Origin of the sequence: Paenibacillus sp. NPDC058367, assembly GCF_042723305.1 — a bacterium.
Lineage (GTDB): Bacteria > Bacillota > Bacilli > Paenibacillales > Paenibacillaceae > Paenibacillus_AQ.
In genome coordinates this window covers 1-56731 of the sequence record NZ_JBHXIZ010000011.1, presented here as the reverse complement: position 1 = coordinate 56731, position 56731 = coordinate 1, and the positions used below count along the sequence as shown (strand labels likewise).

The following is a 56731-nucleotide window of genomic DNA, read 5'->3' as shown; positions in this document are numbered from 1 at the left end:
CTCTGTCTTCTCAGATCCAGACCAACGGCCAGCACGCGGATCTTCACCTGGCATAACCTGACGTGTACATTGCTCACAGCCAATACTTGGATAGTTACGGTCATGTAGAGGGTTATAGATTACGTCATTTTCACGAATATAGTTCCATACATCTTCTGACGTCCAATCCGCAATAGGATTAAACTTCACTAAACCAAATTTATAATCATACTCGACCTTTTTAGCATTTGCACGGGTAGGCGCTTGATCGCGACGAATTCCAGTAATCCATGCCTCATATTGAGATAATATACGAGTCAATGGTTCAACTTTACGAATACCACAGCATTGATTAGGGTCAACCGTCCATAACGCATCACCGTATTGAAGTGCTTGCTCCTGCGTGGTGAGTTGCGGAGACACTCGTACAAACTCTAATCCGTATTTGTCTGCCATCAAATCTCTGGTTTCGTAGGTTTCCTTAAAATGATAATCTGTATCGAGATAAAAGACATCAGTAGATGGACTAACTTTGTGAAGCATATCAACAAGCACTACATCTTCGGCACCAAAGCTGCAGGCAAAAGTAATGTTAGGAAATGTTTCTACAGCCCAGCGGATAATATCCTCGGGTGAAGCACTCTCTAATTCTTCGGCCTTTATTCTGATCAAATCTTCTTTCTCGAGCAGGTTCATTAAGGTATTCCTCCATCCAAAATATTAATCGTATGAATAAATGAGGTAAAAGAAGTAATAAAACCAACTATTTCTATATGAAATAGTATATAACTTTTACTGAGGAAGTCAATGAGTTTCAACCCTCAGAATTAGTAAATGAATGCAAAAAAAGCCCATTTCTTGTTCGAAAGGGGCTGCTAAAAAAAATAAAACCCTCGACCGTAAAGGCCAAGGGTTGAATTCTTGATAAATATTAACGTTTCGAGAACTGAGGCGCACGACGTGCAGCCTTCAAGCCGTATTTCTTACGTTCCTTCATACGTGGGTCACGAGTCAGGAAGCCGGCTTTCTTAAGCGCACCGCGATATTCAGGGTCAACTTTAAGCAATGCACGGGAGATACCGTGACGAATTGCTCCAGCTTGACCGGAAATGCCGCCACCATGTGCAAGAACGATTACATCGTAGTTGCCTAGTGTTTCAGTCAGGTTCAAAGGTTGTTTTACGATCATTTTCAGTGTTTCCACACCGAAATATTCGTCCATCTCACGTTTGTTAATGACAATGCGTCCTTCACCCGGTACAAGGCGAACACGTGCTACCGAATGTTTACGACGACCTGTCCCATAGTATTGTACTTGTGCCATGAAACTGTCCTCCTCTATTCTTATCCGCGAAGTTCGTAAACTTCAGGTTTTTGTGCTGCATGTGGATGCTCGGCGCCTGCATATACTTTCAATCTCAGCTTCATGTGATCCCCTTGACGAGTCTTAGGAATCATACCATGAACAGCGAATTCAATTACGCGTTCTGGTTTAGTATTCAGCAAAGTTTCAGCATTAGTAACTTTCAAGCCACCTGGGTGCATCGAGTGACGGTAGTATTTCTTGTTTTGCAATTTCTTACCGGTCAAGTGAATCTTCTCAGCGTTGATTACGATAACGAAATCTCCTGTATCAACGTGTGGCGTGAATTGCGGTTTGTGTTTGCCACGGATCAAAGCAGCGGCTTCGCTGGCCAAACGACCGAGTGTCTTGCCTTCGGCATCAATAATGTGCCAATTGCGTTCAACTTCGTTCGGCTTCGCCATATAGGTGGTACGCATGAATGTTTCCTCCTTGTTCTCGTACGAAAATCTTCTGTTTCGTATATCTTGTTTCTCATTGAATTACAATTATGTGAGTTAAGCAAAGCATTTTTTTGGCATTTCCTTGATCGGGGCTGTGGGATAGCCATCAAGAAAACACAACTTTTATATTACAGTATAAACATAACAAGTGCAAGTGATTTTTAAACATTCAGCCTATTATTCAGGAAGAAATTTATAGAAAAAAAGATTCACTTTCAGTCTCGTCATATTCTACACTCCACAAAGCCAACCCCTTGGCCATAGCTGTTGGACCAGCAGCAGAACGATCACATGCCGCCAATATCTCAGCAACATGATCAGCATCTATTTTACCTTCCCCCACATGGATCAAAGTCCCCATAATAATGCGAACCATATGCTGAAGAAATCCACTACCCGTTATATAAGTTTGGATCACTCCCTGATCTAATGAAGAGGGTCGGCACATGCTGCGGTCTACTTCCATATGAGCTTCAAAGATCGTTCGTACATGAGAGGCCTTAGTAGACCTCCGTGAAGCAAACGAAGTGAAGTCATGTGTCCCTAAAATATGCGTTAAGCCTTGCTGCATCGCAGGAATGTCCAACCTCACCGGATGATGAAGCTGCCAGCGCCGTTGAAACGGGTCTGGAAACCTGTTGCCGTTAATCGTGTATCGGTAAGTTTTACGCTTAGCTCCTCTACGAGAGTGAAACGTCAGCGGTACTTCCCTAGCCTCAGTAACCACGATATCTTGTGGCAGCCGGGCATTAAGCGCCAGACACCAACGTTCAAGTGGGATTCGAGAGGAGGTCGTAAAGTTAAAAGGCTGACCGTAGGCGTGTACTCCGGCATCTGTGCGACCAGAAGCAGTAATCTTAAGCTCCTCACCTGTCAGATGGAGTATCGCTTGCTCCAGCCGATCTTGAATCGTATTGCCCTGAGGCTGGGTCTGAAAGCCATCATAATTTGTTCCGTCATAATTGACCTTCATCAATAGATTACGCATTCCGTTCTCCTTTTTAAACCGTTCAGCAGAAACGTCGATCGAAGCACTGTCTGATCTTATTCAAGAGGAAGAAATGGCTTTGCCGTCCCTAGAAGGACGGCATCCATTAACACTTCACTCCATTACTTCAAAAAAAAGAGCCCCTGCGGGAGCTCCTTCAATTGAACCAAGGTGATTCCCACGGTTATTAGTACAGCAGAGTCTTGCGCCTCTGCAGCACAATAACGCTGATATTTCCCCCATCTTTACTCCAAAGAGGGCCGGATGAAAGGGAAGCATCGGAAATCAATACTTGTGATACTACGCGCGGTCTACCAATTCAAGATAAACCATAGGCGCAGCGTCCCCACGACGAGGTCCGAGTTTCAGGATACGAGTGTATCCACCTGGACGCTCTGTGTAACGAGGAGCGATGTCAGAGAACAATTTTTGAATTGCATCTTGTTCACCATCAACAGTCTCGCGGCGAACAAATGCAGCTACTTGACGACGAGCATGAAGATCGCCTTTTTTAGCTTTAGTGATCAACTTTTCAGCGATAGAACGAACTTCTTTCGCTTTAGCTTCCGTTGTTTGGATGCGCTCGTATAAAAATAGATCCGTTACCATGTCGCGAAATAACGCTTTACGCGCACTGGAATCACGGCCCAATTTTTGGTATGCCATGTGTTTTCCCTCCTTTACTGTAACAATCTGTAGTTATTCTTCTGTACGTAGTCCCAAACCAAGTTCCTCAAGCTTCTCCTGAACTTCTTCCAAAGATTTACGACCAAGGTTACGCACCTTCATCATATCTTCTTCAGTCTTCGTGGTAAGCTCTTGTACGGTATTAATACCAGCACGTTTGAGGCAGTTGTAGGAGCGGACAGAAAGATCAAGCTCTTCGATTGTCATCTCTAGCACTTTTTCTTTTTTGTCTTCTTCTTTTTCAACCATAATTTCGGCGTCTTTCGCTTCGTCCGTAAGACCTACGAACAATACGAGGTGCTCGTTCAAAATTTTGGCTCCGAGGCTTACAGCCTCTTCCGGTCTAATACTGCCATCTGTCCAAATTTCAAGCGTCAATTTGTCGTAGTTGGTCACTTGACCAACACGTGTATTGTCTATGCCGTAGTTAACGCGTGAAATAGGAGTGTAGATGGAGTCAACCGGGATAACGCCAATTGGCTGATCGTCGCGTTTGTTCCGGTCCGCTTGGACGTAGCCGCGACCACGGCCTGCAAAAATACGCATGTGAAGTCTCGCACCAGGTCCCAGCGTTGCAATGTGAAGATCCGGGTTGAGGATCTCAACATCGCTGTCCGCACGGATATCACCTGCGGTAACGATGCCTTCCCCTTCGGCATCAATCTCAAACACTTTTTCCTCGTCTGAATGAATCTTCAGGGACAAGGCTTTAAGGTTCAGAATGATCTCCGTCACATCTTCCATTACGCCTGGAACGGTCGAGAACTCATGCAGAACGCCGTCAATTTGGACCGAAGTCACTGCGGCTCCTGGAAGCGAAGAAAGCAATATCCGGCGAAGTGAATTCCCCAGAGTCGTGCCATACCCACGTTCCAACGGTTCAACTACGAATTTCCCATAGGTACCTTCATCATTAGCTTCTACGGTCTCAATCTTCGGCTTTTCGATTTCTATCACGAGTTTACCCCTCCTTCAACGTCGCTCCTATATGAAACTGTCACCCCATCAGGTGCATCATGTAGTATGCCTAAACACCTATTATTAGCAGATGCGTCAGAATTATACCACATTTACAATACTGATTTCACTATACGCGACGACGTTTCGGCGGACGGCATCCATTGTGAGGAACCGGAGTTACGTCTTTAATAAGGTTAACTTCAAGCCCTGCAGCTTGAAGGGAACGGATGGCTGCTTCGCGGCCCGCGCCCGGTCCTTTAACCATAACCTCAACCGACTTCATGCCGTGCTCCATAGCTGCTTTAGCTGCTGATTCAGCTGCCATTTGCGCTGCGAATGGAGTCGACTTACGGGAACCTTTAAATCCTTGGCCGCCGGAGCTTGCCCAGGAAATTGCATTTCCGTGAGGATCTGTGATGGTAACGATGGTGTTATTGAACGTGGAACGAATATGTGCCACGCCGGATTCGATATTTTTACGGTCGCGACGTTTGGTACGTACGACTTTTTTCGGTTTAGCCATTGTCTCTTATCCCCCCTTATTATTTCTTCTTGTTTGCTACCGTACGACGCGGGCCTTTCCGGGTACGGGCATTGGTTTTAGTACGTTGACCGCGAACAGGCAATCCACGACGGTGACGAACACCGCGGTAACAGCCGATCTCAGTAAGACGTTTAATATTCAAGGAAATTTCACGACGCAGGTCACCTTCAACCTTAACCGTTTTGTCGATCGTTTCACGCAGTTTGCTGACTTCATCTTCCGTCAAATCACGGACACGTGTATTAGCGCTAATGCCTGTTTCATTAAGAATTTTCTGAGAAGTCGTTTTACCGATTCCGAAAATATAAGTCAAGGCGATCTCAACGCGTTTGTCACGTGGCAAATCCACTCCAGCTATACGAGCCATTTTACGCTACACCCCCTTCTTAACCTTGTTTTTGTTTGTGTTTCGGATTTTCGCAAATCACCATAACAGTCCCTTTGCGGCGGATTACTTTACATTTCTCGCAAATGGGCTTTACAGAAGGTCTTACCTTCATGTTAATTACCTCCTCAAAGTTTTGCGAAGCAAAACTTTTTTCGTAGTTCCCATCTATTTACGGTAAGTTATACGACCTTTTGATAAATCATAAGGCGATAACTGCACGACCACTTTGTCTCCGGTCAAAATACGGATAAAGTGCATCCGCAATTTACCGGATACATGGGCAAGTATTTGATGACCGTTCTCAAGCTCAACCTTAAACGTTGCATTTGGCAACGGTTCAAGGACAGTACCTTCTACTTCAATGACATCTTCCTTAGCCACAGTTAGTCTCCTTTCTCATAAGCACTTATTCCGGTTGGGCCAGCATACTTCGTCACTGCGAAACGCAGCTTTCCGTTTGTTACCCGCCCAGTTTCTTCCAAACTGTTCACAACCTCACTGCTGATGAAGGGTATGAGCTCAAGATGAAGAATATTCTTCTTCTTTGGCCCATCAAACTTACGTTTGTCTCCATCTGCAATGTATACAAATCTGCTATCAACAACTGCGATAACAACGGCTGCCTCTCCGGCATCTTTGCCTTTGAGAATTCTCACTAATTGACCAACCTGCGGGCTGCTCACAGTATTCAAGAGGAGATCACCTACGCATTCAGTTTTGTGAAAATTTCCATGCCGTCCGGAGTAACTGCTACTGTATGCTCAAAGTGAGCACATAGGGAGCCATCCACCGTAACGACAGTCCAGTTATCTTCCAGCGTTCTGACATGTCTCTTTCCTACGTTTACCATCGGCTCAATCGCGAGTACCATACCCGGTTTCAGACGTGGTCCGCGGTCCGCTATGCCATAATTCGGAATTTGCGGTTCTTCATGCAGTTTTGCCCCAATACCATGACCAACATACTCACGTACGACTGAGAAACCAGCCTCTTCGATGTATTGCTGGATAGCATGGGAGATTGTAAACAAGCGCACATCCGGCTTAACTAACGCCAGTCCCGCGTACAAGGAGCCTTCCGTAACGTCCAGCAAACGCTGAGCCTCTTCGGAAATGCTGCCCACACCGTAGGTCCAGGCGGAATCACCGTGATAACCGCGGTACTCTGCACCGATATCCAGCGTTACAATATCGCCTTCGATCAGTTTGCGTTTACCTGGAAATCCATGCACTAATTGTTCGTTGACTGAAGCGCAAATGCTGGCAGGAAAACCGTTGTAGCCTTTGAAAGACGGCACAGCACCTTGACTGCGAATGTATTGATCGGCGATTCTGTCGAGATCGCCCGTTGTAATGCCAGGCTCAATGGCCTCAGCAATAAGACGGTGACTCTCGGCAACAATTCGACCAGCTTCCCTCATAAAGGCAAGTTCCTGTTCGGATTTACAAATGATCATTACATTAACCCCGCAATAAAGATACGATTTCAGAAGAAACGACATTGATTTCGTTTTCCCCATTTACCTGACGCAAAAGACCTTTATTATCATAAAACGCAAGCAGCGGCGCTGTCTTATTATCATACTCATCCAGACGCTTGCCTACACTTTCTTCGTTGTCATCCGGACGTTGATACAATTCACCGCCATCAATGTCGCAAATGCCATCTTGCTTCGGCGGGTTGAAGATTAAATGGTAGGATGCTCCGCAAACTGTGCAGATACGACGTCCGGTAAGACGCGCCATCAACAGTCCACGGTCAACATTCAAGTTGATGACATGATTCAAAGAAGTATTCAAACGGCTTAGAATTTCATCCAGCGCTTCCGCTTGCGAAAGAGTTCTTGGAAAACCATCCAATAGAAATCCTTTTTCGCAATCGGACTGCTGCAGCCGTTCTTCAACTATACCAATGGTCACATCATCTGGTACAAGCAAACCTTGATCAATAAATGATTTAGCCTTCAATCCTACTGGAGTCTCTTGTTTGATTGCCAAACGGAAAGCATCTCCTGTCGAAATATGCGGAATGCCAAACTCTTTTATGATCTCAGCCGCTTGTGTTCCCTTGCCTGCCCCAGGAGGGCCCATGAATAAAATGTTCACGATTTCTCTCTCCCCCCAAAAGTTCGCCACCAAGCAAGAAACAGCACAATAGGTGCCGGGAAGAATAAAAAATTACGCTTCACCGGAACCTATCGCCTATTTATTGATGAAGCCTTTGTAATGGCGTTTGATCAATTGGCTCTCGATCTGCTTCATAGTATCCAATGCCACACCGATTACGATTAGCAGTGAAGTACCACCAATTCGAACTTCTTTAGGCAATCCAGATAAAGCACCGAAGAACATCGGCAATACAGAGATCAAAGCCAGGAACAATGCGCCGGACATAGTCAGACGAGACATTACTCTAGTCAAATATTTCTCAGTAGCTTTACCAGGACGGATACCTGGAATGTAACCACCATTCTTCTTCATGTTATCAGCCATCTGCTGAGGATTCATCTGCACGAACGTATAGAAGAACGTGAACCCGATGATCATCACAACATACAGAAGCATACCAAGTGGTGCATCAGTTGCCAAATACTTGGCAATCCATTGAGCCCAGGCATGTGTTGACCAGAAACTGGAGAGAACAACTGGGAACTGAAGCAGTGATACGGCGAAGATAACCGGAATTACACCAGCCGCATTAATTTTCAGCGGAATGTGCGTATTCTGTCCACCGTACATTTTGTTGCCGACTACGCGTTTAGCGTATTGAACAGGAATCTTCCGAATACCTTGCTGTACGAAGATAACTGCTGTAATAATCGCTACAATCACAATCAGCACAATAACGACTTTAAGAATATTCAGGAACACTTGATCCGGCTGAATAAAGCTTGAGTTAGCCGTACTCGTGATATATCCCGGGATGGCGGCGACGATTCCCGCAAAAATCAGGATCGAAATCCCGTTCCCGATTCCCTTTTCGGTAATCTGTTCACCAAGCCACATCAGGAAAGAAGTACCAGCCGTCAAGATAATGGCAACCAGTAAGTAGTCAGCAAATGTCGCATTCGGCATCATTTGAGTTCCATAAATCCGGTTAAACCCTATCGACGTAGCAAAACCTTGGATCAGGGCCAAAATCACAGTACCATAACGAGTGATTTGCGCTAGTTGTTTTTTACCGTGCTCCCCTTGTTTAGCCCATTCAGCAAACTTAGGAACAACATCCATCGACAGCAATTGCACGATGATGGATGCTGTAATGTACGGATAAATACTTATCGCAAATATCGAGAAGTTTTTGAGCGCTCCGCCCGAGAAGGTGTTCAAAAGTCCCATCAAAGCGTCACCGCTTTGATTTGCTGTTTCCAGTACATCTTTGTTCACACCAGGAACCGGTACAAACGAACCGATACGGTAGATAATCAGAATGAACAAGGTAAACAGGATCTTTTTGCGCAAATCTTCCACATGCCAGATATTCTTAAGCGTCTTGAACATTAGATCACCTCGGTTTTACCGCCGGCAGCCTCGATTTTCTCTACCGCAGATTGAGAGAACTTATTTGCTTGTACAGTCAATTTAACGGTTAACTCACCATTGCCGAGAATCTTAATGCCGCTTTTGGAATTCTTGACAACACCAGTTTCAAGCAACAACTGCGGAGTCACTTCTGTTCCTTCTGCAAAGCTATTCAGATCTTCAAGGTTCACAATCGCATACTCTTTACGGGTAGGATTGACGAAACCACGTTTAGGCAGACGACGATAGAGCGGATTTTGTCCACCCTCGAAGCCCGGACGAACACCACCGCCAGAACGTGAGTTTTGACCTTTGTGACCGCGACCGGAAGTTTTACCATTTCCGCTACTTGGTCCACGACCAACGCGATTGCGTTCTTTGCGGGAACCAGGAGCTGGAGCAAGTTCATGTAACTTCATCGTTTGCACCTCCTTATGTTTGTTAATTTATACGAGGCGATTAGCCTTCAATTTCAGTTACAGATAGCAAGTGACTCACTTTGTTGATCATTCCGCGAATTGCAGGACTGTCATTGTGAACCACTGTCGTGTTGAGTTTACGTAGGCCGAGCGTCTTAACAGTAACACGTTGTGTTTCTGGACGTCCGATTACACTACGTACGAGGGTAATTTGCAATTTTGCCATTGACGTTCCCCTCCTTAACCGCGCAATTCTTCGACAGATTTGCCGCGAAGTTTCGCGACCTCTTCAATGCGTTTCAGACGGGAAAGTCCCTCCAAAGTTGCATTGACCATGTTCATGGAATTCGAAGAACCCAGTGATTTTGTCAAAATGTCGCCAACGCCTGCCAATTCCAATACCGCACGAACTGGACCGCCAGCGATAACGCCAGTACCCTCTGATGCTGGTTTCAGCAACACGCGTCCTGCGCCGAAGTGGCCAGTAACGAGATGGGGAATCGAAGTTCCTACGATTGGAATGTGAATCAGGTTTTTCTTGGCGTCTTCAATGCCTTTACGGATGGCATCCGGAACTTCGCCGGCTTTACCGATACCAGCACCGACGTAGCCATTGCCATCGCCCACAACAACGAGTGCACTAAAGCTGAAACGGCGTCCGCCTTTTACAACTTTTGCTACACGGTTAATGTGTACAACTCTTTCTGTCAGTTCTAAACTGTTCGGATCTACACGCAAGTCGTTAACCTCCTTTTAAGAATTATTCTAGAATTCAAGACCAGCTTCACGAGCTGCGTCAGCCAATGCTTGAATTCGTCCATGGTACAAGTAACCTCCGCGGTCGAATACGACCACTGCATAGCCTTTTTCTTTAGCACGCTCAGCGACCAATTGGCCAACTTTCGCTGCAGCTTCAACGCTGCCGCCATTACCGATGTTAGCGCTCAGTTCTTTATCAAGTGTAGAAGCGGATACGATAGTAACCCCTTTAACATCATCGATCAGTTGAGCGTAGATGTGTTTTGAAGAACGGAATACGTTCAAACGTGGACGCTCAGTAGTTCCCTGGATCTTCTTACGAACACGCAGGTGTCTTTTGAGACGAGCCTTGTTTTTATCTTCTTTTGTAATCATGACTTCCCTTTCACTCCCTTCAGTTTGCCGTAAACAGCTTCACTTTAAGATGCACGGGGTATCTTACAATTAAGTTCAAACTGGTTATTTCTTCTTACCAGCTTTACCTTCTTTGCGGATGATACGCTCGCCTTCATATTTGATACCTTTACCTTTATACGGTTCTGGCTCACGAACGGAACGAATTTTAGCAGCATATGCGCCAACGCGTTCTTTATCGATACCTTTAACGATGATCTTCGTGTTCGCAGGAACTTCAAACTCAATACCTGCTTCCGGTGTAATTTCAACCGGGTGGGAGTAACCAACGTTCAGAACGACTTTATCTCCGGATTTGCTTGCACGATATCCGACCCCAACCAATTCCAGAGATTTCGAGAAACCTTCAGTCACGCCTGCTACCATGTTGTTGACAACGGAGCGGGTTGTGCCGTGAAGTGAACGATGCAATTTGTTATCCGACGGACGAACAACGGTAATTTCGTTATTTTCAACTGTAACCTTCATGTCTTTATGAAGCTCACGAGTCAAAGAACCTTTTGGACCTTTTACTGTAATAACGGCGTTGTCCAAAGTGACATCTACACCGCTAGGTACTGCGATTGGTTTACGACCAATACGAGACATGTGTTGCACCTCCTTATCTTGTGACGTTTATTACCAAATGTAGCAGACAACTTCTCCGCCAGATTTTGATTGACGAGCTTCTTTGTCGGTCATAACTCCCTTAGATGTGGAGATAATCGCGATTCCTAGACCACCGAGTACACGAGGCACTTCATTGCTCTTCGTGTATACGCGAAGGCCTGGTTTACTGATTCTTTTCAAACCAGAAATAACACGTTCTTGGTTAGGGCCGTATTTCAAGAAGATACGGATAATCCCTTGTTTGCTATCTTCAACGAATTCCGCATCGCGGATGAAACCTTCACGCTTCAAAATGTCAGCGATTTGTTTCTTCATAGTAGAAGCAGGCATTTCTACCGTTTCGTGACGCACAATGTTAGCGTTACGAATACGAGTAAGCATATCTGCAATAGGATCAGACATAGTCATGTGTGTAAACCTCCTTCCCGTTTATAAACTTCTTACCAACTTGCTTTTTTCACGCCAGGGATCTGGCCTTTATAAGCTAATTCACGGAAACAAATTCTGCAAATTTTGAACTTTTGCAGTACCGAATGTGGACGACCACAACGTTCGCAACGTGTATATGCACGTACTTTAAACTTAGGCGTACGTTGTTGTTTAACTTTCATCGAAGTTTTTGCCACTTAGCCTGACACCTCCTAAACATTTTCGGAGAAAATGGATTAACCGACTTTATTTTGCGAAAGGCATTCCCAGCTGACCCAGCAGCTCGCGGGATTCCTCGTCCGTCTTAGCAGTCGTTACAATAACGATGTCCATACCGCGGACTTTATCCACTTTGTCATATTCGATCTCGGGGAAGATCAATTGTTCTTTAAGACCAAGTGTGTAGTTACCACGGCCGTCAAAGGCTTTAGTGGAAACACCACGGAAGTCACGTACGCGTGGAAGCGTTACGTTGAACAATTTGTCCAAGAAGTAATACATACGCTCGCCGCGCAGTGTTACTTTAACCCCAATCGGCATATTTTCGCGTAGTTTGAAACCAGCGATGGATTTTTTAGCTTTAGTGATTACTGGTTTTTGACCAGCGATCAACTGCATGTCATTAACTGCAGCATCAAGTACTTTGGAGTTTTGAACAGCGTCACCCACACCCATGTTGATGACAACCTTCTCGATCTTAGGCACTTGCATAACAGTTGTATAGTTAAACTTCTGCATCAAAGCAGGTGTTATTTCGTTGAGATAACGTTCTTTCATTCTTGCTGCCATGAAGATTTAACCTCCTTTCTTAAGGGCTAGATTAGTCGATAATCTCTCCGGATCTTTTAGCAATCCGAACTTTTTTACCGTTGTCCAATACTTTGTAACCGATACGTGTTACTTTGCCGGACTTCGGATCGATGTGCATTACGTTGGACACATGAATCGAAGCTTCCTGCTCAATAATTCCACCCTGTGGATTCAGCTGGTTCGGCTTTTGGTGTTTTTTCACCATATTGACGCCTTCTACCAGAACGCGGTTTTCACGAGGATAAGCAGCGATGACACGGCCTTTTTTGCCTTTGTCTTTACCACTAATCACAAGCACCACATCATCTTTCTTCACGTGCAGTTTATTGTTATGGGATTCCAGAACTTTTTTCACTCTAGGCATTTATTACACCTCCTATAACTAACCTTCAACTTATTGGTGCTCGTGTTTATTAGATTACTTCCGGTGCCAAGGAAACGATCTTCATGTAGTCTTTATCGCGAAGTTCGCGAGCAACTGGTCCAAAGATACGTGTTCCACGAGGGCTTCTGTCGTCTTTAACAACAACAGCTGCATTTTCGTCGAATGCGATGTAAGATCCATCTTTACGACGAACGGAACGTTTCGTACGAACAACTACCGCTCTAACAACATCACCTTTTTTGACAACGCCGCCTGGTGTTGCTTGTTTAACGGAACAAACGATCAAATCACCGATTGCTGCTGTACGGCGTCCAGTACCACCCAGTACGCGGATACACATCAGTTCCTTCGCACCAGAGTTGTCAGCCACATGCAAGCGTGTAAATGGTTGAATCATTATAATTTCCTCCTTCCGGAAAAACTCTTTTGATTATCTTAGATGATAACCGCTTTTTCAACCACTTCAACTAGTCTCCAACGTTTGTCCTTGGACAACGGACGAGTTTCCATGACTTTTACGGTATCGCCAATTTTCGCAACGTTTTCCTCATCATGTGCTTTGAATTTCTTCGTAGACTTGATGCGTTTGTGGTACAAGTTATGCTTCTTATAGGTTTCAACAGCGACTACGATGGTTTTATCCATTTTATCACTGACCACTTTACCGATTAGCACTTTACGTGCATTACGTTCTTCGCTCATTAGTTAGCCTCCTTCCTGAATACGGATCTGAGATCCGTCTCACTTAACTAATCCCAAGCACTCTTTGATGGATTACGGTTTTAGCACGAGCTATTTCCTTACGCACGTCACGAATCCGAGTCGGGTTGTCCAGTTGGCCAGTTGCCAATTGGAAACGGAGATTAAAAAGTTCCTCTTTGAATCCAGCGATCTTTTGTTCAATCTCAGCAGTGGTTAAGTTGCGAAGTTCATTAGCTTTCATTTGCTTCACCACCCAATTCTTCACGTTTCACAAACTTAGTCTTAACAGGCAGCTTGTGAGCGGCAAGACGCATCGCTTCACGAGCGATTTCTTCCGACACGCCTCCGAGTTCAAACATAATCTTGCCCGGTTTAACTACGGCTACCCATTTCTCAACGTTACCTTTACCACTACCCATACGAACCTCGAGAGGCTTTTGAGTAATAGGCTTATCTGGGAAAATCTTGATCCAAACTTGACCGCCACGTTTGATATAACGTGTCATTGCGATACGAGCAGCTTCGATCTGACGGTTAGTGATCCAAGATGGTTCCATTGCAACCAGGCCGAATTCGCCGAAGTTCAATTCAGTACCACCCTTTGCCATACCCTTCATGTGTCCGCGTTGTTGCTTGCGGTGTTTTACGCGTTTTGGTACCAACATGATTAGTTGCCTCCTTCCTGAGCAGCTTGTTTCTTAGCTGGGGGAAGAACTTCTCCACGGTAGATCCATACTTTTACGCCGATAAGACCGTAAGTTGTATGTGCTTCAGCCGTTCCGTAATCGATATCGGCACGAAGCGTATGAAGTGGAACTGTTCCTTCGCTATAACCTTCTGAACGAGCAATCTCAGCTCCGCCAAGACGTCCGCCTACTTGAGTTTTAATCCCTTTTGCGCCAGAACGCATTGTTCTTTGAATCGCTTGTTTGAGTGCACGACGGAACGATACACGACGTTCCAATTGTTGAGCAATGCTCTCAGCTACAAGAATTGCATCCAATTCAGGGTGCTTGATTTCATTGATGTTGATGTGTACTTTTTTGCCACCAGCGATTGCTGTAACTGCGCTGCGAAGTACTTCTACTTCTGCTCCGCCCTTACCAATAACCATACCTGGTTTAGCAGTGTGAATTGTAACGTTCACGCGGTTAGCCGCTCTTTCGATCTCGATATGGGAAACAGCGGAATCCTTCAACTTACCTTTAAGGTATTCCCGGATTTTGACGTCTTCCATCAGAAGAGTACCGAAATCTTTTCCTGCATACCATTTAGATTCCCAATCGCGAATGATCCCGATCCGGAGTCCGATTGGATTTACCTTTTGACCCACGTGTTATCCCTCCTTATTTCTCAGATACCACCAGTGTAATGTGGCTCGTGCGTTTATTGATCCGACTTGCGCGGCCCATGGCGCGCGGACGGAAACGTTTCATAGTAGGTCCTTGGTTAACGAAAACCTCGCTAACGAACAAACTGTTCACGTCCAAAGAATAGTTATGCTCAGCATTCGCAATTGCCGAATTAAGCAACTTCTCAACGACCGGAGAAGCGGATTTCGGAGTGTGGCGAAGAATAGCAATTGCTTCCCCCACTTGCTTACCACGAATCAAGTCAACAACCAGTTTCGCTTTACGAGCGGAAATCCGCACCGATCTTGCATGTGCTTTTGCTTCCATTGTTTAACCTCCTTTCAAACAGAGACCTTATTATTATCTTCTTGTTTTCTTATCGTCACCCGCGTGGCCTTTGTAAGTACGTGTTGGCGCGAACTCGCCCAACTTGTGACCTACCATATCTTCTGTTACGTATACAGGCACGTGTTTACGGCCGTCATATACACCAAACGTATGTCCGATAAACTGAGGGAAAATGGTTGAGCGACGGGACCAAGTTTTAACTACAACCTTTTTTTCAGCCTCGTTCAGTTCCTCAACTTTTTTAAGCAGGTAGCCATCGATAAACGGCCCCTTCTTTAAACTGCGACCCATGTGTGAATCCTCCCTTCATCCGGTTCTTCAAACCGCGAATCGACGCTTCGCGCTTTATTAACTTGCCAGAAGCGTCTTATTTTGTGCGGCGGCGAACGATATATTTATCAGATGCCTTGTTTTTCTTACGCGTTTTGTAACCAAGGGTTGGTTTACCCCATGGAGACATAGGCGATTTACGTCCGATTGGAGCGCGGCCTTCACCACCACCGTGTGGGTGATCGTTCGGGTTCATTACTACACCGCGTACTTCAGGGCGACGGCCCAGCCAGCGACTACGTCCAGCTTTACCGATTTTGATCAATTCATGATCTTCGTTACCTACGGAACCGATAGTTGCACGGCATACGCTAAGGATCTTACGAACCTCACCGGATGACAAACGAACGGAACAGTACTTTTCTTCTTTACCAAGCAATTGAGCTTCTGTACCAGCAGCACGAACCAATTGTCCGCCTTTACCTGGTTTCAACTCAATGTTGTGGATAACTGTACCCACTGGGATGTTCTCCAGTGCAAGGCTGTTACCAATTTTGATGTCGGCTGTTGGGCCGGACTCTACTTTATCCCCAACTTTTAGGCCTTTAGGAGCGATGATATAACGTTTCTCTCCATCAGCATAGTGGATCAAAGCAATATTAGATGTACGGTTCGGGTCATACTCGATTGTAGCAACGCTACCTGGTATGCCGTCTTTAGTCCGCTTGAAGTCGATAATACGGTATTTACGTTTGTGTCCGCCGCCATGGTGACGAACCGTAATTTTACCTTGGTTGTTGCGTCCCGCATGTTTGAACAGCGGAGAAAGCAACGATTTCTCTGGCTGGTTTGTTGTGATTTCTTCAAACGTAGACACAGACATATGGCGTCTTGCCGGAGAGGTCGGTTTGTACTTTTTGATTGGCACTATAGTTTCCTCCTTACTTTAAGAGTATTATTCTACCGCTTCAAAAAATTCAAGCGGTTTGCTGTCCGGGCTAAGCTTAACGATGGCTTTTTTCCACTCTGGAGTGTAACCAGAATATTTACCATAACGTTTCAGTTTGCCAGGCACGCGCATTGTGTTCACATTAGTTACTTTTACTTTGAAAATAGCCTCGACAGCTTTTTTGATTTCGGTTTTGTTAGCACGGATATCCACTTCAAAAGCGTATTTCATTTCGCTCATGTAGTCGGAAGTACGTTCCGTAATCACCGGACGTTTGATAATATCACGAGGATCTTTCATTACGCGAACACCTCCTCTACCTTCAGAACTGCTTCTTTAGTGATGATCAGTTTGTCGTACGTCAGTACGTCAAGAACATTAATGCCGTCAGCCGCTACGAATTTCACCCCAGGGATGTTACGAGCGGAAAGTGCTACGTTATCATCATAGCTAGTAGCTACGATCAAAGCTTTGCGTTCCACTTTCAGGTTGTTCAAGATTGCTGCGAATTCTTTCGTCTTCGGAGCATTCATTGTCAAGCTATCCAATACGATAATGTCATTCTCGAGTACTTTCGAGGACAAAGCGGATTTGATCGCCAAACGACGAACCTTCTTAGGCAATTTCCAGGAATAGCTACGTGGTGTTGGTCCGAAGACAACGCCGCCGCCTTTCCATTGTGGAGAACGAATGGATCCTTGACGAGCGCGACCTGTACCTTTTTGTTTCCAAGGCTTACGTCCACCGCCACGAACTTCAGAACGTCCTTTTACTTTGTGTGTACCACGACGAAGGGAAGCTCTTTGCATAAGCGCAGCTTCGTGTAGAACGTGCTCATTCGGTTCAATACCGAATACTGTATCGCTCAGTTCTACTTCACCAACTTCGTTGCCACTAATATTAAAAAGTGTTACTTTTGGCATTTCATGTTCCTCCTTTCTTAGGTAATTATTTCTTAACGGTTTGTTTAACTTTCACGAAGCTGTTTTTAGGACCTGGGATAGCGCCTTTAACCAGCAATACGTTACGTTCAACGTCAACCTTGATGATTTCAAGCTTTTGAACCGTGATAGTCGTGTGACCCATATGTCCTGGGAGGCGTTTGCCCTTCGGAACACGGTTAGCTTGGATAGAACCCATGGAACCCGGTCTTCTGTGGTAACGCGATCCGTGTGCCATTGGTCCGCGGCTTTGTCCCCAACGTTTGATGTTACCTTGGAAACCTTTACCTTTAGATGTGCCAGTTACGTCAACAAATTCGCCCTCAGCAAAAATATCAGCCTTCAGTTCTTGTCCAACCTCGAGAGACCCGAGGTCAACACCGCGAATTTCACGAACGTAGCGCTTAGGTGTTGCATTTGCCTTTTTGGCGTGACCTTGTTCAGGCTTATTGGAGCGACTTTCTTTTTTATCAGAAAATCCCAATTGCACTGCTTCATATCCGTCGATATTCAGGTCTTTCTTTTGCAGTACTACACAAGGGCCTGCTTCGATAACAGTAACAGGAATTACGTTACCTTCTGGAGTAAACACTTGAGTCATACCGAGTTTTTTTCCTAAGATACCTTTCAATGTTGACACCTCTTTTCTTTTCCTAAGTTGCTAAAAATAGAATTACAATTTGATTTCGATATCTACACCGGACGGTAGATCCAAGCGCATCAAGGCATCCACAGTTTGTGGTGTTGGGTTCACAATATCGATCAAACGTTTGTGAGTCCGTTGTTCAAACTGTTCACGGGAATCCTTGTACTTGTGTACCGCACGGAGAATAGTAATGATTTGCTTCTCAGTTGGCAACGGAATCGGTCCAGATACACCAGCACCCGAACGTTTTGCAGTTTCAACGATTTTCTCTGCGGATTGATCAAGAATTCTGTGGTCGTATGCTTTCAAGCGAATACGAATTTTTTGCTTTGCCATTTTAGTCCCTCCTTCTATCGCCCAATTTATTATCGGACATACTCCGTGAAAATTTTCTGACGTCGACCTCATGGCAAAGGGGCCGGGTGTGTCAGTAACCTCTCACATCATCGCAACGTCTCAGAACAACATTTATTATTATATATAATAGGCAGCAGTATTGCAAGCTAAAATAACAAAACAACGTATATTTTTTTCATGCGTTGCTTTATTACTATTATATAGGTTAAAGATTCGCAGTGGCAGACTTAAAAATCTCAGCTGACTCCGCAGTCTGTGCTGTTGCTGACCCAATTCCCTCTATTGTCTGAATCAATGTTCTTATTTCTTCTTCTACTATAACAATCTCTTGTGTGCTACTTCTCATCGCCTCTACAATTTCGGAAAACAAAAGACTAGTCTCAACGGATTGATGTTTCCCACTTTTGGTTAGCTCTTGTACCTTACGTATCTCCTCAACGACTTGTTGTGTGAGACTTCCCGATTTATAAGTCAGCTCTACGATCTGAATTACAGTATTCTTCGTATCCTCTGCCAACCGACTAACTTCTTGAGCAACTACACTAAACCCTCTACCATGCACTCCGGCTCTAGCGGCTTCTATCGTTGCATTAAGTGAAAGAATTTTAGTTTGATCTGCAATATCTTTAACTGAGTTTACGATTTTTTGAATTTGTTTAGAGGAATTGCTTAATTCGTGGACTGAATGTTCCATTTCACTAGTACTTTGATAAATAAGATTAATCTGTCCTGTTAAGCTATCCAAATGCTCATGTCCATCTGTAGCCAACCCCTGCGACTCTACAGCGGATGTAGCTGTACGTTGGAATGTTCTACTCACTTCATTGCTACTTGCTACTAGCTGCTTCACAGCGGCATTTGTGTCGATACTAAAATCTATTAACTCGCTGCTGAATTCAGCAATTTTCTGCTTTAATTCATTTTTAACCAAAAGGTATTGCTGTTCCTTCTCTTTGACGTTCTCCTTCTCGTATTCCTCCAGGACAAGTTGTTGTTCAAGGTTAAGCAGCTTAGTTACGGTCTTAACTACATGTAAACGTGTATTGTCATCATGTGTCTCATTATAGATAACTTGTATAAAAACGTTCTGAAGATTTTGAAAAGCGGATAAGTACCATTTAGGCTCAAGTCCTACTCTTTTATGAATATTAGCAATCTTCATTCGCTTTGCTATGTATTCTTCATCAACTTTGCCATCAAAAATTTCAATGATATGCTCGCGGAGTGTTGTTTTCAACCTCTCGATACTACTATGCTCCAATATAATGGCTTCGAGTTTATCCACACCTAATACCGAATTATAAAATTGATCAATTATATAGTCTATATTCTTTTCAACGCTAGGCTTTACCCTACGTAATAAGTTCAAATCTGATTCAGATAGATCAATCATTCTCATTTGCTCATTGAGTTCGTCATAACCCTCAAGAGTATGAAAAAAATCTTCAGTACGCTTAGTCTGGTGTTTATGTTCTATCAAATTAGGGGTGTGAGAATCCTCGTTATTATTACGTGATGTTATAGCATGCATGAATGAAAAAGGACATTTTCCCATGTTATCACTCTCCCCTCAATTACTATTTTTTTACAATATTACCTTCCTTTCATTTTACTCTATGATTATTAAAATTGTAAACAATTTATCGTTGAATTTTGTAGAATTTTGTAGAATTATTCGAAATTTCATACTTATTTTATCGTATATTGTCGAATTTAAGATGGTTTATCCTATAAAATAACAAAAAGCCCCGGATTCTCCGCAAGAAGAATCCGGGGCACTATGATTCAGAGTCTACCCGCAGATAGAAACGAATTTATTTTTGGATGGAAGCTACGCTACCTGCTCCAACTGTACGTCCACCTTCGCGAATGGAGAATTTAGTACCTTCTTCAATAGCGATAGGGGAGATCAAAGCAACAGTTACAGTGATGTTGTCACCAGGCATAACCATTTCAGTACCTTCTGGCAAGTTGATGATGCCAGTTACGTCAGTTGTACGGAAGTAGAACTGTGGACGGTAACCAGTGAAGAATGGTTTGTGACGTCCGCCTTCTTCTTTAGTCAAAACGTAGATTTGAGCAGTGAACTCAGTGTGTGGTTTAACAGAGTTCGGTTTAGCCAATACTTGGCCACGCTCGATCATTGTACGGTCTACACCACGAAGCAAAGCTCCGATGTTGTCACCCGCTTGAGCGGAATCCAGCAATTTACGGAACATTTCTACGCCCGTAACTACGGATTTCTTAGTTTCTTCGTGAATACCAACGATTTCGATTTCTTCTCCGACTTTAACTGTTCCGCGTTCTACGCGACCAGTTGCCACAGTACCGCGGCCAGTGATGGAGAATACATCTTCGACAGGCATCAAGAATGGTTTGTCAGTTTGACGCTCTGGAAGTGGAATGTACTCGTCGATTGTTTCGAACATTTCAACAATCTTCTTAGCATATTCGCCTTCTGGGTTTTGAAGAGCTTCACGAGCAGAACCACGAATGATTGGAGTGTCATCGCCTGGGAAGTCATACTCGCTCAGCAAGTCACGAACTTCCATTTCAACCAATTCCAACAACTCTTCGTCTTCAACCATGTCGCATTTGTTCAAGAAAACAACGATGTATGGAACACCTACTTGACGGGACAACAGGATGTGCTCGCGAGTTTGTGGCATAGGGCCATCAGCTGCGGATACAACCAGGATAGCTCCGTCCATTTGCGCTGCGCCAGTGATCATGTTTTTAACATAGTCGGCGTGACCAGGGCAGTCTACGTGAGCGTAGTGACGGTTAGGAGTTTCATATTCAACGTGGGAAGTGGAGATTGTGATACCACGTTCGCGCTCTTCAGGAGCTTTGTCGATTTGATCGAATGCGATAGCTGCGCCACCGTAAGTTTTGGACAATACAGTAGTGATTGCAGCAGTCAGAGTCGTTTTACCATGGTCGACGTGACCAATAGTACCGATGTTAACGTGCGGTTTGTTACGTTCAAACTTTGCCTTTGCCATTTGAACAGTTCCTCCTTAATGTGGGGTTCCTTATATTTGAGCCGCCCGCATATATGTTTATCTTAGATGACTGAGTAATTATACTCGGACGGCAAGTTAAAACTAGTAATTATTCTCCGCCTTTGTTCTTAGCAGCGATCTCTTCCGCAATGGATTTAGGAACTTCTTCATAGTGAGAAAGCTCCATTGAGAATACGCCACGTCCTTGAGTACCAGAACGAAGAGTTGTAGAGTATCCGAACATTTCGGAAAGAGGCACCTTAGCACGGATAATTTGCGCTCCACCACGGGAATCCATACCTTCGATACGGCCACGGCGGGAGTTCAGCATACCCATAACATCACCCATATATTCCTCAGGAACAGTTACTTCTACTTTCATGATTGGCTCAAGCAGGACAGGTTTACACTTGTCTTTAGCTGCTTTAAGCGCCATCGAGCCGGCAATTTTAAATGCCATTTCGTTGGAATCGACATCATGGTAAGAACCATCAACGATGGTAGCTTTAACGTCTACAAGCGGGAAGCCTGCAAGTACGCCGTTTTTCATTTGTTCTTCGATACCCGCAAGTGCAGGAGCGATGTACTCTCTAGGAACCGAGCCACCGACAACTTTACTTTCGAATTTGCTACCAGTACCTGGCTCGAGGGGTTCAAATTCAACCCATACGTGACCGTATTGACCACGACCACCAGATTGGCGTACAAATTTACCTTCGACGCGAGCAGGTGCCTTGAACGTTTCGCGGTAAGCAACCTGTGGTTTACCCACATTGGTTTCTACTTTGAACTCACGACGCATACGGTCGATGATGATGTCCAAGTGAAGTTCACCCATACCAGCCAGGATAGTTTGGCCTGTTTCTTCATCAGTATGAGCACGAAGAGTTGGATCCTCTTCAGTCAACTTACCGAGAGCAACGCCCAATTTATCTTGGTCAGCTTTTGTTTTTGGTTCAACAGCGATTTCGATAACTGGATCAGGGAAGTTCATTGATTCCAGAATTACTGGATGCTTCTCATCACACAGTGTATCACCTGTACTGGTGTCTTTCAAACCAACTGCTGCAGCGATGTCGCCAGAATACACGATGGAAATCTCTTGACGGCTGTTAGCATGCATTTGAAGGATACGACCAATACGTTCACGCTTGTTCTTAGTAGCATTAACTACGTAAGATCCGGACTCTAGAATACCAGAGTATACACGGAAGAACGTAAGTTTACCTACATAAGGGTCAGTCATGATTTTAAATGCCAAAGCTGCAAACGGTTCTTCATCCGAAGAATGACGAACTGCTTCAGTTCCATCATCAAGATGTCCAGTGATAGCTGGAACGTCAAGAGGAGATGGCAAGTAATCAACAACAGCATCCAGCATAAGCTGAATCCCTTTGTTACGGTAGGAGGATCCAACAATTACAGGGAACAATTTAACTTCAACTACGCCTTTGCGCAGTGCAGCTTTAATTTCCGGAACTGTAATTTCTTCGCCTTCCAGGTACTTCATAGTCAGATCTTCATCAAGTTCAGCAACTTTCTCGATCAACTCGAGACGCAGCTCCTCAACTTTGGCCAAATATTCTTCCGGAATATCCGTTACTTCGATGTTTTGGCCTAGATCATCTCTGAACATGTGTGCTTTTTGCTCAACAAGGTCGATAATACCAGTGAAATCACTTTCTGCACCAATTGGCAATTGAATAGCAACTGCATTGGCTTGAAGGCGATCACGCATAGTTTCGATTACGTTAAGGAAATCCGCACCGATAATGTCCATTTTGTTCACATATGCAATACGTGGAACGTTATAACGGTCAGCCTGTCTCCATACGGTTTCAGACTGAGGCTCAACGCCCTCTTTTGCACTAAATACACCTACTGCCCCATCCAATACACGCAGGGAACGTTCAACTTCAACAGTGAAGTCAACGTGTCCTGGGGTATCAATGATATTGATGCGGTGACCTTTCCACGCAGCAGTCGTAGCAGCGGACGTAATCGTGATTCCGCGCTCTTGTTCTTGCTCCATCCAGTCCATTGTAGCAGCACCCTCGTGAACTTCACCGATTTTGTGCGTACGGCCTGTATAGAAAAGAATCCGCTCTGTGGTAGTTGTTTTACCAGCATCAATATGCGCCATGATCCCGATATTACGTGTATTTTTTAAGGAGAACTCTCTAGCCATGAAATGGATCTCCCTTCAAAATATAAGTTATTTGAATGACCTTAATCCTACCAACGGTAGTGAGCGAACGCTTTGTTTGCTTCAGCCATTTTGTGTGTATCTTCGCGTTTCTTAACAGAAGCGCCTGTGTTGTTGGAAGCGTCGATGATCTCAGCCGCCAAACGCTCTTCCATCGTCTTCTCACCGCGGTTGCGAGAGTAGTTTACGAGCCAACGTAATCCCAGAGCAGTACGTCTCTCTGGTTTAACCTCGATAGGTACTTGATAGTTAGCACCACCGACACGACGAGCTTTGACTTCCAAAACCGGCATGATATTCTTGATGGCAGCTTCGAAAACTTCCATCGGATCTTTACCCGTACGTTCTTCAATCAACTTGAATGAATTGTACAGAATGCTTTGAGCGACACCTCTTTTACCACCCAGCATAATGCGGTTAATCAAACGAGTAACCAACTTGCTATTATACAACGGATCTGGCAATACGTCTCTCTTAGTAACTGGACCTTTGCGTGGCATGGATATCCCCCTTTCTTAAATGTTTATTATTCTAGAATTTTTTCTTATTTCTTAGCTTTAGGACGTTTAGCACCGTATTTAGAACGAGCTTGCATCCGGTTAGCTACACCTGCTGTATCCAATGCACCACGAACGATATGGTAACGAACCCCTGCAAGGTCCTTTACTTTACCTCCGCGAAGTAATACAACACTGTGCTCTTGTAAGTTATGTCCGATACCCGGGATATAAGCTGTTACCTCGAGACGGTTCGTCAAACGAACACGGGCATATTTACGAAGCGCTGAGTTTGGTTTACGTGGAGTCATAGTACCAACACGAGTGCACACACCGCGTTTTTGCGGAGCGCTCAAATTTGTAGCCTCACGCTTGAGGGCGTTATACCCTTTTTGAAGAGCGGGAGATTTAGATTTTTCGATTTTGGCTTGACGGCCTTTACGAACCAATTGGTTAATTGTTGGCATGTTGTTGCCACCCCCTTCCTGAAATGATAGCCGATTTAAGAACTCTAAGCCCACAGACCCAGGCGGTTCATAAAAAGACAAATGAAAAGTTCTTGCCGCTGGAGTTCACCCCAGTACAAAAACATTTCCGTAGCTATTGTTTTAAGACGGCTGCCATCGCAGCGCCAACTTCTATTCCGCAGGCCTTGCCCAAATTCAGCATCGTATCCACGTATGTGATCTTAATGCCTTGTTTGTTACAAAGCATAACTATCCTGGAAGTAAGCCTTTGATCTCCGTCCTCTGCCACATAGACTTCTGCAGCTTGGCCCAACTCTACCGCCTTGACGGTTTGTTTGGTACCGATCTTGACCTGAGCATCCTGTAGTCCTCTATCATCAGTCATAATCATTACCTCCAATGAACAAGGATAACATGGCTACTCACGCACCTTAGACATTTTAGCATTATCAATAGATGGTGTCAAGAAATTCAGCAATAATTTTTATGAATATTATACACAGCAGATATTCGTGTCACACCTATGAATAGGTATGACACGAATTCACTACCATGTTTGCTAATTTATTCAGCAGGAACCGGCTCTAAAGACTCAAGCGCGCTTTCTGCATTTGGATCACTTAGCTTAACATTACGGTAACGATTCATACCAGTACCTGCAGGAATCAACTTACCGATAATAACATTTTCTTTGAGTCCAAGCAACTTATCTACTTTGCCTTTGATAGCAGCGTCTGTTAAGACACGAGTAGTTTCTTGGAAAGATGCAGCGGATAAGAAGGAATCTGTCTCAAGAGATGCCTTGGTAATACCGAGTAAGACCGGTTTAGCAACTGCAGGCTCTTTACCTGACAAGATGGCTTCCTTGTTAGCAGCTTCATATTCATGTATATCCGCAAACGCGCCTGGTAACAGACTTGTGTCACCTGCATCAATGATACGGATCTTCCGAAGCATTTGTTTGATCATAACTTCAATGTGCTTATCATTGATCTCAACGCCCTGGTTACGATATACACGCTGAACTTCTTGCAGAATGTAGTTTTGTACCCCACGGATCCCTTTGATTCGCAGCATTTCTTTAGGGTCAATCGAACCGTCTGTCAGCTCATCGCCGGCTTCAATTTCTTGGCCTTCGCTGACACGTAGACGTGAACCATAAGTAATGGAATAAGTCTTGGATTCTGCTTCACCTTGAACCTCGATTTCACGACGATCCTTAGTTTCACGGATTTCCTTGATTACACCATCGATCTCACTGATTGTAGCCTGACCTTTAGGGTTACGGGCTTCAAACAACTCTTGAATACGCGGCAAACCTTGCGTGATGTCATCACCGGCAACACCGCCGGTATGGAACGTACGCATTGTAAGCTGGGTTCCTGGTTCACCGATAGATTGTGCAGCGATAATACCAACCGCTTCACCGATCTCAACGTGTTTACCAGTTGCCAAGTTACGACCGTAACATTTCTTACAAACACCATGACGAGCACGGCAGCTTAGTACAGATCGGATTTGTAGCTTAGTTACACCAGCGTCTACGATTGCTTCCGCTTTATCGGAGTCAATCAAATCGTTGCGGTGAACAATGATTTCGCCTGTTTCCGGATGACGAACAGTCTCGAAGCAGTAACGACCTTCAATACGGTCATACAGGTCCTCAATAACCTCTTTACCATCCTGAATACGACTAACTGTAAATCCTTTATCCGTTCCACAATCTTCCTCACGGACGATAACGTCCTGAGCTACGTCAACGAGACGACGAGTCAAGTAACCGGAGTCAGCAGTACGAAGTGCGGTATCGGCAAGACCTTTACGCGCTCCGTGAGTGGAGATAAAGTACTCCAAGACCGTAAGACCTTCACGGAAGTTCGCTTTAATTGGCAATTCGAAAATCCGACCCGAAGGTGTTGCCATCAGACCACGCATACCACCCAGCTGAGTGATCTGCGATTTGTTACCCCGCGCTTTGGAGTCAACCATGAGCATGATTGAGTTGAAACGGTCCATCGATTTAAGCAGGATGTTCGTAAGATCATCCTTCGTCTTCGACCAGATCTCAATAACGCGGTCGTACCGTTCGTCATTAGTGATCAGACCACGGCGATATTGGTTAGCAACCACATCTACCTTAGCTTCGGACTCTTTCAGGATCGTAACTTTCTCCTCAGGCACGATAACATCCGACACAGCAACGGTAACACCGGAACGTGTGGAGTAAGTAAAGCCGAGTTGTTTAATTTTATCCAAAATCATAGAGGTTTTGGTTGTATGATAAGTTTCAAAACAACGTGCGATAATCAGACCCAGATATTCTTTACCTACAGCGCTGGCTTCAGGAGCGGATTCAATCAGCTCGCGAATATCTGCGCCTTTTTCATAGATAAAGTATTTCTCTGGCGTGCCATGCAGCAAGTTAGTCTTAGTCGCTTCATTGATATAAGGGAAACTACTTGGGTAAATTTCATTAAAGATAATCTTACCGATCGTAGTAATCAACATTGCGCCTTGTTGTTTTTCCGTAAAGCAAGTCTTACCTAGTGCTTTAACTGGAATAGCTACACGAGCATGAAGACCTGCAGTTCCGCGCTGGTAAGCTGATACAGCTTCATTTACGGTACGCAGAATCATACCTGATCCTTTTTCTTCCTTATTGTCCATGGTCAGGTAGAAAGTACCAAGGACCATATCCTGGGAAGGTGTTACAACCGGTTTTCCGTCTTTAGGGTTCAAGATATTACCGGATGCAAGCATGAGAATACGTGCTTCCGCTTGAGCTTCTGCTGACAGAGGAACGTGCACCGCCATTTGGTCACCGTCAAAGTCGGCGTTATAAGCCGTACATACGAGTGGGTGAAGACGAATAGCATGACCTTCCACCAAAATCGGTTCAAAAGCTTGGATACCGAGACGGTGAAGTGTTGGTGCGCGGTTTAGAAGTACTGGGTGCTCTCTGATTACTTCTTCAAGTACATCCCATACTTCAGGACTTACACGCTCAACTTTACGTTTTGCGCTCTTTATGTTGTGGGCTAGGCCCTTATTAACCAATTCCTTCATGACAAAAGGCTTGAACAATTCTAGCGCCATTTTCTTAGGAAGTCCGCACTGATACATCTTGAGGTACGGTCCTACAACGATAACGGAACGACCAGAGTAGTCAACCCGTTTACCGAGCAAGTTCTGACGGAAACGTCCTTGTTTACCTTTCAGCATGTGGCTGAGAGATTTCAATGGACGGTTACCAGGACCCGTTACCGGACGTCCTCTACGGCCGTTATCAATGAGAGCATCGACAGCTTCCTGTAGCATCCGTTTCTCGTTCTGCACGATAATGTCAGGTGCACCAAGATCCAACAGTCTTTTCAGACGGTTGTTCCGGTTAATAACACGACGATAAAGATCGTTCAAATCAGACGTAGCAAAACGGCCACCATCCAATTGAACCATCGGACGAAGCTCCGGAGGAATAACCGGAAGAACATCCATGATCATCCAATCAGGTTTGTTGCCTGAGTTACGGAATGCTTCAATGACTTCCAGACGTTTGATCGCCCGGTTACGACGTTGGCCTTGGGCCGTACGCAGTTCTTCTTTGAGGAATTCCAGCTCTTTTTCGATGTCGATGTCTTGAAGAAGCTTCTTAACAGCTTCAGCACCCATGCCCGCTTGGAATCCGTAACCGTATTTTTCGCGGTAGCTACGATATTCTTTCTCGGATAGAAGTTGTTTCTTTTCCAGTGGTGTTTCACCTGGGTCAGTTACAACATACGAAGCGAAGTAGATAATCTCTTCAAGTGATCTTGGAGACATATCTAGTGCCAAACCCATACGGCTTGGGATACCTTTGAAGTACCAGATATGAGATACCGGAGCAGCCAATTCAATGTGACCCATACGTTCACGACGAACTTTAGCACGAGTAACTTCAACGCCACAACGGTCGCAGACTACGCCCTTATAACGGACACGTTTGTATTTACCGCAATGACATTCCCAGTCTTTTTGAGGTCCAAAGATACGCTCACAGAAAAGACCCTCTTTTTCCGGTTTCAATGTACGATAGTTAATGGTTTCCGGTTTCTTAACTTCTCCGCGGGACCATGAACGAATCTTCTCCGGAGAAGCGAGTCCGATTTTCATAAATTCAAAATTGTTAACGTCCAACAAGGAGCAACCCTCCTTAACCTAATCCTGATTTAGTACCGCTTTGCCCTCCTCTGACTGTTACATCAAAAGAGGGCGCGGTCCTTTATAAAATGGAACTCAAAAGCTCCAACGTGATTATTCTACTCCGACTTCTGCGCCTTCTAAATTGAGGCTCAGCTTGTCGCCTGACGTCTCGTCCTCATCGTCCAATTCTCTCATTTCAATTTCCTGCTCGTCACCGCTAAGAATCTTAACATCCATACCCAGGGACTGCAGTTCTTTGATCAATACCTTGAACGACTCAGGAACACCTGGTTCCGGTACATTTTCACCTTTGACAATGGATTCGTACGTCTTCACGCGACCAACCACGTCATCGGATTTTACAGTCAAAATTTCTTGCAATGTATATGCAGCACCGTAAGCTTCAAGCGCCCACACTTCCATCTCCCCGAAACGCTGTCCACCAAACTGAGCTTTACCACCCAGTGGCTGTTGCGTAACTAGTGAGTAAGGTCCTGTTGAACGGGCGTGAATCTTATCATCAACCATGTGCGCCAGTTTGATCATATGCATGACGCCGACAGTAACTTCACGTTCGAAGCGTTCACCTGTACGACCATCGTACAATACAGTCTTACCATTACGCTGCATGCCAGCTTCTTCCATCGTATCAAATACGTCGTACTCACGTGCTCCGTCGAATACCGGCGTTGCAATGTGAATTCCCAGACGCAATGCGGCCATACCAATATGGACCTCAAGCACCTGTCCGATGTTCATACGAGAAGGAACGCCTAGAGGGTTAAGAACAACCTGTACCGGCGTACCGTCCGGAAGGAACGGCATATCTTCTTCTGGCAGGATACGAGCAACGACACCCTTGTTACCGTGACGTCCGGCCATTTTGTCACCTTCAGAAATCTTACGTTTCTGAGCGATGTACACACGAACCAATTGATTTACGCCAGGAGGCAGCTCATCGCCGTTCTCACGTGTAAATACTTTAACGTCAACGATAATACCATCACTACCGTGAGGAACACGTAAAGAGGTATCCCGTACTTCACGAGCCTTCTCACCAAAGATAGCGTGTAGGAGACGCTCTTCTGCAGTCAATTCAGTTACACCCTTAGGAGTAACCTTACCAACTAGAATGTCACCAGCACTGATTTCCGCACCGATGCGGATAATTCCACGCTCATCAAGATTGCGCAGAGCTTCTTCGCCCACGTTTGGAATATCACGTGTGATTTCTTCAGGTCCCAGTTTAGTGTCACGAGCTTCGGATTCGTATTCCTCGATATGAATCGAAGTGTATACATCTTCCTTAACTAGCTTTTCACTTAACAGGATCGCATCCTCGTAGTTGTAACCTTCCCAAGTCATGAACGCAACGACTACGTTACGACCAAGAGCAAGTTCGCCCATTTCTGTAGAAGGACCGTCCGCCAGGATGTCACCCTTCTTAACAATATCCCCTCTTTTAGCTAGAGGACGTTGGTTAATACAGGTACCTTGGTTAGAACGCATAAATTTGTGTAATTTATATTTAACGATATCGCCTTTAACTTCTTTGCCTTCGACAGTTTCAACCCGGCGCAGCCAAATTTCATTAGCTGAAGAGCGTTCGATAATACCGTCATATTTAGAAACAACACATACGCCAGAATCCTTAGCGGATTTATGTTCCATCCCTGTTCCGACGAGGGGAGCTTTAGGAATTAGAAGTGGAACGGCTTGACGCTGCATGTTAGATCCCATCAGAGCGCGGTTGGAGTCATCGTTCTCAAGGAACGGAATGAGCGCCGTAGCGACGGATACGACCTGTTTAGGCGAAACGTCCATGTAATCTACACGATTACTTGGCATTGTTGTAATGTTGTCAGAGTCTTTATTGTAACGAACGATTACCATGTCTTCCTTAAAGGAGCCATCTTCATCGATCAATACGTTAGCCTGAGCAACTACATAATTATCTTCCTCATCAGCAGTCAGATAATCGATTTGTTCAGTTACCTTACCTGTCTTTGGATCTACCCAACGATACGGAGCTTCGATAAAGCCGTATTCGTTGATACGAGCAAAGGTGGACAAGGAGTTGATCAATCCAATGTTCGGACCTTCCGGTGTTTCAATTGGACACATCCGGCCGTAGTGACTGTGATGGACGTCACGAACTTCAAAGCCCGCGCGTTCACGTGTCAAACCACCAGGTCCGAGTGCAGACAGACGACGTTTATGCGTAAGTTCCGCAAGTGGGTTCGTCTGGTCCATAAACTGAGACAGCTGGGAGCTACCGAAGAACTCTTTAATGGACGCGATAACCGGACGAATATTGATCAGAGCTTGAGGCGTAATTGCATTAGCATCCTGAATCGACATTCTTTCACGCACAACGCGCTCCATACGGGACAAACCGATACGGAACTGATTCTGCAGAAGTTCACCCACAGAACGCAGACGACGGTTACCCAGATGGTCGATATCATCGGTATTACCAATTCCGTGAAGCAAATTAATAAAGTAGCTGATCGAGGATATAATATCAGCTTGAGTAATGTGCTTAACAGACTTGTCGATGTTGCCGTTAGCGATCAGCTTAATAACCCGACCTTCTTCAATTGGCGAGAATACGTCAATCGTTTGAAGAGGAATATCTTCGCTGTCCATAACTCCACCAGTAACACGGTAGTTCTTAAAGGCAACATTCTTTTCGAAGTAAGGAATCAATTCATCAAGCAGTCTGCGATCGACCATTTGACCGGACTCAGCCAGGATTTCTCCTGTAGCTTCGTCAACCAAAGGCTGAGCAAGACGTTGATTGAAAAGACGATTCTTAATGTGTAGCTTTTTATTGATTTTGTAACGGCCTACATTAGCTAGGTCGTAGCGTTTTGGATCAAAGAAACGCGCGACCAGCAAACTTTTGGCATTGTCTAGTGTCGGCGGTTCGCCCGGACGCAAACGCTCATAAATTTCAATAAGCGCCTTCTCCGTGGAGTCCGTGTTGTCTTTATCCAGCGTATTGCGAATATATTCATCATTGCCAAGCAATTCCAGAATTTCGGCATCACTACCGAAACCGAGAGCACGCAAAAGTACGGTAACAGGAATTTTACGAGTCCGATCGATACGAACATACATAATATCCTTAGCGTCGGTCTCAAGTTCCAACCAGGCTCCGCGGTTCGGGATTACTGTGGCGGTGTAGGTTTTTTTGCCGTTCTTATCCACTTTTGTGCTGAAATAGACGCTTGGAGAGCGAACCAACTGGCTGACAATAACCCGTTCCGCACCGTTAATAATAAAAGTGCCGGTCTCCGTCATCAGCGGGAAATCTCCCATGAACACTTCCTGCTCTTTGACCTCACCGGTCTCCTTATTAATGAGCCGCACCTTTACACGCAGAGGAGCCGCATACGTCACGTCCCGCTCTTTAGCGTCGTCAACCGTATATTTTGGTTCACCCAGGCTGTAATCAATGAACTCTAGTACCAAATTACCTGTGAAATCCTGGATCGGCGAGATGTCCTGAAACATTTCCCGCAATCCTTCCTCCAAAAACCAATCATAAGATTTTTGTTGGATCTCGATCAGGTTCGGGACCTCGAGTACCTCGTTAATTCTCGCATAGCTCCGCCGAGTGCGTCGACCATACTGAACAAGATGTCCTGCCAACTTTACTCACCCCTCATGTCTACTCACTTAAAAATTGATTGCGAACCCTTGTTTGGAACCGTATAATGGAACCATACTACAAGGATTCAGTCATAAATAAAAGAAAAGCCCTTATCGAAATCTTCGAAAAAAGAGCGCACTTATCCATGACCAAAATACTCCTTATCCAGTAGATTTGCCCAAAACGTACATATTATACGTCACCAAGCAACAGTTTATGCGCTATTATCTATTACCGCGTAACACTCGCTACGCCAGAGCATAGAGAACCAATTCGCAAAAAACTTGCCGTACGGCTTGCGCTAGCCGGCGACAATATATCGCTTGACATTTTCAGCAAACTAAAGACATGGAGCCTATCTTAATACTGACATTTTATAATAATACCATTATCACTATCACATGTCAATAACCTATTGATTTTTATTTTTGAGCTTTAATAATACGATAACCTTTATCTTTGCCCACTTCTTCTACATTTGAGAACAAGCTTTCAAGTTTAGCTACCGCTGATGGAGCGCCCTGCTTCTTCTGAATAACAATCCACAGAAATCCACCCTCATTTAAATGCTCATAAGCTTCTTCAAAAATCTGATGCACTACAGCTTTTCCTGCACGTATCGGAGGATTGGTAAGAATCACATCGAACTTTTGTTGTTCATTCAATGCGCCGAGCACATCGCTTTCCATTACCGTAACATTCCGGATTCCATTGTGCTGGGCATTTTCACGCGCAAGTTCTACCGCACGACTATTAATATCAATCATCGTAACTTGCCCTTTGGGGGCTAGGTATGCTGCACTTATGCCTATCGGTCCATATCCGCAACCCACATCAAGCACTGCTGAACCGTCCGGAATATCCATAGCTTCAATGAGAACTCGACTACCGTAATCGATGTCTCCTTTAGAGAACACACCTGCATCACTTGTGAAACGAAAGCTTTTGCCTCTTAGAACGGTGTCGATGGTACGTCTGTCATGACGCACTTCCGGTTGCTGCGAATAATAATGTTGCGACATCTCTATCCTCCCTTTCCTTTATGTTAATAGTTTGTATTCACACAACCCTACTAACTCTATCAAGCATAAACGCCTCTGATGTCCTTATAAGGACGGTAAGCGTTCAAGCGAGAAATATAAAGATAAAGTATAATGTGAAACTTATACTTTCTTATATTTTTATAAAATAAACCCCTTGAACAAGTTCAAGGGGTTTTCAGTATAGAAGGAATTACTTCACTTCTACAGCTGCGCCTGCTTCTTCCAATTTTGCTTTAGTAGCTTCGGCTTCGTCTTTGCTTACTTTTTCTTTGATAGCTTTTGGTGCGTTGTCTACAAGGTCTTTAGCTTCTTTCAAGCCAAGGCCTGTGATTTCGCGAACGATTTTGATAACGTTGATTTTGGAAGCGCCAGCGCCTGTCAAAATTACGTCAAATTCGGATTGCTCTTCAGCTACTGCTGCTACCGCACCGCCAGCTGCTACTGGAGCTGCTGCTGTTACGCCGAATTCTTCTTCAATTGCTTTAACCAGGTCGTTCAGTTCCAATACGCTCATGCCTTTAATTGCTTCCAAGATTGCTTCTTTACTCATGATTGAACCTCCATTTATAATTTAAATTTGTTTGTGGTATTGATTTATGCTGCAAGAGCCAAAGGCTTACGCGCTTTGTTCTTCTTTTTCAGCAACAGCTTTAACTGCAAGCGCGAAGTTGCGCATTGGAGCTTGAAGTACGCTAAGCAGCATGGACAGCAAACCATCGCGGGATGGAAGCTCAGCCAGTGCTTTCAATTGGTCCGCGTCGATGACACGTCCTTCTACTACGCCGCCTTTCAATTTCAAAGCGTCGTTTTTCTTGGCGAAATCGTTCAAAATTTTAGCTGGAGCTACTGCATCAGTTGTGCTGAATGCGATAGCTGTTGGACCAGTCAAAACTTCATCCAACTCAGTCAACTCAGCCGCAGCAGTTGCGCGACGTAGCAATGTGTTCTTCAGGACTTGAAACTCAACGCCAGCTTCACGAAGTTGCTTACGCAGTTCAGTCACTTGGGAAACGTTCAATCCACGATAGTCCGCTACAACAGTCGAAAGACTGTTTTGCAGTTTCGCAGTAACAACGTCAACCGCATCCTGTTTTGCTTGAATTACTTTTGCATTTGCCAATGTATACACCTCCTGAAAATTTATGTGTCGGCGTCCTTTCCAAGGAAAGCATCACCGCTCCTACGCAGGCATTAGAAAAGCCTCCGCAGAATCACGAAGGCTTGATAAAACGAAAGTTATACGAGCGAGCTCGTTACTTCTTGTTTCTATCACAACACCTCGGTAGGGAATTAAGCACTAAGGCACCTACTGTCTACGGTAAGCATATTCAAGGTTAAGATTGATACCTTAAGTTTCACAACTGTTATAGATTATCAAAATTGACCCAAAGAGTCAACCCTTATTTATCTGAAGACGGTTGTGTTCACACGAGCGCTAGGACCCATTGTGGAAGAAATCGAGATGCCTTTAAGGTATACACCTTTAGCAGCAGCTGGTTTCGCACGGTTCAAAGCGTCGATAAGAGCTTTAAGGTTATCGTTCAATTGTGCAGCATCAAAGGACACTTTGCCGATTGGCGCGTGAATTTGACCTGCTTTGTCAAGACGATATTCGATTTTACCGGCTTTGATTTCTTGCACAGCCTTGGAAACATCGAATGTAACTGTGCCAGCTTTAGGGTTAGGCATAAGACCTTTACCACCAAGCAGACGACCCAGTTTACCGACTTCACTCATCATATCAGGTGTAGCTACGCAGACATCAAATTCAAACCAGCCTTGTTGAATTTTGTTGATCATGTCTTGATCACCAACAAAATCCGCGCCAGCAGCTTCTGCCTCTTTCGCTTTTTCACCTTTTGCAAATACAAGCACGCGTTGTGTTTTACCAGTGCCGTGAGGCAGGACAACAACACCACGAACTGCTTGGTCTTGTTTACGCGGGTCTACACCCAGACGAACTGCTGCTTCAACGGTTTCGTCGAATTTTGCAGTCGCTGCCTTTTTCACAAGCTCTACAGCTTCTGAAGGCTCGTAAGTTGCTTCGCTGTTGATCAGCTTAGCAGCTTCTTGGTATTTCTTACCATGTTTAGCCATGAAAATGTTCCTCCTTTGTGGTGTTAGCGGAAATTCCTCCCACATACTTGCGGGTCACGAATGACCGATTCTTCGAAAACTACTAGTCTTCGATTGTGATACCCATACTGCGAGCAGTACCTTCAACCATACGCATTGCAGCTTCTACAGATGCAGCGTTAAGGTCTGGCATTTTTGTTTCAGCAATTTCACGAACCGCAGCGCGGCCGATTTTTGCTACTTTTTTCTTGTTTGGTTCGCCGGATCCTTTTTCTACTTTAGCAGCGATGCGAAGCAGAACAGCAGCCGGAGGAGTTTTAGTGATGAACGTAAAGGAACGGTCTTCAAATACTGTAATTTCAACCGGAATGATCAAGCCAGCCTGGTCGGCAGTACGAGCATTAAATTCCTTACAGAATGCCATGATGTTGACACCTGCTTGACCTAACGCCGGACCTACTGGAGGCGCTGGATTCGCTTTCCCTGCAGGAATCTGCAGTTTCACCATTTTAATAACTTTTTTAGCCATGAGTGACACCTCCTTGCAAAAATAGTGGTCTTCGAACGCCATTGGCGCTCTCCCACAAGAAACCCTTAGCTTATGTTATATTTTCTCCACTTGAGTGAAATCCAACTCTAGCGGGGTTTCCCGTCCAAACATGTTCACATGCACTTTGATCTTGCTCTTGTCAGCCAAAATTTCTTCCACGGATCCCACAAAATTCGCAAACGGACCAACCATAATACGTACGGATTCCTTGATTTCGAAATCAATCTTCGCTTTAGGTTCAACCATGCCCATATGCTTCAGAATTTGTTCTACCTCTTCCGGAAGCAAAGCTGTTGGTTTAGACCCTGAGCCTGTCGAACCAACAAATCCAGTAACGCCCGGAGTATTGCGGACAACATACCAGGAATCATCAGTCTGAACCATTTCCACCAAAACATAACCCGGGTAAACTTTACGCATAACGGTTTTTTTCTTACCGTCTTTGTTTACGATTTCTTCTTCCATAGGAACAAGAACGCGGAATATTTTGTCTTCCATGCCCATGGACTCAACGCGCTTTTCCAAATTGGCTTTGACCTTATTCTCATACCCAGAATAGGTATGAACGACATACCATCTTTTTTCCATATCAAGCCACCTGGGACCTCTCTAAATAATCGCTTCAATCACAGCGGAAATACCGATGTCCAGAACCCAGAAGTAAATAGCGACAACTACAATTGTACCGAGAACGATCAATGTATAGTTGGTCAATTCTTTACGACTTGGCCAGCGAACTTTTTTGAGTTCACTCCAGCTCTCAGTGAAAAAGGAAAACATAGACTTGAAACTACGTTTCATGCCGACTACACCTCCACAGACTATCTGGTTTCGCGATGAGGAGTTTGCGAGTTACAATACTTGCAAAATTTCTTCATCTCCATGCGGTCGGGGTGATTTCGCTTGTTTTTGGTAGTCGCATAGTTTCTTTGTTTGCAACTTGTACAAGCCAAAGTGATAATTACCCGCATGATGTGCACCTCCCGAGACGTCCTTCTAACAATACAATTAGAAGACGTAAATATTGATCCTAAAAAAAGCCGCGAATTTAGGCCTACCTAAAACACTTTAGCATAATGTCAAGGTCTGTGTCAACGAAAGAATTCCGTTCTGCACTGGGTAATTTCGGGTGTTATAGTCATATGGCCGTACCCTGTCCTTGGGTCTATCTCTTCCTCACACTTCGCTGTCTTCCTTATCATTATGGGGCATTCCGACTGTGTATAAACCTACCCTCAACGGCAACAACTAAAATCGACTCAAATAGAAATTTATGGTGTTAGCTCCTAATTCTATCTAAGCAATTTCATGAGACTAAAAAAAAGAACTCGATGTACGAGCCCTCTTGTGTTCATTATATCATTAATTGTCACGCACTTCTAGATATCTTTCTAATTTCCGCTTTACTCGTTGTAAAGCGTTGTCAATAGATTTCACATGCCGCTTCAGATCTTCAGCAATTTCCTGATAAGATCGTCCGTCTAAATACAACATCAGAACCTTACGCTCTAGGTCACTTAAAATCTCCGCCATCTTATCTTCAAGTCCAATGAATTCTTCTTGATTGATAATTAGCTCTTCTGGATCTAGTACCTGAGTTCCACAAATGACATCCATAAGCGTCCGGTCGGAATCTTCATCATAAATGGGCTTATCCAAAGAAACATAAGAATTGAGCGGAATATGCTTCTGACGCGTGGCCGTCTTAATAGCAGTTATAATCTGACGTGTTATGCAGAGCTCAGCAAAAGCCTTGAATGAAGAGAGCTTGTCACCTTTAAAGTCACGAATAGCCTTATATAGACCAATCATTCCTTCTTGAACAATATCTTCACGATCTGCCCCGATCAAGAAATAAGAGCGGGCTTTAGCACGTACAAAATTACGGTATTTATTAATTAAGTGTTCCAATGCGCCACTGTCGCCACCACGGAAAGCCTCGACAATATCTTCATCACTTATGAAATCATACTCGGATAGCATTATTTCCTTGAGGTCGACACTCACCAAGAATCCCCCCGGCTGCAACGCAAGACACATCGTTACTTCGCGAAATATAGGATCAGTATATATTATGTTACCTTACACCGTCAACCGGATTTGTCCAAAAACAATCTGGAATAGCATAAAATGGAATAAAAATATTACCTAAATCTTTCCTCTTGTCACTGCCTACGCCAATTTTCCAGTTTATTCCGCACATCAGGAGGCAGTTTGTCTTCCAAAGAATGACGTGTAGAGCTGATACTTCCCGGTTCGATAGCTTTTTTCACTTGTTTCTGGTTCTCTTCAATTTCTAGGTGCAATTCTCTTGCAGAAATCCGCAGTGCACCTTGGGCGAAAATGATATGTTGCTCCACAAAGTCACTCGTTGCAACATAGATCTGCCGACGTCGGTTGCTAAATTCCCCAACCAATCGCTCGATGCATTCATCTGCGGTTTCTTTTTCCTTGGTGAAAAACACCTGGACTTTGCCCTGGACAAATGACCGACCCAATCCTGGAACGCGGTATGCATCAAACACAGCAATAACTCGTCGTCCTGAGTAAGCCTGGTAATCAGCCAGCAAATCCATCAAGCGGTCGCGTGCTTCCTGCATACCAATCTGGGACAGTGCCGCTAGTTCCGGCCAGCCACCGATCATATTGTACCCGTCCACAAGCAGCACATCGCGCCAGTCGGCCATAGTTATCCCTGCTGTTGCCGAAGGCGTACCACTTCATACATAATGACTCCTGCGGCGACAGAGGCATTTAATGAATTGATCTTTCCGGCCATCGGCAGCTTAAGTAATACATCACATTTTTCACGAATCAGGCGTCCCATCCCTTTATTCTCATTACCGATTACAACAGCTACCGGTCCTGTGAAAATATTGGATCCAAACAGATTCTGATCTGTATCCACATCCGTACCTACTACCCAGACTCCCTGCTCTTTCAGACGATCAATGGTCTGACCTAGGTTAGTGACCCGCGCAACCGGAACATATTCCACGGCACCCGCCGATGTTTTGGAGACGGTAGCAGTAATCTGAGCCGAACGACGTTTAGGTACGATTACTCCATGCACTCCAGTACAATCTGCTGTCCGCAGAATGGACCCAAGGTTATGAGGATCTTCAATCTCATCCAGCAAAATCAAGAATGCAGGCTCTCCTTTGGCTTTAGCTGCAGCCAGCAGATCATCTACCTCGACATAGGCAAAAGGTGCGGCTTGAGCAACTACCCCCTGATGTTGAACTCCAGGAGCAAGTTGATCCAGCTTACGCTTGTCCACATGCTGAATGACAATCCCCGCTTTACGTGCTTCAGCGACGATTGGTGCGGTCAGATGCTTCTGAGCCGTTTCTGCAATCCATATTTTATTTAATGTACGACCCGCACGAAGCGCCTCAAGCACTGAATGCTTCCCAGCCAATATTTCCTCTTCTGTCTTCAAATCTTCTTCCATGTTCACTTCTCCTATTCTCTATTTCGCAAAAGCCTTATCACGGCTGTTTCAACATAAACTGTATGCCACTGTTCACAATTTCTTGTATTCTTCCCTGTTGACCTGTGTAGTATAAGTAACCTATCAGACACTCAAAAGCAGTAGCATGACGGTATTCAAGCACATCTGCATTCTTAGGAATACTTCCCGATTTAGCATTTCTCCCCTGACGGGCGACATCTTTTTCCTCTTCTGTGAGACTTGGCTCCAGAAATCCAAGAATTGCACTCTGCGCCTTAGCGGATACAAGTCCTGTAGCAGAGCGATGCAAATGGTTTGGGCGCAAATTCGGAAGAGATACTAAATACTGGCGAACTGACACTTCGTAAATGGCATCTCCTACATAGGCAAGCACAATTGGCGAGAGGAGTCGCGCAGGTTTGGAAGGCTCGTAAGGAAACCACCCGTTCTGAAACTTGCGTTCCTCACTCATTTCCGCCGCCACCGCATTCCCTGCGGAGTATCCTCAAGCAATATGCCCAAGCGACCTAATTCATCACGAATCTCATCGGACCGGCTCCAATTTTTATTCTTACGCGCTTCAACCCGCTCCGCGATCAATCGTTCAACTTCTTCACTCGCGATCTCTTCTTCCTCATGCTCAGGTGTTAAACGCAGCACAGCATTCATTTCCCCAAAAGCTTGCAGCAACGCAGCAAAATCAGCAGGGGCTGCTTCACTATTCGCAAGGGTATGGTTTGCAAGACTCACCCAATCAAACATAGCGGTAATCGCATCAGGGGTATTAAAGTCATCCTGCATTCTAGCATGAAAATTGGCCACAATAGCAGATAACTTATCATTAATCTCTAAGCTGACCTCACCCTGGGCACCTTCAGCAGCAAGTTCAAGACGATGCTTAACGTTACTTTCTGCTAGTGAGATACGTTCTACGCTCTTTTCAGCTGAAGTCATTGAATCCACCGAGAAGTTCAACGGATTACGATAATGGGTCGATAGCATGAAATAACGAATAGTTCCAGCTTTAAATTGCCCACGGATATCTTTCACAAGCCATCCGTTACCCAATGATTTCGACATTTTTTCATCACCGATGTTGATAAATCCATTATGCATCCAATAATTAGAGAGTGGCTTACCCGTCAGAGCTTCTGTCTGAGCGCATTCGCATTCATGATGCGGGAACTGCAAATCTTGTCCACCCCCGTGGATGTCCATCGTATCCCCCAAGAACTCTCTTGCCATGGCCGAGCATTCAATATGCCAGCCCGGGCGTCCATTTCCCCACGGGCTCTGCCAGTACACTTCACCTGGTTTTGCTGCTTTCCACAGCACAAAGTCCTCAGGTTTCTCTTTCCGTGAGTCTACCTCCACGCGAATACCAAACTGTAATTCATCTAGATTCTGACGGGACAGCTTACCATAGTCTTCAAATTTGGAAGTACGGTAGTATACATCGCCACCACTCTCGTAGGCATACCCTTTTTCCTCGAGCTCTTTAATGAATCCAATGATCAGCTCCATGCTTTCTGTTACCCGCGGATTCAATGTTGCCGGTTTTACTCCAAGCCCTTCAAGATCCTCACGATAAGCATTAATAAAAATCTCAGCAACCTCTGCTACTGAAGTGTTCATTTCTTCTGCTTTGCGTATCAGTTTATCATCTACATCTGTGAAGTTCGTAACATACCGTACCTCATTGCCGAGTTGCTCCAAATAATTCCGGACCATATCAAAGACAATAATAGGTCTAGCATTTCCGATATGCATATATCCATAAACGGTTGGACCACATACATACATTTTCACTTTGCCCGACTCTTGGGGCACAAACTGCTCCTTGCTGCGTGTCATTGTGTTGTAAATTTGTAAAGCCATCCTATTCCAACCCTTTCTGTTGTCCCGATTCCTTAAGTACCGGATATGCTTAAATTTCGTAATCACCAATGTACTGCTGAGTTTCGACTAGCCGCTGCGCGGTCTTTTGCTTATCTTCTTCGCCAAGCTTCTCTCTGATCTCTTCGATCTCTTTTTGCAGAAAGCGAAGTGAATCTACAAGCGGGTCTGGCATCTTGGTATGATCCAAGCGATCGGATACACGTTCACCGTTACGTTTTACTACACGGCCCGGGTTTCCTACTACTGTACTGTTATTTGGAACTTCACGCAGCACAACCGCATTCGAACCTATATTTGAATTGTCGCCGATACGAAACGATCCTAATACCTTCGCACCAGAACCAATAACTACATTGTTGCCAACTGTGGGATGGCGCTTACCTTTTTCTTTCCCTGTCCCCCCAAGTGTAACACCTTGATAGATAATAACATCATCACCGATTTCACAGGTTTCCCCAATAACAATCCCCATACCATGGTCGATAAACAGCCTATTTCCGATGACAGCTCCGGGATGGATCTCAACACCGGTCATAAATCTACTAAACTGTGAGACCATACGGGCCATTGTATACCAGCGGCGTTTGAAAAAAGAATGGGCAATCCGGTGACCCCAAATGGCGTGCAACCCTGCATATGTGAAGACAACCTCGAACCAGCTGCGGGCAGCGGGATCGTTATCAAATACCGCCCGAATGTCCGACTTAATATGCTTAAACATCACGGTTCCTCTCTTCTTGACTCCCCCATCTCCTGTTTACAGGTACACAAGGAAGGTATTGTCTCCAATCCATCATTCTTATCATACATATGCTGTGGGTGTTTGCTTGGTTTGTTATATTAGAAAAGATACCCTGAAACAAAAAAAGCCCCTGCAGCATAAAGCTGCAGAGACGTTTAACCGCGGTTCCACTCTGCTTGAACGAATCAAACAGACTGCTGTTGTTACCATCGGCAGAGTTCCTTCGTTCCACTTGGCATCATTAACGGCGATGTACCCGGCGCGATCTAACGAGCCTTTAGGATCGTTCAACCGTGCAGCTCACAGGCGCATGTTCTGCCCCGGACAAATGAATAACTCCCAGCCCGAAAGGGTATCCCTTTCTCGGTTATTCTCTCTGGTAATTGCCTTTATGGACGTACTTCTCCTGATCACAGCTATTATCATATGGTTCTATCTTAGCGTAAAAGCTAAGGGACTGACAAGAGGCTTAATGATAAGTAATACTACCTTAAGCTCCTTTAATTTGTGATTTCAAACGTTCGATGACACGGTTTTGGCCGAGCAAAGCAATCGTTATATTAAGATCACGTCCGTGCGTTTGTCCGGTCAAAGCCACACGTATCGGCATAAAGAGCGCTTTGCCTTTGTGCCCTGTTTCTTTCTGCACTTCCTTGATCAGTACAGCCATATTACTAGCACTGAAATCCTGACAAGCTTCAACCTTAGCTAGGAAAGCAGACAAGACTTCAGGCACTTGGCTTTCCGCCAGAACCTGCGCCGCTTCTGTTTCTAACTCGAGATGGCTGCGGAAGAATAGTTCAGATAGCTCTACGATATCGGAGGCAGAGTTCATCTGCTCTTGATACAGTGCTACAAGGCTTTCTGCCCATGCCTGCTGCTCATCATTCAGCTCAGCCGGTATTTTCCCCGCTTTTTGCAGATGTGGAATCGCTAATGCCGAGATCCGTTTAGGATCAGCATGCTTAATATAGTGATTATTTAGATGCGCCAGCTTGTGCTTGTCGAATACAGCCGGACTTTTGGACAAACGGTCCGCATCAAAAATAGAAATAAGTTCTTCTTTGCTGAAGATCTCCTCTTCTCCCTCTGGCGACCAGCCCAGTAGAGAAATGAAGTTAACCAAAGCCTCAGGCAAGTAACCCAATTCATCATATTGCTCAATAAATGTAATTACAGATTGATCCCGCTTGCTAAGCTTCTTATGGTTGTCACCGACAATCAGTGTCATATGACCAAATATTGGGGGGTTCCAACCAAGAGCCTCATAGATCATAAGCTGACGTGGTGTGTTGGAAATATGATCTTCCCCACGTAGTACATGGGTGATAGCCATCAGATAATCATCAACAGCTACCGCAAAGTTATAGGTCGGAATTCCGTCCTTCTTCACGATAACAAAATCACCCATTTCTTTCGTATCAAAAGAAATAGTACCTTTTACAATATCATCAAACGTGTACGTACGATCTTCTGGTACACGGAAGCGAATGCTAGCTACTCGTCCCTCAGCTTCAAAGGCAAGGCGTTGTTCTTCCGTCAAATCACGGTGTTTGCCGGAATAACGAGGGGTTTCTCCACGTGCAGTCTGTTCTTCACGTTCTGCTTCCAGTTCTTCCTCTGTGCAGTAGCAGCGGTAAGCCAAACCTTTGTCCAGCAAATCCTGCCAATATACACGATATAGGTCAAGACGTTCAGTCTGGCGGTAAGGTCCGTACTCTCCGCCAACATCAACACTCTCATCCCAATCCATGCCTAGCCATTTCAAATACTTAAGCTGGCTCTCTTCGCCGCCTGCGACATTGCGCTTCACGTCTGTATCTTCAATTCTGATAATGAATTTACCGCCTTTATTACGGGCGAACAGATAGTTAAACAGCGCCGTTCTGGCGTTACCTATATGTAAATGTCCCGTAGGGCTCGGTGCGTAACGCACCCGGACTTGATCCGTCATTATATTCCCTCCGCTTCATATGGTTAAAACTTAGATTTGCTACTTAGACCATCTCAAGATGATATCACATCTTGGAGTAGACAGACAATAGATTGTGCGGCAATTCCTTCACCACGACCAGCAAAACCAAGCTGTTCAGTAGTCGTAGCTTTAACGTTCACCTTGGACGGGTCCGCGTGAAGCGCACGAGCAATAATCTCCGTCATTTGTGGAATGTATGGCGCCATCTTTGGTTTTTGGGCAATAATCGTTGAATCGATATTTCCAAGCTTATAACCTCGCTCGCTAGCAAGTGCCCACACTTGTTCTAATAATTTCAAGCTATCCGCGTCCTTAAACGCTGGATCTGTGTCCGGAAAATGTCTGCCAATATCACCAAGTCCTAGTGCGCCTAGAATCGCGTCACTTACTGCGTGCAGCAGCACATCGGCATCGGAATGTCCTACTAATCCTTTTTCATAAGGAATCGTAACGCCTCCAATAATACAAGGCCTTCCCTCAACCAGTTGATGTACATCAAACCCTTGTCCTACAGCGATCATGATTGTCCCTCTCCCCTGTTTCTTTCTGTGAATTCCGCAAAATCCAAATCATCTGGCGTCGTAATCTTAATATTTCTGTAGCTTCCCTCTACCACAGAAACCGGAATACCAGCACGCTCTGCCAAGCTGGAATCATCAGTACCTAGAAATCCATCCCGCTCCGCGGCCGCATAGGCATCCAGCAATTCAGAAAGACGAAAAGTCTGCGGGGTTTGAATCGCCCACAGACTTCGCCGATCCGGCGTAGACAGTACTTTGCCTTCGTTATCTACCTGTTTGATCGTATCTTTGACGGGTACAGCAAGAACTGAAGCACCGATCTGCTTCGCTCGCTCATAACATGCCTCAATTTCATTCGGCTGCACAAACGGACGAACACCATCATGTACCATTACCCACTGTGTCGTAAGTTTCAACAATCCTTTATGTACGGAATGCTGACGCTCAGATCCACCAGGTACTATAGCCTTAACCTTGTCCAGCTTATAGAGCTGTATCCATTCCCGGCAGCGCTCAATATCTTCCTTACCGGTTACGAGCACGATTTCAGAAATCAATTCGTGCTGCTGAAATACTTCCAGCGTATGAACGATGATTGGTTTCCCCTGCAGTAACAGATATTGCTTGCTCTCTACAGTCCCCATTCGCGTTCCTCTGCCTGCCGCCACAATGACGACGCCCACACTGTTTGACATTACTCAGGCTCCTGTCTTTCACGTATATTCCCATCATAACGTGTTTGGCGGGCATTTCCAACCCATAGGACATTTGCCATGCACTTTATCTACGCTTATTGTGCTTTTTCCAAGAGCTTTGGCTTCGCAAATATCATCCGTCCAGCTGAGGTTTGAAGCACACTCGTGACGAGAACCTCCATCGTAGTTCCGATATATTCCCGTCCGCCTTCCACAACGATCATTGTTCCATCGTCTAAATAGGCTACGCCTTGTCCATGCTCTTTGCCATCCTTAATGACCTGAACTACGATTTCCTCACCAGGCAACACTACGGGCTTCACGGCATTCGCAAGATCATTAATATTCAGGACTGAGACTCCTTGTAATTCGCAAACCTTATTCAAGTTAAAGTCATTGGTAACTACTTTACCTCGCAGTACCTTCGCTAACTTCACCAGCTTACTATCCACCTCAGAGATTTCTTCAAAATCTCCCTCGTAGATTAATACCTTCACATCGAGCTCTTTTTGGATTTTATTGAGAATATCAAGTCCCCGCCGTCCGCGATTACGTTTCAGTAGATCGGAAGAATCTGCGATATGCTGGAGCTCCTCAAGTACGAATTCCGGTATGACAATCGTTCCCTCAATAAATCCAGTTTTGCAAATGTCGGCGATCCGCCCATCAATAATAACGCTCGTATCGAGGATTTTATGCTCCTCCAGGCCACGACCTTCCGGTTCAGCCGCTTGCCCCCAGCGTCCAGTTGTCCAAAGTGCAGCTAGTTCCTCTTTTTTCTCCAGACCGATCCGCAGCCCCATATATCCAAAAGCTAACGTAACGGGTACCTGCAGCAACTGCCCAGCTTTTCCAAGCCAAATCATAGCAGGATATAACAGAAGAGATAGCAAAAGCCCTCCTGTAAGCCCAGCTGCACCTGCAGCCAATTCATTCATTGGTATACGCGAACAGTACAGAACCGCCTCCCGCAGTTTTGAACCTCCCCATTCCGCGCATAAAGACCCCGCAAACAAAAAAATAATGGCACCCAGCACCGTAAATAAAATGCTTCCCTCTACAGGTAAACTTTCACTCAGCTTTTCCATTCCCTTGGGGAATCCTCTTTCAAGCGCATGGTATAGCGAAAAACCAGACCAAGCACCACATATTAAAGCAAAAGACAATATCACTTTTTTCCACATAACCTAACGCACCTCCTTTTTATTCATCCTTGAATGATCTATACCTCACCAGTATGTTCCAATTTTCAAGACGATAAACTTGGGGTAGCGCTGGAATTGCAAAAAGGCTTTGCCATCCCCTAAGGACGACAAAGCCTCTAGCTATAATTATATTAGTTCAACCTTACTACAAGACTGCTTTAACCGTTCTTCGAGTGATACACTTTATCTTCAGAACGTCTTCTACGACGGTGACGGCGTCTGGCTGTCAATCGATCGATGTTTTGTTTAAAACCATATAACGCGTAAATGCCAAGTAAGACGAAGATTAGCTTAGCAATTTGTTCAGGGAACACAACAGCAACAGCCACGGCAACAACAATGACTACTGGCGCTCCGACAACCACTTTTTTAGGTAATCCAACCTTCTTAAAATTAGGATATTTAACAGTGCTGACCATCAAATATGATAAGAGCAATGTAGCCACGATCATAAATGGAGCAGAAACATCTTTATTAAAAAGAGCTAATGTGGCAAGTACACCACCAGCAGCAGGAATTGGCAATCCGATGAAATAACCAGGAACTCCTGGATGAACATTAAAGCGAGCTAGGCGCAATGCACCAAACACCGGGAAAATTGCAGTTACTGTCCAGGCTAATGCAGAATTTAAATCATGCAGGCTTGAGACGTACATAATAACAGCCGGTGCTACTCCAAAAGAAACGACATCAGACAAAGAGTCCAGTTCCTTACCAAATTCACTCTCACATTTAAGTGCACGAGCAACTCGGCCATCCAATCCGTCTAACAGCATAGCAATAATAACCATGATAGCGGCCATGCTAACTTTACCGTCAAACGCCATCATGATACCAAACATTCCGAGCATCAAGTTACCTATGGTAAAAAGACTCGGAATTGATTTTTGTATCATTTCTTCACCTCAATTTTCTCACATTGGCCTTAAACAGCTCCAATATTACGTGATTGTATGTTATTTACATTTGCCTGTCAATAAGAACTTGCTTCTGTAAACGTTTGAGCCCATCCTGAATATTACGAGCCCGCACCTCCCCAATTCCGTCCACTTCATCCAGTTCAGCTATGCTTGCAGACATCAAATTAGGCAGCATTTCAAACCGCTCCACCAGATTATGAATGATCACATTTGGAAGCCGCGGAATCTTGTTGAGCAGACGATAACCACGCGGAGTAACCACCTCTTCGGAAGAAATTGCCGTAGAAGAGTAGCCCAGCAATCGAGCAATATGGTTGTCATCCATTAGGTCATCATCACTAATACGTTTGAGACCGGCAATAATTTCACGAATTTTATCTTCTTGCTCTTCCTTAGCATAGTCTCTGTATAGGAGCCATGCTTCTTCCTCTGTATTTCCAACCAGTTCTTCCATCTGCATGCTGATTAAGCGTCCTTCATTGCCTAGTTCATTTATATATCGTTTGATCTCCATTTTTATGCGTAGAACCATCTCTACCCGCTGAATCACTCCGACCACTTCAGCTACGGTGACGATTCCCTCATACTCCGAAGCAGACAAATTCGTCAGTCCTTGTGTAAGAACCGCTTTGTACTTTTCGAGGGTCTGAATCGCTTGATTAGCTTTAGCCAAAATAGCTCCGATTTCTTTTAACGCATACCGAATGGAACCTTGATACAGGGTAATAATATTGCGGCGCTGTGAAATAGAAACAACCAGTTTACCTGTTTGCTTCGCTACGCGCTCGGCGGTCCGGTGACGAATGCCTGTCTCGATTGAAGAGATGGACGAATCCGGAATTAGCTGTGTATTTGCATACAAAATTCGTTTCAAATCCTCACTAAGAATAATGGCACCGTCCATTTTGGCGAGCTCATATAAATAATTGGGCGAAAAATCGCAGTTAATGGAGAATCCTCCATCCACTACCTCCATCACCTCAGGACTATACCCAACGACGATTAGTGCTCCCGTCTTAGCGCGCAGCACATTCTCAAGACCTTCCCGAAAGGGTGTCCCCGGTGCCGCCAGTCTGAGCAGATCATTCATATTCTCTAATTGGTTATATTCTTTCATAATCCCTGTGCCCCCTAATCTAACGCGACCGATAGTGCATCTGCTACGGTACTGACGCCAATAATCTGGATATCTTGCGGGTGCTTCCAGCCTTTCAAACTTTTCTCTGGCATGATCACCCGCCGGAAGCCTAGCTTCGCGGCCTCCTTCACACGCATTTCCGCGCGTGAAACACCTCTTACTTCACCTGTAAGTCCTACTTCACCGAAGAAAACATCGTAAGGTTTTGTTGAAATATCACGAAAGCTGGAAGCGATACTAACAGCTACTGCTAAATCAATCGCCGGTTCATCCAGCTTCACTCCTCCAGCAACATTAAGGTATGCATCCTGATTTTGCAGAAACATGCCCATCCGCTTCTCAAGTACAGCGATAATGAGTGCCATCCGCTGGTGATCCATACCTGTGCACACCCGGCGTGGGGAGGGGAAATGAGTGGCAGCGATAAGAGCCTGAAGCTCAACAAGCACCGGTCTAGTCCCTTCCATACTAGCCACGACTGTAGATCCGGCTACGCCGAGTGGACGCTCCGATAAGAAGAGCTCCGATGGATTTTCTACTTCTGTTAGACCCACTTCACCCATTTCGAAAATGCCGATTTCATTCGTTGAACCGAAGCGGTTCTTTACAGCCCGCAGGAGTCTATACGTATGATGCCGCTCTCCCTCAAAATACAGCACACAATCCACCATATGTTCAAGCATCCGTGGGCCTGCAATAGCGCCTTCCTTGGTGACATGCCCAACGAGAACTGTAGCAATTCCCCGAATCTTAGCGATACGCATAAATCTTGTCGTACATTCCCGAACCTGGGTCACACTACCTGGCGCACTAGTTACTTCTGGCATAAATACAGTCTGAATTGAATCGATAACAAGAAATTGCGGCTGAATTTGTTCAATCGCTTCTTCTATGCTTTCCATATTCGTCTCACATAGTACATATAGCTCAGCTGACAACGCACCGAGGCGATCCGCACGTAGTTTAGTTTGCCTTACCGATTCTTCGCCCGAAATGTACAGCACTCGCAATCCCTGAGTTGTCAGAGCATGCGACGTCTGTAATAAGAGCGTAGATTTACCGATTCCTGGGTCTCCCCCTACTAGTACCAGCGATCCTGGCACGATCCCCCCACCGAGAACACGGTTAAGCTCACCTATACCTGTCAGTATGCGCGGTTCCTTGTCACTTTCTATACTTATGATCGATTGTGCCTTTTCTTTACTATGAAAAATAGGGGCATTCATTCCCTGTGTTTTGACTACGCTTTCCGTTTCCTCCACCATGGAGTTCCAAGCTTGGCACCCGGGACATTTTCCGAACCATTTTGGCGATTCGTATCCACAATCGGTGCAAAAAAATTTAGTTTTTGGTTTAGCCATTTGTTCTCCTTACGGTCCGAACTTTTAAATTGCGGATATTTTCTTCTAATGAAAGTTTACCATTTCTGCCCCTTTAACGAAAGGTCATTCGGAATTTGTACTAAATGTATATTTTTAAGTGATAAATTTATATTAAAAAAGCTTCCGTCCCTCTATAAACTGAGGAGCGGAAGCTTTTTTTATTCCGTTTTTTTATTCGGATTCTACTTCTTTTTCAAGCAATGGCGCTACAGGAGCATCCACTTTATTCACTACAAGTTCTCCGCCAACTTCATCAATGTTGAGCGAATCACCCTTTTGGATATTTCCTCTCAACAATTCCTCGGAAAGACGGTCTTCAATATGCTTCTGAATCGCACGACGTAATGGACGTGCACCAAAGGCTGGGTCGTAACCTTCCTTAGCCAGGAACGCCTTAGCCGCATCCGTGAGTACGAAATCAACATCATATTCACGCAGCCGCTTGCGCAGCTCATCAGACATCAACGTAACGATTTCAGCAATATGCTTCTCATCGAGGGAATGGAAGACGATGATTTCGTCAATCCGGTTCAAGAACTCAGGACGGAAGCTCTTCTTAAGCTCTTCCATAACCTTGCCCTTCATATTACCGTATTCTGCTCCAGCATCTTGCACAGCTGTGAATCCAAGTGTCGAATTCTTCTTGATCGCTTGTGCGCCTACGTTAGAAGTCAGAATAATTAATGTATTACGGAAATCGACTACCCGTCCTTTAGAGTCAGTCAAACGACCGTCTTCAAGAACTTGCAGCAGAATATTGAATACTTCTGGGTGCGCTTTTTCAATTTCATCAAGCAGCACTACAGAATAAGGTTTACGGCGAACCTTCTCAGTTAATTGGCCACCCTCTTCATAGCCAACATATCCAGGAGGGGCTCCTACTAAGCGGGACGTGGAGTGCTTCTCCATGTATTCCGACATATCAATACGGATGACCGCATTCTCATCGCCGAACATGGCTTCAGCCAATGCACGAGCCAACTCAGTTTTACCTACACCTGTAGGACCGAGGAAGATAAAGGAACCCATTGGACGTTTCGGATCTTTAAGACCCGCACGCGCACGGCGTAGTGCCCGGCTAACTGCCTTAACAGCTTCGTCCTGACCGATCACTCGTTCATGCAGTAAAGCCTCCATGTTAAGTAGACGGTCGGTCTCCTCTTCCTTCAGCTTGCTTACAGGTATACCCGTCCAGCTAGCTACAACCTGTGCGATGTCTTCAGGTGTAACCTCTGAATCCGTGCGCCCCTGTTTTTCTTTCCATTGATTTTTTGTCGTATCAAGCTCTTCACGGATTTTTTGCTCTGTATCACGCAAGGCCGCCGCTTTTTCAAACTCTTGACTCTGCACTGCGGAATCCTTCTCCTTGCGAATATCATCCAAGCGCATTTCAAGTTCCTTCAGATTTGGCGGGATGGTGTAAGAGTGAAGCCTTACTTTAGACCCTGCTTCATCGATAAGGTCAATCGCTTTATCTGGCAGGAAACGGTCCGGGATGTAACGATCGGACAACTTCACTGCTTCCACAATAGCTTCATCCGTAATCTTCACACGGTGATGCGCTTCATAACGATCGCGAAGTCCGAAAAGAATTTGGACCGCTTCCTCTGGAGAAGGCTGATCCACCGTAATCGGTTGGAAACGACGCTCCAATGCTGCATCTTTTTCAATATATTTACGATATTCGTCAAGCGTAGTCGCACCAATGCACTGAAGTTCCCCACGGGCTAAAGCCGGCTTAAGAATGTTAGATGCGTCAATCGCACCTTCTGCGCCACCAGCACCGATTAGCGTATGAAGCTCATCGATAAAGAGCACGATATTACCTGCTTGGCGAATCTCATCCATAATTTTCTTGAGGCGGTCTTCAAACTCACCGCGATATTTTGTTCCAGCCACTACTGAGCCCATGTCGAGCGTCATGACGCGTTTGTCGCGAAGTGTTTCTGGGATTTCATTATTGATAATCTTTTGTGCAAGTCCTTCAGCGATAGCTGTTTTACCAACACCAGGTTCACCGATCAGTACCGGGTTATTCTTAGTCCGGCGACTCAGTACCTGAATAACACGTTCAATTTCCTTACTACGGCCGATAACTGGGTCTAGATTACCTTCCTTAGCATAAGCGGTCAAATCGCGCGCAAGACCATCTAGGGTCGGTGTGCTGACGTTAGCCGGAGTCCCGCTATGACTAGACGCAGCCTCGCTGCTTCCCAGGAGCTGAAGAACTTGTTGACGAGCTTTGTTCAAGCTGATGCCGAGGTTATTAAGCACACGAGCCGCGACACCTTCCCCTTCACGGATAAGTCCAAGCAAAATATGCTCAGTGCCAACATACGTATGACCCAATTTGCGGGCTTCGTCCATCGACAGCTCAATCACTTTTTTAGCGCGAGGAGTATAAGCAATGTTCGTAGGCTGTTCTTGACCTCTGCCAATCAGTGTCTCCACTTCGTCTTGGATTTTTTCAAGACCTAGCCCTAAAGCTATTAATGCCTTAGCAGCAATGCCGTCTCCTTCACGAATAAGTCCGAGCAAAATATGTTCTGTACCAATATTGTTGTGTCCTAAACGAACAGCTTCTTCCTGCGCCAGCGCTAGCACTTTTTGTGCGCGTTCCGTAAATCTTCCAAACATCATATCTCCTGCACCTCCATGAATAATAAATATCTATATTAATGTTGTGTTCCCAGTGTCTCTCGGAGCAGTTTTGCCCGATACATATCTCGTTCAGTAGCGTTCAGCTCATCGCCGAACATCTTTTGCAGAAATCCTGGCTGTGTCTTAACGTTAAGTTCATTAAGCACTGAAATCGAAAGACCTTCCAGAATACCAAGGTCAACCCCAAGTCTCACATCAGACAAGCGTTGAGCAGATTCTTTAAGCTCCATAAGAGCTGCATAACATAAAATTCCGTAAGAACGCTTCACTCGGTCTGTTATTCTCAGGGCGGAATCAACAAGCAACCGTTCACGTGCATTTCGCTCATGCTCAATAATCTGGGTAACTACACTGTGAAGGTTCTCTATAATTTCACTTTCCGTTTGACCGAGAGTGATCTGGTTAGAAATTTGAAAGATGTTCCCTACTGCTTCGCTACCCTCACCGTAAATTCCTCTTACAGTCAATCCCACTTGGTTCACTGCAGACAATATGCGATTGATCTGATGAGTCATTACAAGCGCTGGTAGATGCAGCATTACCGAGGCACGAAGCCCAGTACCAACATTGGTGGGACAACTAGTCAAATATCCTCTTTTATCATCAAAAGCGTAATTGACTGCTGCCTCGAATATATCATCGATCGCCGTCGCACGATCCCATGCTTCTCTAACCTGAAGACCAGGAAACAGACACTGGATTCGCAGATGGTCCTCTTCGTTAATCATGATGCTGACCGACTCATCTTCATTTAATAAGACAGCCGCACTGCGCGAATCATTAGCCAAGTTAGGACTGATTAGATGCTTCTCAACCAGTACCTTTTTGTCCAGTTCATTCACTTCATCAAGCTTTAGGAGTTGAAAAGATCCGAAATCTGCAGCTGCTTCCTCATGAAACACAGGAGCCAGTAGCTCTAATACTTCTTCCGATTGCTCTAAGGAAGCCAGCATTGGGAACGGAAGATGCTCTAGATTACGGGCAATACGCATACGACTGCTAATTACAATCTCGGAGTGACTACCTCCAGAACGCATCCAATCACTAAGCGCTTGTTCAGTAAATCGGAGACTTGACATGTCATATCCCCCCTATATATCAAAGACTTTACTCTTGTGCTATTTCTTTTTCAAGTTTACGAATCTGATCTCGCAGCTCCGCTGCTTTCTCGAATTCTTCTTGTGTAATACTTTGCTGTAATTCCTGCTTGAGTTCATCAATTTGGCGTCTAAACACAATCTGAGCTCCTGCACGTTTCGGAATCTTACCTACATGTGAAGTACTGCCATGCACTCGCTTAAAAAGCGGGTCCAGTGCACTGTTAAAATATTCATAACAGGAGCTACAGCCAAAACGGCCTAATTTGCTAAACTGGGAGTACGTCATCCCACAATTCTCACATTGCAGACTCTGCGTAGTCTTCGTTGCAGCCGACTTCTCCTTGCCGGCACCTTCAAGATCAAGCAGACCTGAGAGCAGACTGTGGATAGAGAATCCTCCAGCCGTTCCGGGAATGAGTTCACCCTTCTCCCGTGCACAGCTCTCGCAGATATGAAACTCCGTCTTCTCTCCATTCACGATCTTAGTGAAGTGGAGTGTTGCCGGCTTGACGCCACATTCCTGGCATTGCATAAGCGAAAGCCCCTCCCTTATGGTTGACAATTATTTGCCTAACAAAGAGATTAACATCGCCTTCATAATCTTGGCACGAATCTCATCCCGGTATGGAATCTTAACCGTTAGGCATTCCCGAGAAACAGCAGCGCGCATAAGGCACGCTTCACGCTTACTTAGAAAACCAGCTTCCTCCAGCTGATAAATCAGCCCTTCAGCAGCGTTCTGATCAATCCCGCCACCTATAGTATGGTTTAAATGGGCATGCAGTGCTACGTTAGGTGGTAATTCAAAACGTTGAATACGAATATATCCCCCGCCACCACGCTTACTTTCCACCACATAACCTTTTTCCAGAGTAAAGCGTGTACTGATGACATAGTTGATCTGTGACGGTACGCATGAGAACTGGTCCGCCAGGTCATTTCGCTGGATTTCCACCGTACCTTCGGGACTTTCATGCAAAATATTCTTCAGATATTGTTCGATAATATCAGAGATATTGCGCATCACTCATCCTCCAGTGCTTAAATCTTTATAATACCGATTGCAACTTGCATTCATAATGACAATGGTCTTTAATTGAACTTAAACATTTGTGGATAATCCCACGTGTTCAGAAGATCGGATAGATGTCATTATGCTTCGTTGACTTTGACTTTCTTTGACTTTTTAATATTATAACATATTCTGTGCTAATTCCAAGTGGATTCTCTTATTTTTCACTTTTTTCAGCGAATGTATTCGGAAATAAAGAACTCTCCCAACTTCTTTCGAAGGGGAGAGCCTAATTTTTGTCAAGTATAAACGCCTTCGGTATCCTTATTAGGGCGATAAGCGTTTATGCGAGAAATATAAGGATAATGTATAGCATGAAACTTATATTTTCTTATATTTTTAAAAATGATCAAATAAAGCTGTCTGTGCTTGTGGAATAATTTCTTCAAACCATTCCAGTGCTGCTGCGTGGCCAGAGACACTTCCATAACGTGCCATCTCTGTTGGTCGTTTGTATCCAAGCATCAAGGCCGTCAAAGTGCCTATATCACATCTCAAGTCTGCTTCCGCCCGTTCCCCTTCCACTCGAATCAAAGTAGCCGAGCCCTCATTAGAGATATTCCATGCCCATAACCCATCATTCCAAGGTGCATACTTATCTTCGATATATATAAGCTGCTTCTTTTGACTACTGTTTCCTCTGAAGGCGTAAGTTTCAATGAATGACTTGGCATTAACAATCCGCCCCATAAAATAAGGATAATTCTCTTGTCCTATACGTGGATCTGGCAGCAAGAAAGGTAATATGTCATCCGAAGGCACCAGCTTTAAGGATGCACCGGTCACCATCGAATCATGGTTCGCAAGAAATGTCCACAGCCCCTGCCGAGCTTGTTCATTCAAAAAAACAAATTCATCAATAACCAGTTCTCTGTTCTCTACCTTATACAGCACATATCCCTCTGGTTCACCACTCTTGGAGTAAAATACTGCACTCTTTCCTTCATCATCTAGAACAGAGTTCTCCCACCAGTCCAAATCGCGCTTAAGTGTCCCGTTATATCTGACAGCGAATCGATTGTATAGGCTATCTAATACTTCGATATCTTTTATATCCCGTTTAACCTTGCCCTCAACTTCGACCTTTTTGGGAAACTTCGCTACTGGAATAGAGTATTTCTTATATTCACAATAAACCTCCCAGCCAAATTTACGATAAAACGGAATCAAGAACGGGTGTAGAAAAGAGAGCATTTGACCTGCCTCATTCATCGTATGCAGCGCATGAGACAATAGATTTGCCACATGTCCTTGTCTGCGGTTCTCTGGCCATGTAGCCACTCCTGCTATACCACCCATAGGTACCACTCTGCCCTGTATGTAGACTTGGAAAGGAATAATCGTCAATTTAGCTTCCAATGTTCCGTCCTCAAAAGCACCCCATACCTGTTCAGCCTTGAATCTTTCCTTAGCACTTGCCCTTTTTTCACTAGGAAGCTTGTACTGAAAAGCATATTCTGACAAGTTCATGCTTGCATCGAATTCTTCTGAACGTAACTGTCTTATTACCACAAACTCACCTCATCCTTTATAAAATTACTTTTAGGATAAGTATAACAAGAGCTTCAATTGTGCGCTAATCTATTACATTATTTATAACTTTATTTTAGTTATCCACAGCTCTATGCAGTTTTAAAAATAGTCTTGAAATCTTGTCACATCCAAGTTAAAATAGTTATCCACTTATCAATAGCTCTATCCACATAATCCCGGTTATATCCACAGCAACCCGTGTATTACTTAGGTTTTCTGTTGACAGATCCATATAAATATGTATTTAATCCACACTATTTAGAGATTATTTCTCTTTCAATCATCTATCCACATGTGCGTAACTTTTCTGCAAATCCAAATGTTTATCCACAAGTTTTCCACAGCCTATAATAAACGCAAAAAAGCCACTGTCGATTACTCAACAGTGGTCTAATTGTGCTTGGCAACGTCCTACTCTCCCAGGACCCTTCGGTCCAAGTACCATCGGCGCTGGAGGGCTTAACGGTCGTGTTCGGGATGGGTACGCGTG

The 56731-nt window shown here is 44.8% G+C and carries 70 protein-coding genes, 1 rRNA gene and 1 other annotated feature (1 of these 72 cut by a window edge); of the genes, 1 reads left to right on the top strand and 70 read right to left on the bottom strand.

Annotated elements, in window-relative coordinates; genetic code table 11:
* From ACFWMP_RS30625 to cysE, 57 genes are all read right to left on the bottom strand, one after another.
* Window positions 1-675: the 5' portion of a phosphoadenylyl-sulfate reductase gene (locus ACFWMP_RS30625; RefSeq protein ID WP_042192155.1), read on the bottom strand. 18 nt of this gene lie to the left of the window's left edge; the window shows 675 of its 693 coding nt (coding positions 1-675); its start codon is at window positions 673-675; its stop codon lies beyond the left edge, outside the window.
* A 235-nt stretch (window positions 676-910) separates the two neighbouring features.
* A complete protein-coding gene (gene rpsI / locus ACFWMP_RS30620; RefSeq protein WP_025706574.1) occupies window positions 911-1303 on the bottom strand; it encodes a 30S ribosomal protein S9 in 393 nt (130 codons plus the stop codon).
* Window positions 1304-1323: 20 nt separating this feature from the next.
* Window positions 1324-1761 (bottom strand): 50S ribosomal protein L13, encoded by a 438-nt coding sequence (gene rplM, locus ACFWMP_RS30615; protein ID WP_036680589.1) that lies wholly within the window; start codon window positions 1759-1761, stop codon window positions 1324-1326.
* 217 nt (window positions 1762-1978) lie between these two features.
* Window positions 1979-2773 (bottom strand): tRNA pseudouridine(38-40) synthase TruA, encoded by a 795-nt coding sequence (gene truA / locus ACFWMP_RS30610; protein WP_042192157.1) that lies wholly within the window; start codon window positions 2771-2773, stop codon window positions 1979-1981.
* Between the two features lie 300 nt (window positions 2774-3073).
* On the bottom strand, window positions 3074-3439 hold the full coding sequence (rplQ, locus tag ACFWMP_RS30605; protein WP_019908254.1) for a 50S ribosomal protein L17: 366 nt from the start codon (window positions 3437-3439) through the stop codon (window positions 3074-3076).
* A 33-nt stretch (window positions 3440-3472) separates the two neighbouring features.
* The gene (locus ACFWMP_RS30600; RefSeq protein WP_036680585.1) at window positions 3473-4417 is read right to left on the bottom strand and encodes a DNA-directed RNA polymerase subunit alpha; all 945 of its coding nucleotides are present in this window, start codon (window positions 4415-4417) and stop codon (window positions 3473-3475) included.
* Between the two features lie 130 nt (window positions 4418-4547).
* Window positions 4548-4943: a 30S ribosomal protein S11 gene (rpsK, locus tag ACFWMP_RS30595; RefSeq protein WP_019908251.1), complete on the bottom strand. Its 396-nt coding sequence runs from the start codon at window positions 4941-4943 to the stop codon at window positions 4548-4550.
* Window positions 4944-4962: 19 nt separating this feature from the next.
* Entirely contained in the window at window positions 4963-5331 is a 369-nt protein-coding gene (gene rpsM, locus ACFWMP_RS30590; protein WP_036680583.1) for a 30S ribosomal protein S13, read from the bottom strand.
* 19 nt (window positions 5332-5350) lie between these two features.
* Window positions 5351-5464: a 50S ribosomal protein L36 gene (rpmJ, locus tag ACFWMP_RS30585; RefSeq protein WP_003322638.1), complete on the bottom strand. Its 114-nt coding sequence runs from the start codon at window positions 5462-5464 to the stop codon at window positions 5351-5353.
* A 53-nt stretch (window positions 5465-5517) separates the two neighbouring features.
* Entirely contained in the window at window positions 5518-5733 is a 216-nt protein-coding gene (infA, locus tag ACFWMP_RS30580) for a translation initiation factor IF-1 (protein ID WP_036652996.1), read from the bottom strand.
* A 2-nt stretch (window positions 5734-5735) separates the two neighbouring features.
* On the bottom strand, window positions 5736-6044 hold the full coding sequence (locus tag ACFWMP_RS30575) for a KOW domain-containing RNA-binding protein (RefSeq protein WP_076300964.1): 309 nt from the start codon (window positions 6042-6044) through the stop codon (window positions 5736-5738).
* A gap of 11 nt (window positions 6045-6055) precedes the next feature.
* The gene (gene map, locus ACFWMP_RS30570; RefSeq protein WP_042192159.1) at window positions 6056-6808 is read right to left on the bottom strand and encodes a type I methionyl aminopeptidase; all 753 of its coding nucleotides are present in this window, start codon (window positions 6806-6808) and stop codon (window positions 6056-6058) included.
* 4 nt (window positions 6809-6812) lie between these two features.
* A complete protein-coding gene (locus ACFWMP_RS30565; RefSeq protein WP_042192162.1) occupies window positions 6813-7457 on the bottom strand; it encodes an adenylate kinase in 645 nt (214 codons plus the stop codon).
* Window positions 7458-7553: 96 nt separating this feature from the next.
* Window positions 7554-8852: a preprotein translocase subunit SecY gene (gene secY / locus ACFWMP_RS30560; protein WP_042131218.1), complete on the bottom strand. Its 1299-nt coding sequence runs from the start codon at window positions 8850-8852 to the stop codon at window positions 7554-7556.
* A complete protein-coding gene (gene rplO, locus ACFWMP_RS30555) occupies window positions 8852-9292 on the bottom strand; it encodes a 50S ribosomal protein L15 (protein ID WP_036680569.1) in 441 nt (146 codons plus the stop codon). Before rplO ends, secY begins: the two co-directional genes overlap by 1 nt.
* A 40-nt stretch (window positions 9293-9332) precedes the next feature.
* A complete protein-coding gene (rpmD, locus tag ACFWMP_RS30550) occupies window positions 9333-9518 on the bottom strand; it encodes a 50S ribosomal protein L30 (RefSeq protein ID WP_036680567.1) in 186 nt (61 codons plus the stop codon).
* 14 nt (window positions 9519-9532) lie between these two features.
* Window positions 9533-10030 carry a 30S ribosomal protein S5 gene (gene rpsE, locus ACFWMP_RS30545; protein ID WP_036652980.1) on the bottom strand — a complete coding sequence of 166 codons (498 nt, stop codon included), beginning with the start codon at window positions 10028-10030 and terminating at the stop codon, window positions 9533-9535.
* Between the two features lie 27 nt (window positions 10031-10057).
* Window positions 10058-10426: a 50S ribosomal protein L18 gene (gene rplR / locus ACFWMP_RS30540; RefSeq protein ID WP_042131220.1), complete on the bottom strand. Its 369-nt coding sequence runs from the start codon at window positions 10424-10426 to the stop codon at window positions 10058-10060.
* 84 nt (window positions 10427-10510) lie between these two features.
* Window positions 10511-11053, bottom strand: a complete 543-nt coding sequence (gene rplF, locus ACFWMP_RS30535) for a 50S ribosomal protein L6 (RefSeq protein WP_042192166.1) — start codon at window positions 11051-11053, stop codon at window positions 10511-10513.
* Window positions 11054-11083: 30 nt separating this feature from the next.
* Window positions 11084-11482 carry a 30S ribosomal protein S8 gene (rpsH, locus tag ACFWMP_RS30530; RefSeq protein WP_036680560.1) on the bottom strand — a complete coding sequence of 133 codons (399 nt, stop codon included), beginning with the start codon at window positions 11480-11482 and terminating at the stop codon, window positions 11084-11086.
* Window positions 11483-11514: 32 nt separating this feature from the next.
* Window positions 11515-11700, bottom strand: coding sequence for a type Z 30S ribosomal protein S14 (locus tag ACFWMP_RS30525; protein ID WP_013312154.1), 186 nt, complete (start codon window positions 11698-11700; stop codon window positions 11515-11517).
* Window positions 11701-11749: 49 nt separating this feature from the next.
* Window positions 11750-12292, bottom strand: a complete 543-nt coding sequence (gene rplE, locus ACFWMP_RS30520) for a 50S ribosomal protein L5 (RefSeq protein ID WP_042131222.1) — start codon at window positions 12290-12292, stop codon at window positions 11750-11752.
* 31 nt (window positions 12293-12323) lie between these two features.
* The gene (rplX, locus tag ACFWMP_RS30515; RefSeq protein ID WP_076286851.1) at window positions 12324-12677 is read right to left on the bottom strand and encodes a 50S ribosomal protein L24; all 354 of its coding nucleotides are present in this window, start codon (window positions 12675-12677) and stop codon (window positions 12324-12326) included.
* A gap of 49 nt (window positions 12678-12726) precedes the next feature.
* A complete protein-coding gene (gene rplN / locus ACFWMP_RS30510) occupies window positions 12727-13095 on the bottom strand; it encodes a 50S ribosomal protein L14 (protein WP_036680556.1) in 369 nt (122 codons plus the stop codon).
* 38 nt (window positions 13096-13133) lie between these two features.
* Window positions 13134-13400, bottom strand: coding sequence for a 30S ribosomal protein S17 (gene rpsQ, locus ACFWMP_RS30505; protein ID WP_042131223.1), 267 nt, complete (start codon window positions 13398-13400; stop codon window positions 13134-13136).
* A gap of 43 nt (window positions 13401-13443) precedes the next feature.
* The gene (gene rpmC, locus ACFWMP_RS30500; RefSeq protein WP_019908232.1) at window positions 13444-13641 is read right to left on the bottom strand and encodes a 50S ribosomal protein L29; all 198 of its coding nucleotides are present in this window, start codon (window positions 13639-13641) and stop codon (window positions 13444-13446) included.
* Window positions 13631-14065: a 50S ribosomal protein L16 gene (gene rplP, locus ACFWMP_RS30495; protein WP_042131224.1), complete on the bottom strand. Its 435-nt coding sequence runs from the start codon at window positions 14063-14065 to the stop codon at window positions 13631-13633. Before rplP ends, rpmC begins: the two co-directional genes overlap by 11 nt.
* Before the next feature lie 2 nt (window positions 14066-14067).
* Complete coding sequence (gene rpsC, locus ACFWMP_RS30490) at window positions 14068-14733, bottom strand: 30S ribosomal protein S3 (RefSeq protein ID WP_042192169.1); 666 nt, start codon at window positions 14731-14733, stop codon at window positions 14068-14070.
* A 13-nt stretch (window positions 14734-14746) separates the two neighbouring features.
* Window positions 14747-15079, bottom strand: a complete 333-nt coding sequence (gene rplV / locus ACFWMP_RS30485) for a 50S ribosomal protein L22 (protein ID WP_036680546.1) — start codon at window positions 15077-15079, stop codon at window positions 14747-14749.
* A 33-nt stretch (window positions 15080-15112) separates the two neighbouring features.
* Window positions 15113-15391, bottom strand: a complete 279-nt coding sequence (gene rpsS / locus ACFWMP_RS30480) for a 30S ribosomal protein S19 (protein ID WP_036652940.1) — start codon at window positions 15389-15391, stop codon at window positions 15113-15115.
* Window positions 15392-15467: 76 nt separating this feature from the next.
* Window positions 15468-16298, bottom strand: coding sequence for a 50S ribosomal protein L2 (gene rplB, locus ACFWMP_RS30475; RefSeq protein WP_042192171.1), 831 nt, complete (start codon window positions 16296-16298; stop codon window positions 15468-15470).
* A gap of 27 nt (window positions 16299-16325) precedes the next feature.
* Window positions 16326-16619 (bottom strand): 50S ribosomal protein L23, encoded by a 294-nt coding sequence (gene rplW, locus ACFWMP_RS30470; protein WP_036680537.1) that lies wholly within the window; start codon window positions 16617-16619, stop codon window positions 16326-16328.
* A complete protein-coding gene (rplD, locus tag ACFWMP_RS30465; protein ID WP_042192174.1) occupies window positions 16619-17242 on the bottom strand; it encodes a 50S ribosomal protein L4 in 624 nt (207 codons plus the stop codon). Before rplD ends, rplW begins: the two co-directional genes overlap by 1 nt.
* A gap of 25 nt (window positions 17243-17267) precedes the next feature.
* On the bottom strand, window positions 17268-17891 hold the full coding sequence (gene rplC, locus ACFWMP_RS30460) for a 50S ribosomal protein L3 (protein ID WP_076286852.1): 624 nt from the start codon (window positions 17889-17891) through the stop codon (window positions 17268-17270).
* Between the two features lie 42 nt (window positions 17892-17933).
* Entirely contained in the window at window positions 17934-18242 is a 309-nt protein-coding gene (gene rpsJ, locus ACFWMP_RS30455) for a 30S ribosomal protein S10 (protein WP_017692074.1), read from the bottom strand.
* Between the two features lie 226 nt (window positions 18243-18468).
* Complete coding sequence (locus ACFWMP_RS30450; protein WP_379426067.1) at window positions 18469-19794, bottom strand: protoglobin domain-containing protein; 1326 nt, start codon at window positions 19792-19794, stop codon at window positions 18469-18471.
* A gap of 283 nt (window positions 19795-20077) precedes the next feature.
* On the bottom strand, window positions 20078-21268 hold the full coding sequence (tuf, locus tag ACFWMP_RS30445) for an elongation factor Tu (RefSeq protein ID WP_042192178.1): 1191 nt from the start codon (window positions 21266-21268) through the stop codon (window positions 20078-20080).
* A gap of 109 nt (window positions 21269-21377) precedes the next feature.
* Entirely contained in the window at window positions 21378-23456 is a 2079-nt protein-coding gene (gene fusA / locus ACFWMP_RS30440; RefSeq protein ID WP_042192180.1) for an elongation factor G, read from the bottom strand.
* Window positions 23457-23503: 47 nt separating this feature from the next.
* Entirely contained in the window at window positions 23504-23974 is a 471-nt protein-coding gene (gene rpsG / locus ACFWMP_RS30435) for a 30S ribosomal protein S7 (protein WP_036680520.1), read from the bottom strand.
* Window positions 23975-24018: 44 nt separating this feature from the next.
* The gene (rpsL, locus tag ACFWMP_RS30430; RefSeq protein ID WP_036680518.1) at window positions 24019-24438 is read right to left on the bottom strand and encodes a 30S ribosomal protein S12; all 420 of its coding nucleotides are present in this window, start codon (window positions 24436-24438) and stop codon (window positions 24019-24021) included.
* Window positions 24439-24571: 133 nt separating this feature from the next.
* Window positions 24572-24823 (bottom strand): ribosomal L7Ae/L30e/S12e/Gadd45 family protein, encoded by a 252-nt coding sequence (locus ACFWMP_RS30425; RefSeq protein WP_379426063.1) that lies wholly within the window; start codon window positions 24821-24823, stop codon window positions 24572-24574.
* A 179-nt stretch (window positions 24824-25002) separates the two neighbouring features.
* Window positions 25003-28614, bottom strand: coding sequence for a DNA-directed RNA polymerase subunit beta' (gene rpoC / locus ACFWMP_RS30420; protein WP_042192182.1), 3612 nt, complete (start codon window positions 28612-28614; stop codon window positions 25003-25005).
* 114 nt (window positions 28615-28728) lie between these two features.
* Entirely contained in the window at window positions 28729-32274 is a 3546-nt protein-coding gene (gene rpoB / locus ACFWMP_RS30415; RefSeq protein WP_042131231.1) for a DNA-directed RNA polymerase subunit beta, read from the bottom strand.
* Window positions 32275-32697: 423 nt separating this feature from the next.
* Window positions 32698-33297 carry a class I SAM-dependent methyltransferase gene (locus tag ACFWMP_RS30410; protein WP_042192184.1) on the bottom strand — a complete coding sequence of 200 codons (600 nt, stop codon included), beginning with the start codon at window positions 33295-33297 and terminating at the stop codon, window positions 32698-32700.
* A 211-nt stretch (window positions 33298-33508) separates the two neighbouring features.
* A complete protein-coding gene (gene rplL, locus ACFWMP_RS30405; RefSeq protein ID WP_036680508.1) occupies window positions 33509-33868 on the bottom strand; it encodes a 50S ribosomal protein L7/L12 in 360 nt (119 codons plus the stop codon).
* A 66-nt stretch (window positions 33869-33934) separates the two neighbouring features.
* Window positions 33935-34438, bottom strand: coding sequence for a 50S ribosomal protein L10 (gene rplJ / locus ACFWMP_RS30400; protein ID WP_042192187.1), 504 nt, complete (start codon window positions 34436-34438; stop codon window positions 33935-33937).
* Between the two features lie 64 nt (window positions 34439-34502).
* Window positions 34503-34655, bottom strand: a sequence feature (ribosomal protein L10 leader region).
* A 67-nt stretch (window positions 34656-34722) separates the two neighbouring features.
* A complete protein-coding gene (gene rplA, locus ACFWMP_RS30395) occupies window positions 34723-35415 on the bottom strand; it encodes a 50S ribosomal protein L1 (RefSeq protein ID WP_036680504.1) in 693 nt (230 codons plus the stop codon).
* 82 nt (window positions 35416-35497) lie between these two features.
* A complete protein-coding gene (rplK, locus tag ACFWMP_RS30390) occupies window positions 35498-35923 on the bottom strand; it encodes a 50S ribosomal protein L11 (protein WP_042131235.1) in 426 nt (141 codons plus the stop codon).
* 75 nt (window positions 35924-35998) lie between these two features.
* Window positions 35999-36532, bottom strand: coding sequence for a transcription termination/antitermination protein NusG (gene nusG, locus ACFWMP_RS30385; protein WP_036680499.1), 534 nt, complete (start codon window positions 36530-36532; stop codon window positions 35999-36001).
* 21 nt (window positions 36533-36553) lie between these two features.
* Window positions 36554-36745: a preprotein translocase subunit SecE gene (gene secE / locus ACFWMP_RS30380; RefSeq protein WP_036680497.1), complete on the bottom strand. Its 192-nt coding sequence runs from the start codon at window positions 36743-36745 to the stop codon at window positions 36554-36556.
* Between the two features lie 20 nt (window positions 36746-36765).
* A complete protein-coding gene (gene rpmG, locus ACFWMP_RS30375; RefSeq protein ID WP_076099620.1) occupies window positions 36766-36915 on the bottom strand; it encodes a 50S ribosomal protein L33 in 150 nt (49 codons plus the stop codon).
* A 391-nt stretch (window positions 36916-37306) separates the two neighbouring features.
* Window positions 37307-37951: an RNA polymerase sporulation sigma factor SigH gene (sigH, locus tag ACFWMP_RS30370; RefSeq protein ID WP_036680496.1), complete on the bottom strand. Its 645-nt coding sequence runs from the start codon at window positions 37949-37951 to the stop codon at window positions 37307-37309.
* A 158-nt stretch (window positions 37952-38109) separates the two neighbouring features.
* Window positions 38110-38631 (bottom strand): NYN domain-containing protein, encoded by a 522-nt coding sequence (locus tag ACFWMP_RS30365; protein ID WP_042192189.1) that lies wholly within the window; start codon window positions 38629-38631, stop codon window positions 38110-38112.
* 2 nt (window positions 38632-38633) lie between these two features.
* Window positions 38634-39398, bottom strand: coding sequence for a 23S rRNA (guanosine(2251)-2'-O)-methyltransferase RlmB (gene rlmB / locus ACFWMP_RS30360; RefSeq protein WP_042192191.1), 765 nt, complete (start codon window positions 39396-39398; stop codon window positions 38634-38636).
* Window positions 39399-39435: 37 nt separating this feature from the next.
* Complete coding sequence (locus tag ACFWMP_RS30355) at window positions 39436-39870, bottom strand: Mini-ribonuclease 3 (protein ID WP_379426056.1); 435 nt, start codon at window positions 39868-39870, stop codon at window positions 39436-39438.
* Window positions 39867-41276 (bottom strand): cysteine--tRNA ligase, encoded by a 1410-nt coding sequence (gene cysS / locus ACFWMP_RS30350; protein ID WP_042192197.1) that lies wholly within the window; start codon window positions 41274-41276, stop codon window positions 39867-39869. Before cysS ends, ACFWMP_RS30355 begins: the two co-directional genes overlap by 4 nt.
* Window positions 41277-41325: 49 nt before the next feature.
* Window positions 41326-42018: a serine O-acetyltransferase gene (gene cysE, locus ACFWMP_RS30345; protein WP_042192199.1), complete on the bottom strand. Its 693-nt coding sequence runs from the start codon at window positions 42016-42018 to the stop codon at window positions 41326-41328.
* Window positions 42019-42124: 106 nt separating this feature from the next.
* Between cysE and ACFWMP_RS30340 the strand changes: the two genes are divergently transcribed.
* A complete protein-coding gene (locus tag ACFWMP_RS30340) occupies window positions 42125-42550 on the top strand; it encodes a hypothetical protein (protein ID WP_379426053.1) in 426 nt (141 codons plus the stop codon).
* Here ACFWMP_RS30340 and gltX read toward each other — a convergent pair.
* The 13 genes from gltX to rrf form a co-directional block, all read right to left on the bottom strand.
* Entirely contained in the window at window positions 42530-43993 is a 1464-nt protein-coding gene (gltX, locus tag ACFWMP_RS30335) for a glutamate--tRNA ligase (protein ID WP_042192201.1), read from the bottom strand. The two genes, ACFWMP_RS30340 and gltX, sit on opposite strands and share 21 nt — an antisense overlap.
* Before the next feature lie 53 nt (window positions 43994-44046).
* A complete protein-coding gene (ispF, locus tag ACFWMP_RS30330; protein WP_042192203.1) occupies window positions 44047-44535 on the bottom strand; it encodes a 2-C-methyl-D-erythritol 2,4-cyclodiphosphate synthase in 489 nt (162 codons plus the stop codon).
* Window positions 44532-45230 carry a 2-C-methyl-D-erythritol 4-phosphate cytidylyltransferase gene (gene ispD / locus ACFWMP_RS30325; RefSeq protein ID WP_042192206.1) on the bottom strand — a complete coding sequence of 233 codons (699 nt, stop codon included), beginning with the start codon at window positions 45228-45230 and terminating at the stop codon, window positions 44532-44534. The genes ispF and ispD overlap by 4 nt, the downstream gene beginning before the upstream one ends.
* Window positions 45231-45325: 95 nt before the next feature.
* Window positions 45326-46414 carry a PIN/TRAM domain-containing protein gene (locus ACFWMP_RS30320; protein ID WP_042131244.1) on the bottom strand — a complete coding sequence of 363 codons (1089 nt, stop codon included), beginning with the start codon at window positions 46412-46414 and terminating at the stop codon, window positions 45326-45328.
* Between the two features lie 179 nt (window positions 46415-46593).
* Complete coding sequence (gene pssA / locus ACFWMP_RS30315) at window positions 46594-47331, bottom strand: CDP-diacylglycerol--serine O-phosphatidyltransferase (RefSeq protein ID WP_042192208.1); 738 nt, start codon at window positions 47329-47331, stop codon at window positions 46594-46596.
* A gap of 64 nt (window positions 47332-47395) precedes the next feature.
* A complete protein-coding gene (gene disA, locus ACFWMP_RS30310) occupies window positions 47396-48472 on the bottom strand; it encodes a DNA integrity scanning diadenylate cyclase DisA (RefSeq protein WP_042131246.1) in 1077 nt (358 codons plus the stop codon).
* A gap of 14 nt (window positions 48473-48486) precedes the next feature.
* On the bottom strand, window positions 48487-49854 hold the full coding sequence (gene radA / locus ACFWMP_RS30305; protein ID WP_042131247.1) for a DNA repair protein RadA: 1368 nt from the start codon (window positions 49852-49854) through the stop codon (window positions 48487-48489).
* A gap of 192 nt (window positions 49855-50046) precedes the next feature.
* Window positions 50047-52515, bottom strand: a complete 2469-nt coding sequence (clpC, locus tag ACFWMP_RS30300) for an ATP-dependent protease ATP-binding subunit ClpC (RefSeq protein WP_042131248.1) — start codon at window positions 52513-52515, stop codon at window positions 50047-50049.
* Between the two features lie 35 nt (window positions 52516-52550).
* Complete coding sequence (gene mcsB, locus ACFWMP_RS30295; protein WP_042192210.1) at window positions 52551-53615, bottom strand: protein-arginine kinase McsB; 1065 nt, start codon at window positions 53613-53615, stop codon at window positions 52551-52553.
* Window positions 53616-53643: 28 nt separating this feature from the next.
* Window positions 53644-54168 (bottom strand): protein-arginine kinase activator protein McsA, encoded by a 525-nt coding sequence (mcsA, locus tag ACFWMP_RS30290; RefSeq protein WP_042192214.1) that lies wholly within the window; start codon window positions 54166-54168, stop codon window positions 53644-53646.
* A 30-nt stretch (window positions 54169-54198) separates the two neighbouring features.
* On the bottom strand, window positions 54199-54660 hold the full coding sequence (locus tag ACFWMP_RS30285; protein WP_042131251.1) for a CtsR family transcriptional regulator: 462 nt from the start codon (window positions 54658-54660) through the stop codon (window positions 54199-54201).
* 387 nt (window positions 54661-55047) lie between these two features.
* Window positions 55048-56220, bottom strand: coding sequence for a GNAT family N-acetyltransferase (locus tag ACFWMP_RS30280; protein ID WP_379426047.1), 1173 nt, complete (start codon window positions 56218-56220; stop codon window positions 55048-55050).
* A 419-nt stretch (window positions 56221-56639) separates the two neighbouring features.
* Window positions 56640-56731, bottom strand: a 5S ribosomal RNA gene (rrf, locus tag ACFWMP_RS30275); the annotation flags it as partial.

Coding starts and splice junctions, on each gene's coding strand:
- map (WP_042192159.1), bottom strand. CDS start 6,808: ATGATCATTTGTAAATCCGAACAGGAACTTGCCTTTATGAGGGAAGCT.
- gltX (WP_042192201.1), bottom strand. CDS start 43,993: ATGACGGATCAAGTCCGGGTGCGTTACGCACCGAGCCCTACGGGACAT.
- rplL (WP_036680508.1), bottom strand. CDS start 33,868: ATGAGTAAAGAAGCAATCTTGGAAGCAATTAAAGGCATGAGCGTATTG.
- rpsL (WP_036680518.1), bottom strand. CDS start 24,438: ATGCCAACAATTAACCAATTGGTTCGTAAAGGCCGTCAAGCCAAAATC.
- rpsQ (WP_042131223.1), bottom strand. CDS start 13,400: ATGAGCGAAGAACGTAATGCACGTAAAGTGCTAATCGGTAAAGTGGTC.
- rplN (WP_036680556.1), bottom strand. CDS start 13,095: ATGATTCAACCATTTACACGCTTGCATGTGGCTGACAACTCTGGTGCG.
- secY (WP_042131218.1), bottom strand. CDS start 8,852: ATGTTCAAGACGCTTAAGAATATCTGGCATGTGGAAGATTTGCGCAAA.
- pssA (WP_042192208.1), bottom strand. CDS start 47,331: ATGATACAAAAATCAATTCCGAGTCTTTTTACCATAGGTAACTTGATG.
- rpmD (WP_036680567.1), bottom strand. CDS start 9,518: ATGGCAAAATTGCAAATTACCCTCGTACGTAGTGTAATCGGACGTCCA.
- secE (WP_036680497.1), bottom strand. CDS start 36,745: ATGAAACGTAGTTTCAAGTCTATGTTTTCCTTTTTCACTGAGAGCTGG.
- rplF (WP_042192166.1), bottom strand. CDS start 11,053: ATGTCTCGTATTGGTCGTAAACCAATCGCAGTACCTAGCGGTGTAGAT.
- rplR (WP_042131220.1), bottom strand. CDS start 10,426: ATGATTACAAAAGAAGATAAAAACAAGGCTCGTCTCAAAAGACACCTG.
- rlmB (WP_042192191.1), bottom strand. CDS start 39,398: ATGGAAGAAGATTTGAAGACAGAAGAGGAAATATTGGCTGGGAAGCAT.
- ACFWMP_RS30410 (WP_042192184.1), bottom strand. CDS start 33,297: ATGTCGCAACATTATTATTCGCAGCAACCGGAAGTGCGTCATGACAGA.
- rplQ (WP_019908254.1), bottom strand. CDS start 3,439: ATGGCATACCAAAAATTGGGCCGTGATTCCAGTGCGCGTAAAGCGTTA.
- rplP (WP_042131224.1), bottom strand. CDS start 14,065: ATGTTGGTACCAAAACGCGTAAAACACCGCAAGCAACAACGCGGACAC.
- ACFWMP_RS30285 (WP_042131251.1), bottom strand. CDS start 54,660: ATGCGCAATATCTCTGATATTATCGAACAATATCTGAAGAATATTTTG.
- mcsB (WP_042192210.1), bottom strand. CDS start 53,615: ATGTCAAGTCTCCGATTTACTGAACAAGCGCTTAGTGATTGGATGCGT.
- radA (WP_042131247.1), bottom strand. CDS start 49,854: ATGGCTAAACCAAAAACTAAATTTTTTTGCACCGATTGTGGATACGAA.
- cysS (WP_042192197.1), bottom strand. CDS start 41,276: ATGGCTTTACAAATTTACAACACAATGACACGCAGCAAGGAGCAGTTT.
- ispF (WP_042192203.1), bottom strand. CDS start 44,535: ATGATCGCTGTAGGACAAGGGTTTGATGTACATCAACTGGTTGAGGGA.
- rplK (WP_042131235.1), bottom strand. CDS start 35,923: ATGGCTAAAAAAGTTATTAAAATGGTGAAACTGCAGATTCCTGCAGGG.
- rplO (WP_036680569.1), bottom strand. CDS start 9,292: ATGAAGTTACATGAACTTGCTCCAGCTCCTGGTTCCCGCAAAGAACGC.
- rpmC (WP_019908232.1), bottom strand. CDS start 13,641: ATGAAAGCTAATGAACTTCGCAACTTAACCACTGCTGAGATTGAACAA.
- cysE (WP_042192199.1), bottom strand. CDS start 42,018: ATGTTTAAGCATATTAAGTCGGACATTCGGGCGGTATTTGATAACGAT.
- ACFWMP_RS30320 (WP_042131244.1), bottom strand. CDS start 46,414: ATGTGGAAAAAAGTGATATTGTCTTTTGCTTTAATATGTGGTGCTTGG.
- ACFWMP_RS30425 (WP_379426063.1), bottom strand. CDS start 24,823: ATGACTGATGATAGAGGACTACAGGATGCTCAGGTCAAGATCGGTACC.
- rplA (WP_036680504.1), bottom strand. CDS start 35,415: ATGGCTAAACATGGTAAGAAATACCAAGAAGCTGCTAAGCTGATCAAC.
- disA (WP_042131246.1), bottom strand. CDS start 48,472: ATGAAAGAATATAACCAATTAGAGAATATGAATGATCTGCTCAGACTG.
- rpsM (WP_036680583.1), bottom strand. CDS start 5,331: ATGGCTCGTATAGCTGGAGTGGATTTGCCACGTGACAAACGCGTTGAG.
- ACFWMP_RS30355 (WP_379426056.1), bottom strand. CDS start 39,870: ATGAGTGAGGAACGCAAGTTTCAGAACGGGTGGTTTCCTTACGAGCCT.
- tuf (WP_042192178.1), bottom strand. CDS start 21,268: ATGGCAAAGGCAAAGTTTGAACGTAACAAACCGCACGTTAACATCGGT.
- rplD (WP_042192174.1), bottom strand. CDS start 17,242: ATGCCAAAAGTAACACTTTTTAATATTAGTGGCAACGAAGTTGGTGAA.
- rpsG (WP_036680520.1), bottom strand. CDS start 23,974: ATGCCACGCAAAGGTCCAGTTACTAAGAGAGACGTATTGCCAGATCCG.
- rpsS (WP_036652940.1), bottom strand. CDS start 15,391: ATGGGTCGCAGTTTAAAGAAGGGGCCGTTTATCGATGGCTACCTGCTT.
- clpC (WP_042131248.1), bottom strand. CDS start 52,515: ATGATGTTTGGAAGATTTACGGAACGCGCACAAAAAGTGCTAGCGCTG.
- rpmG (WP_076099620.1), bottom strand. CDS start 36,915: ATGCGGGTAATTATCACTTTGGCTTGTACAAGTTGCAAACAAAGAAAC.
- rplM (WP_036680589.1), bottom strand. CDS start 1,761: ATGCGTACCACCTATATGGCGAAGCCGAACGAAGTTGAACGCAATTGG.
- rplV (WP_036680546.1), bottom strand. CDS start 15,079: ATGGAAGCAAAAGCACATGCAAGATCGGTGCGGATTTCCGCTCGTAAA.
- rpsK (WP_019908251.1), bottom strand. CDS start 4,943: ATGGCTAAACCGAAAAAAGTCGTACGTACCAAACGTCGCGACCGTAAA.
- nusG (WP_036680499.1), bottom strand. CDS start 36,532: ATGGAAAAAAGATGGTATGTCGTTCATACCTATTCTGGGTATGAGAAT.
- rpsJ (WP_017692074.1), bottom strand. CDS start 18,242: ATGGCAAAGCAAAAAATTCGTATTCGCTTGAAAGCATACGACCACAGA.
- rpsH (WP_036680560.1), bottom strand. CDS start 11,482: ATGACTATGTCTGATCCTATTGCAGATATGCTTACTCGTATTCGTAAC.
- ACFWMP_RS30450 (WP_379426067.1), bottom strand. CDS start 19,794: ATGCATGCTATAACATCACGTAATAATAACGAGGATTCTCACACCCCT.
- ispD (WP_042192206.1), bottom strand. CDS start 45,230: ATGTCAAACAGTGTGGGCGTCGTCATTGTGGCGGCAGGCAGAGGAACG.
- rplW (WP_036680537.1), bottom strand. CDS start 16,619: ATGAAAGATCCTCGTGATATTATCAAACGTCCGGTGATTACGGAACGT.
- fusA (WP_042192180.1), bottom strand. CDS start 23,456: ATGGCTAGAGAGTTCTCCTTAAAAAATACACGTAATATCGGGATCATG.
- mcsA (WP_042192214.1), bottom strand. CDS start 54,168: ATGCAATGCCAGGAATGTGGCGTCAAGCCGGCAACACTCCACTTCACT.
- rplE (WP_042131222.1), bottom strand. CDS start 12,292: ATGGCAGCAAGAATGAAAGAACGTTATCTCAACGAAATAACACCTGCT.
- truA (WP_042192157.1), bottom strand. CDS start 2,773: ATGCGTAATCTATTGATGAAGGTCAATTATGACGGAACAAATTATGAT.
- ACFWMP_RS30365 (WP_042192189.1), bottom strand. CDS start 38,631: ATGGCCGACTGGCGCGATGTGCTGCTTGTGGACGGGTACAATATGATC.
- rpmJ (WP_003322638.1), bottom strand. CDS start 5,464: ATGAAGGTAAGACCTTCTGTAAAGCCCATTTGCGAGAAATGTAAAGTA.
- rpsI (WP_025706574.1), bottom strand. CDS start 1,303: ATGGCACAAGTACAATACTATGGGACAGGTCGTCGTAAACATTCGGTA.
- rplX (WP_076286851.1), bottom strand. CDS start 12,677: ATGCCTAGAGTGAAAAAAGTTCTGGAATCCCATAACAATAAACTGCAC.